The following is a 57671-nucleotide window of genomic DNA, read 5'->3' as shown; positions in this document are numbered from 1 at the left end:
CTCGGCCGGCGGCGGCCCGTCGGACGGGCGGATCGGCGCGAGCTGCGGGCGGCCGACCTCGACCACGTCGCGGTCGTCCACGCCCACGTCCGCCAGGGCGTAACGCCGCCGCGCCGCCGGGCCGGCCACCCACACCTCGTCGTAGACCTTGGCGTAGGGGTTGCAGCTGGACAGCTTGTCGCTCTCACCGTGGTTGGTGAAGGCGTGCTTGATGGTCGGGATGCGCAGCACCTGCGAGGTCTTGGGGGCGTTCGCCGGGTGCAGCAGCACCTTCAGCGTCGAGGTCTCCAGCAGCATCAGCTGCGCGACCCTCGGCAGGCACACCACCGGCACCTCGGTCGCCGCGATGAGCTGGGTCATGCCGCGCTCGCGCAGCACGATCAGCGGGCGGCCGTCGAGCGCGCCGAGCGTGGACAGCCACATGTTCGCCTGGTACGCCGTCGAGGAGCCGCCGGAGAAGTACAGGCCCACGTCCGGCCGGTAGTCGGTGAGCCAGTGCTCGAACCACTCCACGACCTGCTGCTCGCTCGGGGGGCGTTTGCCCGGCAGCAGCCACGTCGCCAGGTACGCGGCGCCGCCCAGGAACAGCGCCAGGGAGATCCCGGCCCCGGCCAGGCTCCACGCCATCCGCTCGGTGGCCACCGTGGCCAGCATCCCGGCGGTGCCGGGGATCGAGAACAGCAGTATCCGCCGGGCCGACTTGGCCAGGAGCTGGGGCGGCGCGGCGGACAGCCGGAGCTCGGAGGTGTCGATGTTGCGGGTGAGGATCGGCATGGTGCGGGAGCGCCGCACCAGCATCGCCAACCCGCGGATGAGGACGTGCGTGGCGTAGGACGACAGCATGGCGGCCACGAGGGCCACCCGCGCGCCGCCGCCGGTGTCGGCCACCTGGACCAGGCCCACGACCGTCAGCAGGTCCCGCAGCGGCTGTCTGACCGTCTCGTCGCAGTGCAGCCGCGAGAGCGTGCTCAGCGGCGACGGATACCACAGCCGCAGGCCCAGATCGAGCGCCTGCCCCGCGACGGCGGCGGCGATCAGCAGTCCGGGACGGGGAAGCAGCGCGCCGGCGAGCTGCGCGGCGTAACAGCACAGCAGCGCGAGGAGCGAGATCCATTGCGGGCCACGGCGAAGCGACGACGGTCCAGCGGCGAGTACGGAAGGCACAGCCAGGGCTCCGAAGCGATATGGGGGGCAGATGGGGGTCATGGGGCGCGTCAGGGGCCGGGAGAACGCGTGCGCGGCGGCCCGGCGCATTGGCATAGATTACGGACAGCGGTCCGCACAGGCGAACCGCGCCGAGCAGTGAGGGCAGGGGAGAGCGGTGACAGCGGCACGGCAGGGGATCCGGCGGGACGTCTCCGAGGCCCGCAGGATCGTCGTCAAGGTCGGGTCGTCCTCGCTCACCACGGCGGCCGGGGGGCTGGACGCCGACCGGGTCGACGCCCTCGTCGACGTGCTGGTGAAGCAGGACGGCAAGCAGGTCGTCCTCGTCTCCTCCGGCGCCATCGCCGCCGGGCTCGCGCCGCTCGGCCTCGCCCGCCGCCCCCGGGACCTGGCCAGGCAGCAGGCCGCCGCCAGCGTCGGCCAGGGGCTGCTGCTGGCCCGCTACACGGCGTCCTTCGCCCGCTACGGCCGGCGCGTCGGCCAGGTGCTGCTGACCGAGGACGACACCTCCCGCCGCTCCCACTACCGCAACGCCTACCGCACCCTCGACCAGCTCCTGGCCATGGGCGCGGTCCCCGTGGTCAACGAGAACGACACGGTGGCCACCGAGGAGATCCGCTTCGGCGACAACGACCGGCTCGCCGCGCTGGTGGCCCACCTGGTCCGCGCCGACCTGCTGCTGCTGCTGTCCGACGTGGACGGGCTCTACGACGGCGACCCGGCCCGGCCCGGCGCCGCCAGGATCGCCGAGGTGTCCGGGCCGGAGGACCTGGCCGGGGTCGAGCTGGGCCGGGCGGGCCGCGCGGGGGTCGGCACGGGGGGCATGGTTACGAAGGTCGAGGCCGCCGCGATCGCCACCGAGGCGGGCATCCCGGTGGTGCTCGCCGCCGCCAGCCAGGCCGCCGAGGCCCTCGCCGGGGCCGGGGTCGGCACCCACTTCCGCCCCACCGGGCGCCGGTCGGCGGGCCGGCTGCTGTGGCTGGCCCACGCCTCCACGCCGCGCGGCGCGGTCACCCTGGACGCCGGCGCGGTGCGCGCGGTCACCGAACGCCGCAGCTCGCTGCTGCCCGCCGGCATCACGGCAGTTGAGGGCGATTTCATCGCGGGCGACCCGATCGAGCTGCGCGACGAGGAGGGGCACCCGGTGGGGCGCGGGCTGGTCAACTTCGATGCCAGCGAGATCCCGCGGCTGATCGGCCGCTCCACGCGCGAGCTGGCCCGCGAGCTGGGCCCGGCGTACGAAAGAGAAGTCGTGCACCGCGATGACCTGGTCGTGCTGCGGGCATAAGACCACGTGCCGGATGTGTGAAAGGGAGCAGGCTTTCCCCGGGAGGTTTCCCCATTCCGGTCACGCCGCCCCGGCCGAGCTGGTCCACTTCTGGTGGTGCACTCCGTCCCCGCACGGACCACGAGGTGCCGCACGGCACCACAGGCACCGCATTCGCACGAGGACAGCAGCACGTCAGGAGGCCGCCGGTGAGACGACTGGCCAGCGTCCCCGCGCAGGAGCCAGCGCAGGAGCCAGCGCAGGAGTCCGACCGGGAGTCCGACCGGGAGCCCGCGCGGGCGGAGGACGTGGACTCCGAGCCGCGCGACGGCGCCGGGCCCGAGGCGCCGAGGATGTGGCACGTGACCCTCAGCGTCGCCGGCCCGGCCGCTCCGCTGCCGGACGTGCGGCGGGCGCTGGAGCGGCTCGCCGACGACCACCCCTTCCTGCTGACCAGCCGCTACGCCGACGACCGCGCCGAGATCCGCTACTGGGAGGAGGCGCGGACCCTGCACGACGCCGCCGCGCTGGCGTTGCGGCTGTGGGGCGAGCACCGGCGCACCGCGCAGCTGCCGCCCTGGGAGATCGTCGGCCTTGAGGTCATCGGCCGCGACACCTACCACCAGCGCGTCGCCGAGGGGTACGGCCCGCCTCCGGCCAGTCCGGTCGGCGTCCATCCGTTCTGAGCGTTCTCGGCGTTCCCGGCGTTCTCGGCGTTCGAGAATCGTTCAACGATTCAACGGTCGGTGCGCTAGGCTTCCTGCCATGAGCCACACCGCCCACACCCCCACGGAAACCTCCGCCGTCCTCGCCACCGCCCGCCGGGCCAAGGCCGCCGCCGCCGAGCTGGCGCCGCTGCCCCGCACCGCCCGCGACGCGGCCCTGACGGCCGTCGCCGACGCGCTGCTCGCCCGCACCGCGGAGATCGTCGAGGCCAACGCCGAGGACATCGCCCGCGCGCGGGAGAACGGCACCCCGGCGGCCATCGTCGACCGGCTCACCCTCACCCCCGAGCGCATCGCCGCCATCGCCGCCGACGTGCGCCACATCGTCGCCCTCCCCGACCCCGTCGGCGAGGTCGTGCGCGGCTCCACCCTCCCCAACGGCCTCGAACTGCGCCAGATCCGCGTCCCCCTCGGCGTCGTCGGCATCATCTACGAGGCACGCCCCAACGTCACCGTGGACGCCGCCTCCCTGTGCCTGAAGGCCGGCAACGCCGTGCTGCTGCGCGGCTCCTCCTCCGCCTACGCCTCCAACGCCGCGCTCGTCGACGTCCTGCGCGAGGCCGTGGCCGGCGCCGGTCTTCCCGCCGACGCCGTGCAGCTGGTGCCCGGCGAGAGCCGCGAGTCCGCCCGCGAGCTGATGCGCGCCCGCGGCCTGGTCGACGTCCTGATCCCGCGTGGCGGCGCCTCGTTGATCCAGACCGTCGTCACCGAGTCCACCGTCCCCGTCATCGAGACCGGCGTCGGCAACTGCCACGTCTACGTCGACGAGGCCGCCGACCTCGACATGGCCGTCGAGATCCTCGTCAACTCCAAGGCCCAGCGCCCCAGCGTCTGCAACGCTGCCGAGACCGTGCTCGTCCACGCCGGGATCGCCGAGCGCTTCCTGCCCCGGGCGCTGGCCGCGCTCGCGGAGGCGGGCGTGACCGTCCACGGCGACGAGGCCTGGCAGAAGGCGGGCGGCGACGCGGGCGTGAAGGTGCGGCCCGCCACCGAAGAGGACTGGGGCACCGAGTACTTGAGCTACGACATCGCCGCCGCCGTCGTGCCCGACATGGACGCCGCCGTCGCCCACATCCGCCGCTGGACCTCCGGCCACACCGAGGCCATCGTCACCAAGGACACCGCCGCGGCCCGCCGCTTCGTCTCCCGCATGGACTCCACCGCCGTGATGGTCAACGCCTCGACGCGTTTCACTGATGGCGGACAGTTCGGCTTCGGCGCGGAGATCGGCATCTCCACCCAAAAGCTGCACGCCCGCGGCCCGATGGGCCTGCCGGAGCTGACCTCGACCACCTACGTGGTGACAGGAGACGGTCACACACGGGGGTGAATTCCCGTGGACCCTCCCCTGATGAGCCCGAGCCCCCTACGCTGGATGCGTGCCGGACGACGTGAGGGGCCAGCCGTTCGCCGATGGCGACGGGCCCGATAGCCAGGATCGCGGGGCAGCCGACGAGGCGTTCGCCGCCGTGGTGCTCGACGAGGACTTCGTCGAGGCCGCAGCGATCCACGAACCGAGCGCAGCCGAGCGGATACTCTACGCCGCACTTGAGCGTGCCGAGGCCGAGGCGACAGGGGACCCCCCGTACTACTCGGAGCCCGACATGGACCCCGGGATGGGCGGCGGCCTCGGCGGCATGTCCGACGGCGTGGTCGACGGGGTTGCCGACTACGACTATCGCTTCGAGGAGATAGTCGGGCCGGACGCCGAGCTGGAGCCGGAGGACCCGGACGACGAGGAGGGGCGGTTCGACCGCTCCGACTACACGCGGTACATGCCGGACGAGGATGACGAGGAGGAGCTGGCGTACGGCGGTTACACCGCGTACAGCGCCGCCGCCTCCACCCCTTACGCCGCGCGCTCCTCGGGCCGCTCCGCCAGGTATTCCTCCAGCACCTGGCGCATGGCCCGCTGGCAGAGGCCCGTGGCCTGCGTGCTCGCCATGGTGATGGGGATCAGCGTGATCGCCCTGGCCCTCATAGCCATCCAGCGCGCCGGATCCGCCCAGCGCGGCGACCCCACGCCGGGGCCCGCGTCCCCCGTCGGCGACACGGACCAGCGCCCCTCCACGGTGGTGGAGGCCGAGATACCCGAGGACGGCTAGCCGGCGCCGCTCAGCCGATCGAAAGTGGTTCCCGTCCAGGGCTGTTTACGTCCCTGTGATCAAACTACGCTGGAGATGTGGCCGGGCGTACTGACCCTCCCGAAGGGACTCCCGGGGGCGCCCCGGGAGCCGGGGACGAAGAATACCAATCGACCGTCTTCGACGAGTCGTTCGTCAAAGCTGCTCGCCTCCAGGAGCTCTCCGCGCAGGAGCGGCTGGAGGACCACTCCGAGGCCGTGCGCAGCCGCCTCCCCGAGTCCGGAGGCCCGGCGGCCCGCGTGATCCCCAAGCAGGGCATAGCCCTGGCCCTGATCATCCTCCTCGCCTTCGCCGCCGCCATCTACCTGGGCAGCAACAACCCGTACGGCTCCGGCAACTCCGCCGCCGTCGAGCCGCCCGCCGGGGCGGTGATCCCGCTCGCGCCGCAGGGCGAGGTGCCCGGCTCCCGCGACGCCGAGGCGCTGTACGCCGGCAGTCCGGCCGACGAGTTCGGCATGGGCGCGGGCGGCGTGGCGCTGCCGGACCCGCGCGCCACGGTCCACTTCACCAGCGAGCAGGTCCTCACCGCCCTCACCGTCGCCAAGGAGTACGTGGTCGCCAGCTCCCTGACGCCCGAGGTGCTCGCCGGCAACACCTACATCCCGGTGCGCGAGCTGCTCGGCCCCGAGCAGCGGGAGCAGTTCGACCGCGCCATGGCGGGCCACGACCCGTACTCCGTGCCCACCGACTGGCTGGTGCGCTTCGACGCCGACCCGGCCGGGCAGCAGGTGGCCCTGGCCGACCCGCTGCCGCGCGTCGACGGCGAGTTCGACTTCCGCGAGATCGACGAGGACGTGCTGCAGGTCTCCGGCCACCACGTCTTCGTCTACGCCGTGAGGCCCGCCGGCGAGCCGCGGGCGCCCGCCGCGCTCTTCGTCGTCGAGCGGGAGATACTCCTGCAGTTCGGCGAGGGCGAGCTACGGGAGCGTCAGGCGGTGGTGCGGCAGGCCGACGTGCTGGCGGGCCCGATGGACTGCGAGGCCGAGAGCGACGCGGCGCTGGTGCCGCTGCTGGCGGGCGAGCGCGCCACGCACCCGCCCGCGGAGCGGGCGACCGACCCCTTCACGAGGGACGCCCCCGGCGGCGCCCCCGTCTGCGGCACGCTCTCGCCCGCGGCGCTCCCCGAGCTGCCCACGGACCACTGACCCCGCCCACCTGCCCAAGCCACCCCGGGTGGGGTGCCGGGGTGTGGGCGGCAACGGGGTCCAGGGGCGAAGCCCCCGGACCCCGAAGGCGCCGGAGGCGCCGCCGCGGGCCCGCCCGCAGGCGGCTACGCGCCGCCGCCGCGCTCCGGCGGAGCCTCGGGCCCATCCTCGGGCGCGTCTGCCGGCGCGTCCGCCGGCCGCTCCTGCGTCTGCGTCCCCGACGCGCCCCGTGAGCGGCCCGTCGCGAAGTCGCGAAGCCGCCCGCCCAGATCCGTCGCGCCGCCCGCCACGTCGTTCACCAGCTTCATCAGCGGATCCTTGCTGTTCCGCACCGTCGACGCGTAGTGCCCCGCCGACTCGCGGAAGGAGTCCGTGACCGACGCCTCCCGGTCCTCCCCGCGACGCGGATAGTGCCCCTCCAGGATCCGCTGGTAGTCCCGGCCCTCGCTCCACGCCCGCAGCTCCGCCGCCCGCACCACCGCGAAGGGGTGCGTGCGCGGCAGCACGTTGAGGATCTTCAGCACCGAGTCGCGCAGGTCCCCGCCCGCCTCGTACTCGTCCGCCTGCTCCAGGAAGGCGTCCACGTTCATCTCGTGCAGGTGGTTGCCGCCCGCCAGCTTCATCAGGCCGCGCATGGAGGCCTGCGCGTCCTGGCCCACCAGCAGCCCCGCCCGGTCCGCCGACAGCTCCGACTTGCGGAACCACTCGCGCAGCGCCGTGACGATCGCCATGATCGCGATGTTGCCCAGCGGGATCCACGCCACCCGGACGGCGATGTTGGTCAGGAAGAGCAGGATCGTGCGGTAGACGGCGTGCCCGGACAGCGCGTGTCCGACCTCGTGGCCGATGACCGCCCGCATCTCCTCCTCGTCCAGCAGCTCGACCAGACCCGTGGTGACCACGATGATCGGCTGGTCAAGGCCGATGCACATGGCGTTCGGCTTCGGGTCCTGCGACACGTACATCGGCGGGACCCGCTCCAGGTCCAGGATGTAGCAGGCGTCCAGCAGCATCTCGTGCAGGTGCGCGAACTGCCGCTCGCTGACCCGCACCGAGTCGGAGAGGAAGAGCAACCGCAGGCTGCGCTCCGGCAGCATCGCGCTCAGCGCCTTGAACACCGTGTCGAAGCCGGTCAGCTTGCGCAACGCCACCAGCGCCGAGCGGTCGGCCGGGTGCTCGTAGGCCCGCGACGATATGCCGGGGAAGCGCTGCCTGTTCCGGCCCGGCAGCCGCTCCTCGCCCGCGCCCGCGCCCGCACCCGCGCCGTTTGTTCCGTCTGTCATGTTCGGTAAAGCCCCCTTGTCGGTCTCCGCCCCGTCCCCCGCGCCCCACTCCATCCCACCCCGACCGGTGGGGGCAAGAGGCCGTCGCCATCTGGTCCGCATACGATGACTGGCATGCCGACCGTCACTGACACCGTCATCACCCTGGCCGAGGCCACCGAGCACGGCCAGCACGACAGCCTGAACGCCTACGCCATCGGCGGCGGCGCGCTGGCCGCGCTGCTCCTGCTGCTGTGGATCACCACGCGGCTCAACCGCGACCGCTAGGGTCTGCCCATGCCACAGCAGATAGTGCCCGGGTCCCAGGCGCGCCAGGGCGGCGAGGGCAAGCGGCGCATCGGCGTGATGGGCGGCACGTTCGACCCGATCCACCACGGCCACCTGGTCGCCGCCAGCGAGGTGGCCACCCTCTTCCACCTGGACGAGGTCATCTTCGTGCCGACCGGGCAGCCGTGGCAGAAGTCCCACAGAGACGTTTCTCCCGCCGAGGACCGCTACCTGATGACGGTCATCGCGACCGCCTCGAACCCGCAGTTCTCGGTCAGCCGGATTGACATCGACCGGGGCGGCAAAACGTACACCATCGACACGCTGCGGGAGCTGCGTGCCCAACACGCCGACGCGGACCTGTTCTTCATCACCGGCGCCGACGCCCTCGCCCAGATCCTGAGCTGGCGGGACGCCGAAGAGCTGTTCGCGCTCGCCCACTTCATCGGGGTGACGCGGCCCGGGCACCAGCTCGCCGACCCCGGGCTGCCGTGCGGCGGCGTGTCGCTGGTGGAGGTGCCGGCGCTGGCCATCTCCTCCACCGACTGCCGGAAGAGGGTGGCCCGGGGCGACCCGGTCTGGTATCTGGTGCCGGACGGGGTGGTGCGCTACATCAACAAGCGCGCCCTGTACCGACACCACCCCCCGGGACCTGCGCACTGAACGGGCTGAAGGGCGGCACTGGTGAACGACCGACAGGATCCGTACGGGCAGAACGCCCCGATCTACGGCTACGACGAGTACGGGCGTCCGATCTACCAGCAGCCCCAGCCCCAGCAGCCCCAGCCCGCGGCGTACGACGGCTATGACCACGGCACCGGAGCCGGCGCAGGCGCCACGTACGACTACGGCACCGCCGGCGGCCAGCAGACCTACGACTACGGCACCGGCCAGCAGCCGCCGGTCTACGACGGCTACGACCCCTACGGCCAGGGGACCGCGCAGCAGCCCGCCGTCGCCGACCCTCCGGCCCCGGCCCCGGCGGCCGAGCCTCCCTCCGTCCCGGGACAGCGCCGGACCAGCGACGGCCCGGAGCAGGAACAGCAAGCGGCCTACCAGACCGAGCAGTTCGCCTTCGTCGACGAGCAGGACGAGGAGTCCGAAGACGTCATCGACTGGCTGAAGTTCACCGAGAGCCGCACCGAGCGCCGCGAGGAGGCCAAGCGCCGCGGCCGCGTACGCCGCCGGCTGCTGGTCTTCACCCTGGTCCTCGCGGTCCTCGGCGGCGCCGGCTTCCTGTGGGCCACCGACCGGCTGCCCGCAATCCCCGGCCTGGAGGGCACCGAGGAGGCGGCGGCCCCCGGCGCCCAGGTGCGCGACGTGATCGTCGTCCACCTGCGCGAGACCAACGGCGACACCACCTCCACCGCCCTCCTCGTCGCCAACGAGACCACCGAGCGCGGCACCACCCTGCTGCTGCCCAACGAGCTCGCCGTGACCTCCGACGGCGCCACGACCACCCTCGGCCAGGCGGTGGTCGACTCCAGCGCCGGCGAGGTCCGCGACGCGGTCGGCGGCCTCCTCGGCGCGGACATCAAGGGCACCTGGCGGCTGGACACCCCGTACCTGGAGAACCTCGTCAACATCGTCGGCGGCATCACCCTCGACACCAACGCCGAGGTGGCCGCGCCCGAGGACGAGGAAGCGGGGGGCGACGGCCCGCTCGTGCCGCAGGGCCAGGACGTGCTGCTGGACGGGGAGGCGGCCACCGCCTACGCCGTCCACCGGGCCGAGGGCGAGCCGGAGACCGCCCAGCTGGAGCGCTTCGGTCAGGTGATGGCGGCGGTGTTCGCCGAGTTCCCCACCGGGCGCGACCCCGCCATCGAGGTGGTCCGCGCCCTGCTGCTGATCCCCGACCCCTCGCTGCCGGAGGAGGAGCTCGGCGCCAGCCTGGCCCAGCTCGCGGCGCTCGCGCAGGCGGGCGACGGCGGCGGCACCGGCTACGGGACCTCGCTGCTGCCCGTGCAGGACGACGGCACCCTGAGCGAGGAGACCGCCGACGGCATGGTGAAGGACGTGCTGGGCGGCACCGTCAGCAACCCCGACCCCGGCGGCGCGGTCCGCATCGGCATCCGCGACGCCTCCGGCGCGGAGGGCGCCGCGCAGGACGCCAGGATCGACCTGGTCAACGGCGGCTTCACCGTGGTCGACGCCCGCGCCGCCGAGGAGACCCAGGCGGCCTCGCAGGTCACCTACGCCGACGAGGCGCACCGCGAGACGGCCCTGGACGCCGCCAGGACGCTGGGGCTGCCCGAGGACGCCGTCACGCAGGGCGAGGGCGCCGGCAACGCCGACGTCACGATCCTCCTCGGCGAGGACTACGCGGAGTGATCGCGCGGGGTGGAAAGACCCGGAGCGTTGTCGGTCCCGCGTGAGATCCTGTAATCGGCACCGAACGGGCCCGCGCACCCGAGACGGATGGAGAAGGCATCACCTGTGACCGCAACCGACCGCGCCACCGAGCTGATCGAGACCGCCGCCCAGGCGGCGGCCGACAAGCTGGCGCACGACATCATCGCCTACGACGTGAGCGACGTCCTGGCGATCACCGACGCCTTCCTCCTGGCGTCCGCGCCCAGCGACCGGCAGGTCAGGTCGATCGTCGACGGCATCGAGGAGGCGCTGCTGAAGGAGCGGGGCGCCAAGCCCGTCCGGCGCGAGGGTGAGCGCGACGGCCGCTGGGTGCTGCTGGACTACGTCGACATCGTCGTCCACGTGCAGCACGCCGAGGAGCGCGTCTTCTACGCCCTGGAGCGGCTGTGGAAGGACTGCCCCGTGATCGGGCTGCCGCCCGACGCCCAGGCCACGCGCGGCCGTGCCGAGGCCCACGCCCGGGGCGGTGATCCGAGCTGAACGGCGACCGCGCGGCGCACGGCGGGCGCCGCATCGTGCTGTGGCGCCACGGCCAGACCTCGTGGAACGTGGAGCGCCGCTTCCAGGGCACCACCGACATCGAGCTGACCGACGCCGGCGTGGCCCAGGCCCGCCGCGCCGCCCGGCTGCTGGCCGGCCTGGAGCCCGACGCCATCATCTCCTCCGACCTGCGCCGCACCGTCGCGACCGCGGCGGAGCTGGCGTTGCTCACCGGCCTGGACGTGGCGTACGACGAGGGCCTGCGGGAGACGTACGCCGGCGCCTGGCAGGGCCTGACGCACGACGAGATCATGGCCCGCTTCGGCGAGGAGTACGCGGCCTGGAAGCGCGGCGAGCCCGTGCGGCGCGGCGGCGGCGAGCTGGAGACCGAGGTGGCCGCCCGGGCCGCGCCCGTGGTCGAGCGCGCGGTGGAGAAGCTGCCGCCCGGCGGCGTGCTGGTCGTCGTCAGCCACGGCGGCGCCATCCGCACCACCATCGGCCGGCTGCTCGGCCTGCCGCCGAGCAGCTGGGAGGCACTGGGCGGCCTGTCGAACTGCTGCTGGTCCGTGCTGGGCGACGGCGCCCGCGGCTGGCGGCTGCTGGAGCACAACGCCGGCTCCCTGCCCGAGCCGGTCCTCGGCGACGACGACTAGGGCGCCCAGGCGCCCGCGCGCCCGCCGGTCGCGACGATCTCCTCCATCCGCCCGCGGCTGTCCTCGTCGTCCGCCGTGTAGACGACCATCCGCGAGTCGGGCATGCCGTGCACCGACAGCGACACCGAGCGCATCCGCACCTCGCCCTTCCCTCCCGGGTGCCGGAAGGTCTTGACCCTCGGCCCCGGCGGGGCCACGTCGCCGCTCTCCCACATCTGGCGGAACTCCGGGCTCGCCTCGCGCAGCCGCCGGATGAACGCCTCCCACGACGGCTCGCCCACGTGGCCGCCGTACGCCCCGCGCAGCGTGGCGACCATCAGCCGCAGCTCCTCCTCCCGGTACACCAGCGGGCACTTCGCCGCCGCGCCGGTGAACAGCACCCACAGCACGTTGCACGGCGAGGCCCCGTCCCAGTCCGACCCGGCGAAGACCAGCGCCCAGTAGGCGGAGTTGTACCCCAGCACGTCGAAGCGCGCGTTGTAGATCACCGCGGGCAGCGGGTCGAGCCCGTCGATCACCCCCTGCACGTCGGGGCTGATCGCCGCCGCGCCCGGCTCCGGCTCCGCCTGGCCGGCGTACGGCACCCCGGCCAGGCGGTACAGGTGCTCCCGCTCGGCCTCGTCCAGCCGCAGCGTGCGGGCCACGGCGTCGAGCACCTGCGCGCTGGCGTTGATCGGGCGGCCCTGCTCCAGCCACGTGTACCAGGTGACCCCGACCCCGGCGAGCTGCGCGACCTCCTCGCGGCGCAGCCCCGGCGTACGCCGCCTGGGCCCCGGCGGCAGGCCCACGTCCGCAGGGGTGATCCGCGCCCGCCTGCCCCGCAGGAACGCCGCCAGCTCCGGCCTGCGCTGCTGCGTCCGCTGCGGGCTCCGCGCCGTCGCCACCGCCGTCATCCCTCCACGCTGCCGCCGCCGAGCCGCCCGCGCAACGCCGTTGCCGGGTGCTGTCAGTACCAGTATCACCGGGCTCTCGTTACCAGTACCGCGCCGGGCGCAGGGTGGACGCCATGACCACGACCTCCACGCCCGCGGCCGCCCGGCCGGACACGGGCGGCGCCGGCGCCCCCGAGGCGAGCCGGCGGCGGCCCGGCCTGCTGCTGGCGGCGGTTCTCGGCGCGATGTTCATGGCGCTCCTCGACGTCTTCATCGTCAACGTCGCCGCTCCCACCGTCCAGTCCGACCTCGACGCCTCCGGCGGCTCCCTGCAACTCGTCATCGCCGGCTACACCATCGCCTACGCCGTGCTGCTGGTGACCGGCGCCCGGCTCGGCGGCCGCCACGGCCTCGGCCGCCTCTTCCTGGCCGGGCTCGCCCTGTTCACCCTCGCCTCCCTCGCCTGCGGCCTCGCGCCCACCGCCGGGCTGCTGATCGCCTTCCGCTTCGTGCAGGGCGCGGGCGCGGCGCTGATGCTCCCTCAGGTGCTCAGCCTCATCCAGCGCACCTTCACCGGAGCCGAACGCGCCCGCGCGCTCGCGATGTTCTCGGCGGTGCTCGCCTCCGGCGCCGCCGCCGGGCAGGTGGTGGGCGGAGCGCTCGTCAGCGCCGACCTCTTCGGCTGGGGCTGGCGGCCGGTCTTCCTCGTCAACGTGCCCATCGGCCTGGCGCTGCTCGCCCTCGGCGCGCGCGTCATCCCCCTGGACCGGCCCGCGGCGGCGGAGCGGACCCGCAGTCTCGACCTGCCGGGCCTGACGCTGCTGACGGCGGCGGTGCTGGCGTTCACCGTCCCGCTCGTCCTCGGCCAGGAGGAGGACTGGCCGCTGTGGTGCTGGCTGCTGCTGGCCGCCAGCGTCGTGCTGCTCGGCCTCTTCACCGCCTACGAGTCGCGCCTGTCCCGGCGCGGCGGGGCGCCGCTGCTCTCCCCGCGCGTGCTGCGCAGCCCCCGCATGGCCATGTCCGCGAGCCGCATCCTGGTGGTGATGGCCCTCAACGCGGGCGTGATGTTCGCCGCCTCGCTCCACCTCCAGAGCCCTGAGCGGGCCGGCGGCCTGGGGTACGGCGCGATGCACGCCGGGCTGGTCTTCCTGCCCACCGCCATCGCCTTCGGCGCCGTCTCGATGCTGTGGGGCCGGATGCCCGCCCGCTGGCGGCCCGCGCTCGCGCCCGGCGGCCTGCTGCTGGCGGCGGCGGCGCTGTTCGCCACGGGCCTGCTGCTGCGCGACGGCGACGGGATCGGGCCCGCCGCCCTGCTGATCTTCTTCGTCAACGGCTGCGGCATGGCGCTGGCCTACGCCCCCACCCTCACCGGCGCCCTCGCCCTCGTGCGGCCGGAGGACGCGCCCGACGCCAGCGGCGTGACGGGAACCATGACGCAGCTGGGGATGCTCATCGGCACCGCCACCTTCGGCACGCTCTTCCTCAACCGAACCGAGGCCGAACTCTCCACGGCCGAGGCCCTGTGGCCCACGATGATCGCGCTCAGCACGGTGGCACTGGCCACGGCGGCGGCGGGCCTGATGGCGGAGTCCCGCGCGCGCAGGCCGGCACCGGGCACCGTCGCCTAGAACCTGTCCGGGCGATCCGGCCGGGCGATCCGGCCGGGCCCGCGACGCTCCCGCCGCAGGCGGGAGGCACGCCCGGACAGGGCCTAGCGCAGGTTCTCCATCCGGTCGATCTCGGCGCCCTGGGTGGCGGCCATCTCCGCCGCCAGCTCGACGACGAAGCTGGCGCTGCCCTGGGCCGCCTCGTCCGTCGCCATCTCCACCGCGCCCTCGTGGTGGGCGATCATCAGGTCCAGGAAGAGCGCGTCGAAGTCGGCGCCGCGGGCGCCGCGCAGCTCTGCCAGGTCCTCCTCGGTCGCCATGCCCGGCATGTCCCCCGCGTGCCCGTGGCCCTCGGCCTCACCCCCGGCGCCGCCCTCGGCGTTGTCGTCGAGCCAGTCCTCCATCACCCCGATCTCCGGCTCCTGCGCCCTGGCGATGCGCTCGGCCAGCCGCCGGACGGAGCCGTCGGAGGCGCGCGTATCGGCCAGATCCGCCATCAGCAGCGCCTGCCCGTGGTGCTCGATCATCTTCGCCATGAACGCCACGTCCGCGGCGTTGGGTTCGGCGTAGGAGTCGCGCGCCGCCTCGCGGGCCTCGTCGGGGGAGAGGGTCCCGGCCGGCTCACCAGGCCGTCCCGGGGCGATGACCGGCTGCGTGCCCGCATCCTCCGCGGAGCCGGAGCCGGAGTCCCCGCCGCCGGTGCAGCCGCCGGCGAGAGCCAGTGCCAACAGGCCCAACAGCCCCCACCACCAGGGGGACCGCGCCTCGCCATGTGACATGTTGGTTTCCCGTATTGATGTGGACATGTTGACAACGGAAGGATACTGACCGACATTCGGAACCGGTCAATGCCGGTTAACTCCCAAGCCACCAACACCGGTCCATCCGGATCACTCGCTCACTCGCTCACTCGCTCCGCTCACTCCACTCACTCCGCGGATCTCAGGGGGAGAACACGTGACATCGTTGCACCGGTCCCGCCGGGGCCGCCGCAGGCTCGGGGTGGTGGCCGCCGTCACCGGGCTGCTGGCGTCCCTCTTCCTGGCGGGCACGGCAGCCGCCGCGCCGGAGGGCCCCGACGACGTCGCCCACAGCGACAACATCAGCCTCCTGTCCAACACCCCCGTCTCCGAGGCCATCCCCGGCATCGCCTCGGACCTCGCCTTCCAGGGCCGTTACGCCTTCGCCGGCAACTACGACGGCTTCACCGTCTACGACATCGGCCGCCCCGCCTCGCCGCGCGTCGTCGCCGAGGTGCTCTGCCCCGGCTCCCAGAACGACATCTCCGTCTCCGGCGACCTGCTGTTCCTGTCCGTCGACTCCTCCCGCAACGACGACTCCTGCGCCAGCACCACGCAGCCGGCCACGCAGGAGAACTCCTGGGAGGGCGTACGGGTCTTCGACATCAGCGACATCCGGCACCCGGAGTACGTCGCCGCCGTGGAGACGCCCTGCGGCTCGCACACCCACACGCTGGTGCCCGAGCGCCGCAACGTCTACGTCTACGTCTCCTCCTACGGCCCGGACGCGACCTTCCCCGACTGCGGGCCGCCGCACGACGGCATCTCCATCGTGAAGGTGCCGCGCAACGCCCCCGAGCGGGCCGAGCTGTCCGGCTTCGACGTGCTCTTCCCCGAGGGCGGCTTCCCCGGCAGCGACACCGGCAGCGAGACCTCCGGCTGCCACGACATCACCGCCTACCCGGCGCTGGACCTGGCGGCCGGCGCCTGCATGGGCGACGGCATCCTGATGGACATCTCCGACCCGGCCCGGCCCGAGGTCATCGACCAGGTCCAGGACACCGAGCACTTCGCCTTCTGGCACTCGGCGACCTTCAGCCAGGACGGCAGCAAGGTCGTCTTCACCGACGAGCTCGGCGGCGGCGGCGCCCCGACCTGCAACGCCGAGACCGGCGACGAGTACGGCGCCGACGGCATCTACCACATCACGGGCACGGGCGACGACCGGCGGCTCGCGTTCCAGGACTACTTCAAGATTCCGCGCCACCAGGCCGACACCGAGAACTGCGTGGCCCACAACGGCTCGCTGATCCCGGCCCAGGGCCGCGACATCATGGTCCAGGCCTGGTACCAGGGCGGCCTGTCCGTCGTCGACTTCACCGACTCCCAGAACCCCGAGGAGATCGGCTACTTCGACCGCGGCCCGGTCAACCCCGACGTGCCGACCTTCGGCGGCACCTGGTCGGTCTACTACTACAACGGCTACATCTACTCCAACGGCCAGTCGGGCTTCGACGTGCTGCGCATCGACGACCCGCGTACCGACAGCGCGCGGTCCGTGCGCCTGGAGGAGCTGAACGCCCAGACCCAGCCGACCTACCGCTGAACTCCGGTATCGATCCCGTCTCCCTTGCCCGGGAGGCGGGATCAGCGGGTTATAGCCCCGCCGCCACGTGGCAGAATCGTATGCGCAGGGCCGACGCCGGCCCGGCCCGACGGACCACTGGTGCTGACGGAGGGATTGCCTCGTGTGCACGGCCCACGACGGAGGGTGCGGCTGATCTTCATGGGTGCACACAGCAGGAAGTGCGACTGGTGCGGCTGCGGTACGCCGATCGTGCGCGACCTCCAGCCCGTCAACGTGGCCTACCAGTACTGGTGCGTCGAGTGCGCACGTGCGCTGATCATAAAAGGCGACCCGATCGAGGTCTACCGCGAGCTGGAGGGCGAGCCCATCTACGGCCGCCTCCTCGACGAGCACTGCGCGCTCAAGCGCTTCTACTCCTTCGCCAGCGTCTGAGCCCCGCCCCCGCCCCCGTAATCGATTTGGCAAGGCACCATCCCCGCCGTGTACAGTAGGCGACGCCGCCACGCGGAACACCGCGGGGCGGACCACCTCCCGGGGCTATAGCTCAGTTGGTAGAGCGCTTGCATGGCATGCAAGAGGTCAGGAGTTCGATTCTCCTTAGCTCCACAGATCGTCCGAAGAACGGTGAAGGCCCCTGCGGGGGCCTTCTTGCTGTGTGACAGCGCCGGCGGCGAGCCGATCAGGTTTCCGCGATCGGCGCGTAGAGGACCCCGAGCTTGTCGATCTCGTCTCCCGCCCTGCCCGTGAAGCCGACGATCTCCCAGCCGGACGGGGCCGTGAACGCCACGGAGTCCGAGGTGGGCGTGCCGGCGGAGAGGGTGCGGCCGGTGTTCGTGGTGAGGGAGGCCGAGAAGAGGCGGGTGCGGCCGTCGTGCCGGCCGCGGGTGAGCGTGGCCGAGGTGAGGTGCTCGTCGGGGGTCAGCGCGAGGGAGGTGGCGGTGCCGCCCGTGCCGCCGTGGCTGAGGAGGGTGCCGTCGTCGTGCTCGAGCGAGACCGCGTCGAGGCGTTCGCCGCCGCGCAGGGTCAGCGTGCGGGGCGAGGGGGTGGCGGGCAGGTCGTCGGCGTCGTTGAACGCCGTGCCGTGCGGGCCGCCGAAGAAGTCGCTGGCGCGCAGGCCGGCCGGCAGGGTCCACGAGAAGCCGGCCGTGTGGGGGAAGTGGTCGGACAGGTGCTCGCCGTCGTCGCGGAGGAAGGACTGCCAGTCGTTGCGGTGGTCGGTGGCGGTCATGTCCAGCAGCGGGCCGTCGCGGTAGAGGATCTTGTCGACGACCTCGCAGTCGTCGGTCGGCGCCGCCTCGTCGCAGACCAGCGCCTCGCTGCCCTGCGCCGGGGCCTGACCGCCGCGGACGAGCTCCACCCAGGCGTCGGTCAGGCCGTTCTCCTCGACGAGGGTGCGGATGTTGTCGCCTTCGCGCGTGTAGCGGGTGTTGGTGTCGCCCATGACGATGACCGCGTTGCCGGCCGAGGTGGCCTGGATGAAGTCCGAGAGCTGCTCGATGTTGGCGCGGCGCGCGGCCAGCGCGGCGTCCGTCGTGTCGGCGTTCGCGTGCACGTTGTAGAGGTCGAGGAAGACGCCCTCGGCCAGCCGGACCCGGGCCAGCGTGAAGCCCTTGGGCGTCAGGCAGTCGGCGCCGGTGCAGTCGTCCCAGTCGACGCGCTGGAAATCCTCGAAGGGATGGTCGGAGAGGGTGTTGAGGCCGTCGCCGAAGCCCGCTCCGCCGCTGGTGGCGGTGCGGTGGGGGTGGTCGTCGTTCTCATACAGCGCGGCGTGGTAGTTGAAGTCCTCCTGGACGTTGACGACGTCGTACGAGTCGAGGCGCTGGCCGATGAGCGGGGTGTTGGTCTCCGGATCGCTGTCGCCCAGGCCGAGGGGCAGCCCGGCGATGTTGTAGGTGAGGACATTGAACGTGCCGCTCTCCGCCGCCGTCGCCGGTGCGTGGGAGGGGATGGGGGTCGGGGCGGGTGACGCGGTGGCCGTGGCCGTGAGCCCGGCGAGCGTGATCAGGGCCGCGGCGGTGGCGCCGTACCGGCCGTGCGTTGCGCGCAAGGTGGGGCCTCCTGGGGGGACGCGTGCGGTTGGGCCGTACCTGCCCGTGAAAGGTTAACGGACCGGTAACAACCGCGGGCCTGGCGCCGTCGCCTACGCTCCGGTCGTGGCCGTCTTCCGCGTCGCGCGTTCCTCGTCGCTGCCCGCCGCCGAGGCGTGGCGGCGGCTCACGGACTGGCCGCGCCACGGCGCGCACGTGCCCCTGACGCGCGTCACCGTGGAGCCGCCGGGGCCGACGCGGCCGGGCACGCTGATCGTGGCGCGTACCGGCCTCGGCCGCTTCGCGTTCGACGACCCGATGGAGGTCGTCCGCTGGGCCCCGCCCACGGAGAACGCCCCCGGCCTGTGCCGCCTGGTCAAGCGCGGCCGGGTCATCGCGGGCTGGGCCGAGATCGAGGTCCGCCCCCGGGACGGCCGGTGCCAGGTCGCGTGGCGCGAGGAGATCCGGCTGCGGAGGCCGCCCCGCCTGCTCGACGCGCCGGCGGCCTGGTCGGGACGCCTGGTCTTCGGCCGCCTTGTCCGCGCCCTGCTCGGGGACGGGGCCCGCCTCAGCGAGTAGCCCGCTAGGGGCGGTAGGGGCGTTCGACGAGGACGAGGGCGTCGCCGACGGCGCGCTCGCCGGTGCCGCTCGGCCGGTTCACGAGGGCGCCCTCGACCGACATGGCCGTGGAGCCGCCGCCGTCCAGGTTGACCGCGTCGCGCATGCCGAGCGCCTGCGCGACGGCGGCGGTCTCGTCCATCGTCGTGCCCACGCTCGTGGTCATGCGGCCGTCGATCGTCGCGAGCACGATCTTCCCGCCCTCGGTGGTGCCGGCGATGGTGCGCGGGTTGCGCCCGAAGAAGCTGCCCGAGCCGTCGGGCACCACGATCTCGCCGTCCGCGACGAGCCGGTAGCGGCCGTTGACGCCGAACAGCCCCTCGCCGGTGGGCAGCCGGTCGCCGTCCTCGTCGAACAGGGCGGTGGTCACCCTGACGCATCCGCGTCCCGCGACCCGCAGCAGGGACGCCGCCTCCCGGCCCGTCGCCTGGAGGGAGGTCTGGCCCTCGGCCAGCTCCGTGCCGCGCGCCGTCTCCGCCCGCACCACGCAGCCACGCCCGTCCAGGACGACCTCGACGCCCGGCCCGGAGGGGGTGGCGTCGGCGAACTCGGGCGTGAAGCGGACCACGTCGCCGGGCTGGGCGCACTGGGTCTGGTCGGCGAGCTCGGCGCAGGCCTCCGGGACCACCGGCGGGTGGTTGAGGTACTCCAGCGGCAGCGTGGCGTCGGTCTGCCGGTTGCGGACGGCGCCGGACCAGTCCAGACGCCCCATCAGCACCCGTCCGCTGCGGGCGTCCACGACGAAGTCGGCCTCGGCCGGGTCGCCGGTGGGCTCGCTGAGGAGTTCCCCGTCGAACAGGCCCAGGCCCACCGGGTCGCCGGGGTACTGCTCGCTGGCGGTGAAGGTGAAGAAGGAGGCGTTGACCCCGGCGAGTGCCCCGGCCCGGTCGACCAGCTCGGTGGTGCGCTCCACGCCGGCCAGGTCCGGCCCGTAGGTCGCCTCCAGGTGCCCGTCGGTGGCGCTGGGGTCGATCGTCAGGACGTTGACCACCCACGGGCCGCGGGTGGTGGTGTTGATCTGGTCGGCCGGGGCCGGCTCGGTGCCGCGCACGATGCGGGTCAGCGTGACGCCGGGCGCCAGGTTCTCGGCGCTGCGCGTCTCCACCAGGTCGGCGTCGCCGAGGGGGAGCGCCGCGCCGGCGCCGGCGTCCGCGGCCTGCCCGGCCGGGGCGAGGAGGAAGGTCAGGGCGGCGGTCGCGAACGCCGTCGTGGCCGCCGCGGCGCGCCTGAAGCCGCGGGAGCCTCTGCGGGAGTTGGCGGGGGAGTGCGAGTGAGCAGTCATGGCCGCGAGCCTCGGGGAGCCGGGAAAACTCTGGCGGGGGCGGGAGTTGATGGGCCAATGACATATGAGTGAATGGCCCCGGCGCGTCCGCTTCGCCCGCGTGTCGCGGCACCGCACGATGGATGTCATGGATGCGAGGAACGCCATGGACGCGAGCGACGGCAAGGGACCCCTGAGCGGCTGCCGGGTGGCCACGCGGCTTCCCGCGCGGGATCTGGGCAGGGCGCGGCGTTTCTACGCCGAGGTGCTGGGCCTGGAGCCGGTGGACGAGCGGCCCGGCGGGCTGCTGTATCGCTGCGGGGGAGCGGAGTTCGTGCTCTTCGCGTCGGCGGGGGCCTCGCCCGGCACCTTCACGCAGATGGCGCTGGAGGTCGACGACATCGAGGCCGCCACGGCCGAGCTGCGGCGGCGCGGCGTGGAGTTCGAGGAGGTGGACCTGCCGGGGCTGCGGACCGTGGACGGCATCGCGGAGGTCGAGGGCAACTACCCGAGCAAGGGCGCGAGCGGGGAGCGCGGCGCCTGGTTCCGCGACAGCGAGGGGAACCTGCTGGGCGTCGGTCAGCCGGTCCGCTGACGGTTCGTGCGGCTGCGCCAGTTCGTCAAGGGCCCTTCCAAGGGCGCCTCATTCGTGTCCTGGTCCTGGACGCTCGGACGATCCCCCCTGCCACCGGGCGTTCGCCCTGCCCTCCGGCCGGCTGCTGGCGTTCGCCGAAGGGCGGCGGCACTTCGACCGGGACTACGCCCGCTCGGCGTCAGCCGAGGTCGGCGAGGAGCCGCTCGAAGGGCACCACCTCGTCGGCCTCCGCGCCTCGGCCGGCGGCGGGCGGGGTGCGGGCGAGCAGCGCGGCGAACTCGCCGCCGGCCCGCTCGATCCGGGCGGACAGCTCGCCGGCGTACGCCTCGGCGCCGGCGCCCCAGTCGTCGGTGGCGGCGAAGACGCCCGTGGGGAGCGTCTGCGCGCGCAGGTAGGCGAAGAGCGGGCGCAGGGCGTGCTCCAGGACGAGCGAGTGGCGCGCGGTGCCGCCGGTGGCCCCGATCAGGACGGGCGTTCCGGCGAGCGCGTCCTGCTCGACGAGGTCGAAGAAGGACTTGAACAGCCCGCTGTAGGAGGCGGCGAAGACGGGCGTCACGACGATCAGGCCGTCCGCCTCCGTCACCGCGTCGAGGATCTCGCGCAGCCGGGGACCGGGGAAGCCGGAGACGAGGTGCTTGGCGATGTCCACGGCCAGGTCGCGCAGCTCCACGACCCGCACCTCGGCGGGGCGGCCCGCCTCCTCCAGCGCTCCGGTGGCCGCCCGCGTGAGCCGGTCGGTGAGCAGGCGCGAGGAGGACGGCTTGCTCAGGCCGGCGGTGACGGCCACCAGCCTCAGCGGCGTTGCCGGCGTTGTCGATGCGGACACGGCGATCAGACCTCCACGGTGGTGTTGGCGACGGCCGGGTGGACCGGCGCGTCGGGAACGCCGGGCTTGCGCAGGCGCGCGAACTCCCGGCGCAGCACGGGCACGACCTCCTCGCCCAGGATGTCGAGCTGCTCCAGCACGGTCTTCAGCGGCAGGCCCGCGTGGTCCATCAGGAAGAGCTGGCGCTGGTAGTCGCCGAAGGCGTCCCGGAACGCGAGCGTCTTGTCGATGACCTGCTGCGGGCTGCCCACCGCCAGCGGCGTCTCGGCCATGAACTCCTCCAGCGAGGGCCCGTGCCCGTACACCGGGGCGTTGTCGAAGTAGGGCCGGAACTCGCGCACCGCGTCCTGCGAGTTCTTCCGCATGAAGACCTGGCCGCCCAGGCCGACGATCGCCTCGTCCTCGCCGCCGTGCCCGTAGTGGGCGTAACGCCTCCGGTAGAGGCCGATCAGCTGCTGGAAGTGGCCGTTGGGCCAGAAGATGTTGTTGGCGAAGAAGCCGTCGCCGTAGTAGGCGGCCTGCTCGGCGATCTCCGGGGAGCGGATGGAGCCGTGCCACACGAAGGGCGGGACGCCGTCGAGGGGGCGTGGGGTGGCGGTGAAGCCCTGGAGCGGGGTGCGGAAGCGGCCTTCCCAGTCGACGGTGTCCTCGCGCCACAGGCGGTGGAGGAGGGCGTAGTTCTCGATGGCGAGGGGGATGCCCTGGCGGATGTCCTGGCCGAACCAGGGGTAGACCGGGCCGGTGTTGCCGCGTCCCATCATCAGGTCGACGCGGCCGTCGGCCAGGTGCTGGAGCATGGCGTAGTCCTCGGCGATCTTCACCGGGTCGTTGGTGGTGATGAGGGTCGTGGCCGTGGAGAGGATCAGCCGCCGGGTCGTGGCCGCGATGTGGCCGAGCATCGTGGTGGGGGAGGAGGGCACGAACGGCGGGTTGTGGTGCTCGCCGGTGGCGAAGACGTCAAGGCCGACCTCCTCCGCCTTGCGGGCGATGGCGACCATCGCCTTGATGCGCTCGTGCTCGCCGGGCGTGCGTCCCGTCGTCGGGTCCGTCGTCACGTCGCCGACGGTGAAGACGCCGAACTGCATCGGGCCCATCGGAGCACCTCCCTATTAGTTGAACATTAAACTACCATACCGAACGACGCGGCTCCCTCCCGTATTCCCGCATTCCGCCGCCTAGCCGCGCGGGCGCAGCCGCGTGTGGGGCAGCTCCGGCGCCGGAAGGGTGCCGTCCTGTCCCCACTCCGCCGGGAACGCCCCGAAACGCAGGGTGCCGGTGCCCGTGCCGGTCCCCTCCCCGTCCCCGCCGCGCTCGGCCTGCCACTCCGCGCGATAGGCGGCGATCTCGTCGTGGTCGCGGCCGATGAAGTTCCACCACATCACGATGCGCTCGCCCAGCGGCTCGCCGCCCAGCAGCAGCACCCGGGCCTTCCCCTCGGCCGAGGCGGCGAGGCGGAGCACGCCCGCGCCGACCGGCTGGTAGACCAGCTCGCCCGGCCCTGCCGTCGTCGCGCCGCCCACGGTGACGCGGCCGGTGTCCACGAGCACCCCGTGCTCGAACCCCGGGTCGAGCGCGAGCTCGATCGCGCGGCCCGCGTCCAGCGTGATCTCCGCGCCCAGCAGCGGGCTGAAGGTGCGCACCGGCGAGGCGGGCCCCGCGAGGTCCGCCAGGCCGCCCAGGAAGACGAGCACCCGCGCGCCGTCGTGCTCCAGCGGCAGCGGGGCGTAGCGCTCGAACGCCGGGGCCGTGAACCGGTGCGCGTGCGGCAGCGCCACCCACAGCTGGGCGCCGTGCAGCACCGTGGTGCCGGGGGTGGAGAACTCCGAGTGCGCGATGCCCGACCCGGCCGTCATCAGGTTCAGCTCGCCGGGCCGGACCAGGGCGTGGGCGCCGGTCGTGTCGCGGTGCTCGATCTCGCCGCTGAACAGCCACGACACCGTCTGCAACCCGGTGTGCGGATGGCCGGGCACCCGCATCCCACCGGTCGCCGACGCCGACACGTCGTCCGGGCCGTAGTGGTCGGCGAAGCACCACGCGCCGATCAGCGAGCGCGCCCGCTGCGGCAGCGTGCGCCGCACGGGCATCGCGCGCGGCCCGCCCAGCGGCACCTCGCGCGGCCGCAGGAGCTGGAGCGCTCCGTCGGGGGCGTTGACGCAGGTCACCTCGGGCGGCGCGGTCTCCAGATTGCTCATGAGAAACGCCCTTCCGATGTCCCTGGCCTCTCGCGCCAGCGTAGTCGCCGCCCGGCGCGGAATCCCGTCGCGCGGCGGCGGCCCCGGCTCGTATCGTCGCTGTCCATGTCCCGCACCACCCCCACCGGCACCCCCACAGGCGGCACCACCGGCGGCATCCCCGTCAGGGCCCGCGTCGCCGTCGCCGTGCTGTTCTTCGCCAACGGCTTCCTCTTCTCGAACGTCGCCCCCCGCTACCCCGAGATCAAGGCCGATCTGTCGCTGTCGAACGCCGCGCTGGGGACCGCGATCGCCTCCATGCCGCTGGGCGCCCTGGCGCTCGGGCTCGCGGCCGGGCCGCTGATCAAGCGCTTCGGCTCGGCGTGGACCGCCGTGGCCAGCCAGGCGCTGGCGGGCGTCAACATCCTCCTCGTCGGCACCGCGCCCACCTACGCCCTGCTCTGCGCGGCCATCTTCCTCGCGGGCGCGCTCGACGCCATCACCGACGTCGCGGTGAACGCCCACGGGATGCGGGTGCAGCGCCGCTACGGCCGGTCGATCCTCAACGCCTTCCACGGCCTGTGGAGCATCGGCGCCGTGACCGGCGGCCTCGCGGGCGCGGCGGCGGCCCAGGCCGGCGTTCCCCTGTCCGTCCACCTCGCCGTGGACGGGGCCCTCGTCACGGCGGCATCGCTGGTCGCCTCCCGCTTCCTGCTGCCGGGCCCGGACGACACCGAGAAGCAGCCGCTGCCGCCCGCGCCCGAGGGCGAGCCCTCCGCCGGGTCGCGCCGCGCGTGGCTGCGGCGCCCGGTGCTGGTGGCGTTCGCCGTCCTGGGCCTGATGACCGCGGCGACGGCCGTGGTGGAGGACGCTCCCGGCGCGTGGGGCGCGAACTACCTCCAGAACGAGCTGGACACCAGCCCCTTCGTCGGCGGCCTCGCCTTCATCGCGCTCCAGGGCGCGCAGACCGTCGGCCGGCTGCTCGGCGACCGGGCGGTGCAGCGTTTCGGCGACCGCGCCACCGCCCGGGTCGGCGCGCTGCTGGTGATCTCCGGCACCGGCACGGCGTTGCTGTGGCCCACCGTGCCGACGACGGTGGTGGGCTTCGCCCTCGCGGGCTTCGGCATCGCCACCCTCATCCCCGCCGCCTTCCACGCCGCCGACGAGGTCCCGGGCCTGTGGCCCGGCGCGGGCATCACCGTGGCCGCCTTCCTGCTGCGCATCGGCTTCCTGACGGGCCCGCCCGTCATCGGCCTGATCGCCGACGCCTCGTCGATCCGCCTCGGCCTGGTCCTGGTCCCCGTCTCCGGCCTGGTGATCCTCCTGACCTCCGGGATCCTGGACGCCCGGCGCGGCCACGAACCGGCCGCGGAATGGGACGAGTCCCGCGTCGGCGCCGAGCGTCCGGCGACCGACGCCGTCGCGGACAGGGCGGATGAGCGGGCGGTGACCGACTGACCGTCAGGGCGCTGTGCCGGGCGGTGAGAGAGGGTTCGCAGGGTCCATTGCCCAGAGGAGGGAGCGGTGTTACGTTCATCGAACCGGTTCGACTCGAACCGGTTCCCCGGTTCCCCGGTTTCTCCGGTTCGAATAGGTTTCGACAGCGCTCGCCTCCCGAGCCGCATCCCCCCCACAGGAGGCAACCCCCATGCGCAACCCCCGTACCTCCCACCGCAAGCGCGGCCTGGGCAGCCTCGCCGCCGCCCTCGCGGCGGCGACGGCCGCGCTGCTGCTGATTCCCGCCGGCTCCGCCCAGCCCGCCCAGCCGCCGGCCCAGACCCTGGACGACAGCGTCTCCGTCGACTTCTCCGCCGACCTGGGCGCCCCGAAGCACCACGCGTCCGGCATTCTCTACGGCATCACCGAGGACGGCTCCAACCCGCCCGACGAGTTCTTCACCGGCATCGACTTCCGCTTCGAACGGGCCGGCGGCGCTCAACTCGGCAGTCCGGGCGGCTGGGTCGCGGGCGACTACGAGCGCCGCTGGAACTCCACCCTCGCCCAGTACCAGCGCACCGTCGACCTCGGCGGCACCTTCCAGATGCTCCCGCACGACCTCTGGGGGGCCGACGGCACGACCTCGCCCCGCTTCCCCGGCGACAACGGCGACTGGTCGGACTATGACGCCTTCCTCGACCAGCTCATCTCCGACATCAAGGCCGCCGGGATCAACCCGCAGTGGGACATCTGGAACGAGCCCGACATCACGCAGTTCTGGGACCGCTCGCAGGAGCAGTACCTTGAGATGTGGGACCGGACCTACGCCCGGATCCGCGAGGAGCTGCCCGACACGGTCATCGTCGGTCCCAGCACCGCGGGCGAGCCCGACCCGGGCAACGGCTGGTGGACCACCTTCCTGGACCACGTCGCGGAGGCCGGCACCGTGCCCGACATCATCAGCTGGCACGAGATCGGCGGCAGCCCGAACAACCAGGACCCTGCGGCCAGCAAGGCCTCGGTCCAGCAGATGCTGGCCGATCGCGGCCTCACGGTCGAGGACTACTCGGTCAACGAGTACGCCTGGCCCGAGCAGCAGAACCCCGGCAACTCCGGCTGGTTCATCGCCCGCCTCGAACACGGCAACGTCGACGGCCTGCGCGCCAACTGGGCCTCCGGCAACGCCCTGCACGACAACATGGCCAGCCTCCTGACCAACGACGGCGGCACCTACCAGCCGCTGGGCGACTGGCAGCTCTACAAGTTCTACGCCGAGATGACCGGCACCCGCGCCGAGGTCACCCCGGGCGCCGACCTCGACGGCTACGCCACGGGCGACGACGAAGCGAGCCGTGCCGCCGTCCTGCTGGGCACCAAGGGCTCCACCGGCACCATGACGGTCGACCTCACCGGCCTCGACGCCGTCACCGGCCTGGTCCAGAACGGCACCGTCCGCGCCGTCGTGGAGCGCGTCCCGTGGAACAACGGCGGCGTGGTGACCGGCCTGGAACCCGTCGCCGACGAGGAGCTCACCGTAGACGGCAACAGCGCCACGGTCACCATCCCGTGGACCGACTTCCACGACGCCTACACCATCACCCTCCTCCCGCCGGACGCGCCCTGACGCGACGCGAAACGTCACGGGCTCGCCCCGCTCCTGCGGTCTTGCAGGGGCGGGGCGTCCGGCTCCTGCCGCCTTGAGGCAGAAACCGCGCATCAACGGCTGCATCAACGGCTCGGGACCCCTGCCGGGCTCCCCCTGTTTGGATCCGTTCCCTCACGATCGCCGGCATCAAGGGAGATCACGGGAGGGACCACGCATGCAGGATGTCGAGTTCTCGCGGGAGGAGGTGGAGGCGAGAGCCGGTAAGCAGCCGTGGACCCGACAGAGGCTGTTGCGCACCGAGATCAACCCGGACGACATGGCGGAAACCGCGGCCATCTACGCGCGGGCGGCCGCCGAGGCCCGGGGAGCGCAGGACCTCGCCGCAATCGCCACCCGGATCTCGCAGGAGGCCGGGGAACTGGACACGTCCACCATCGTGGACGGCGAGGGGCGCATCCACGAGACAGGCCGGGACCTGCAACGCGGCGGCGATGACATCGATCAGGTCACCATGCACATCGGCTTCGCCATGAACGCGGCGCTCGATACCGAGGAAAAGGTCCACGACCTGATCTTCGGCCCCGAGGGGTTGGAGCAGAAGTACCTCGACCACCTCCGGGCGGCGCGGGCCGAATGGGAGGGTTGGGGCGGAGCTCTGCAGAGCGCCGTCGACGAGTACAACAAGAATCCCCTCTACGCCGAGGTGCCGCTGCCCGTCCTCAACAACAGCCGCCTCGAGTACGCTCCCATGTCGGGGACGGACCCCGCCGGCGGCCCCGTCTTCGCGCTCCCGGACACCCTGCCGCAGGAGATCCGGGAACTGCACCTGGACGCAGCCGCGAAGGACGCCTCCAACTACCACCGGGAGATCGAGGAAGAGATCGAGATATTCCGTCTGGGACTCATGGGCAGGGCGTCCGACCTGATGCGCCTGGGATACGACCCCTCCCAGGGGCCGTTCGACCTGTTCACCAGCGTCTCAGGGCCACCGCGGATCGTCGAGTCCGAGAAGACGTTCAACCCGAGAGAGCGCGCTATCGCGGAGTTGCTTTATTCGGAGGGCAGATACGTCTATGCGGTAAGAGAATCGACGATACATGGCCAGCAAACCGCGGACTCTCTGGTGAACGGCGTGCCGACGGAGTTCAAGTCACTTGATCCCGGCGCGGTGCCGGGCAGCATCAGGAACGCCATCAACAAGGCGAAGAACCAGGCGCGGGACGCGGTGGTGGACGCGAGGGGAAGCGGTCTCAGCGAAGCTGAGGCGAGACAAGGGCTTGACAAATTCTTTGAGAAAAATCATCCGAGCCAGATGGACCACATCAGGATCGTCGGTGACGGCTACAACATCGAATGGCCGTAGCGGGCCTTGGAGGTGGCTAATGAGCGCATACCACGAAATCTTCATCCATCCGGGTCGCCCGGTGGAGCGCCTGATCTCCGACATTTCGTTCGCGTGTGGAGTGCCGCTCGAAACCGTGGAGGGCGAGCACATCACCCACGCGGCCGGCCTCGGGTTCGCCGCGGTCGAAGTGGAGCTGTCCCACGAGTACGAAGGAGTCCCGGGACTGCCCTTCGAGTCGTACGACTCCCTCATCACGGTCAGGGACTACGGCTCGGACCCGGATCGGCAGGCGGCCGCCGCCCGTGGAATCTTCGAGAGCCTCGCGTCGCTCCGGAGGTATCGGCTGTTGCTGGTCCTTGACCTGCAACAGTTCATCGACTCGGCCGAACCGGAGGGTGACACAGGCGGAGCACACATGTCGTGAGGGGCCCGGCGGCCCGACGACACCGCAGGTACGCTGAGCGCGACCTGGCCGTCTCGGACGCGGAGGGAAGGAGGCAGCCTCATGGACCTCGTCTTCGCCGGCCAGCTCATCGAATGGCGCGGCCCGGCACCGTACTACTTCGTCCCCGTGCCGGACGAGCAGTCCGCCGACATCCGTGAGGTGGCCGCGATGGCCACATACGGCTGGGGCATGATCCCGGTCGACGCCCGGATCGGCGGGGTCTCCTTCGCCACCTCCCTCTTCCCCAAGGACGGCGGCTATCTGCTGCCGCTCAAGGACGCGGTGCGCAAGGCGCTAGGTCTCTCGGCAGGTGCCGACGTGGCCGTGGAGATGACGGTCCGCCTCGGCCACCCGAACGGGTGAAAGGCGTGGTAAACGCGCGTTGAGTGTCGGATGGTGTGCATAGCGTTAGTCACATGGTCAACTCGACTCACGAGGCCATGCATCGCATCTTCCGGGAGGACCCGGGGCTCTTCGCCCGGGCCTTCCGCGATCAGGGCCTCCACTTCCCCGAGCCGCGCAAGGCGACGGTCATGCCGACCGATCTCACCGAGGTCGAGCCACTCGAACGCCGGGTGGACACCCTGATGAGGATCCAGGACGCCGAGGGCGGCGAATACTTACTGGCCGTCGAGGCCAGAGCGGCCGGGACAGGAAGAAGCCCAGCAGCTGGACGTACTACGCCGCCTATCTGCACACCAAGTATGAACTGCCCGTCGTCCTCCTGGTCGTTTGCCACAGCCAGGCGACCGCCCGCTGGGCCAGCGGGTCCACGTACGTCGGTCTCCCGGGCTGCCCGACGCTGACCTTGCAGCCCTTGGTTCTGGGCCCGGACAACCTTCCCGTCATCACCGAGCCGGCCCTGGCTGCCAAGGATGTGGGCCTGGCCACCCTGTCCGCGGTTGTTCACAGCACTCACGAGAACGCCGGTGCCATACCGAACGCACTGGTTGCCGCCCTGAAGACCCTCGACCACGAACACGCGAAGTCCCTCGCCCTACTGATCTACGCCGGCCTGGGGAAGAACCCGGCCGCCGAACACTGGAGGCAGCTGATGACCATTAACCCGGACGTCTTCCGTGGCCTCGACCCCGCTGGCTTCCTCCCCGATGAGCTCCTCGACCGGGTCCGTGAGAAGTTCCGTGACCAGGTCCGTGAGGAGGTCGTGAGGAGGTCCGTGACGAGGAACGCGCGCAAGGCCACGCGGACGGGGTCCTGCGGATTCTGGAGAAGCGGGGGATCGCCGTTCCCGAGGACGTCCGCCAGCGGGTGACGAGCTGCACCGACGAGGCGACGATCGACGCCTGGTACGACCGCGCGCTCGCCGCCACCACGGCCGAAGACCTCTTCCGGAGGAGCTGAACCGATCCGAGAGCCAGGGGACTGCCTCACGGTCGCGCCGTGTGGTAGTCCCCATCGTGCGTAAGTGGATCTCCGTCGCTGGACACTCTGTCTGGAGAAACGGCAGGCTCACGTCCCATGACCACAGCCGACGCTGTCCTGTCCGATGAGCTCGCCCACGCCATCCGCGGCACCGCCGCAGACATCGGAGCCCTGCTCCGGCCGGTGAGCGACACCGGCCGACCCGTGCCGGGCCTCACGTGGACGCTCGGGGAGACCGCCGCGCATCTGGCGCAGGCCAACCGGCTGATGGCCGGGCTCGCCGCCGGGCGGGAGCACACCCACGGCGACGGGACGCCAGGAAGTATCGCCGAGGCCAACGAGCGAGTCCTCGCCCTCTTCCCCGAACGGCGGGCAGAGCCGCTCGCCGGGATGATCGAGGAGCAGGCGGATGCCTTCGTCACCGCACTGGCGCGCCGGTCCACCGACGAGCGCGCCGTCACGCCCATGGGGGAGATGGATCTGCCCACCCTGGGGGCGTATCTGCTCACCCACATGCTCGGGCACGGCTATGACATCGCCCGCGCCGTGCGCCGGCCCCACATGATCGACCGGAGCCGCGTGGAGCTCACGCTGCCCTTCCTCCTAGCCGCCATGCCCCGGGTGCTCAACGCGGACGCCGTCGCCGGTCTCACCGCGCGATACGCCGTCAGGCTACGGGGCGGTCCGAGGTTCGGGGTGACGATCGACCGCGGACGGCTCACCGCGGAGCTGCGGCAGCCGGAGCGTGCGGACTGCACGCTGTCCATGGAGCCGGTCACCTTCCTGCTGATCGCGCTGGGGCGAGCCAACCCCTTCGCGGCACTCGCGCGCGGACGGGTCCTGCACTGGGGGCGCAGGCCGTGGCTCGCGCCACGGTTCCCGTCGTTCTTCACGGCGCCCTGAGCTCGGCGGTGCGGACGAGTCAGGAATTCACGCTCACACCGCTGTCCCGCCTCCCCTGCAGAACGGGCACACCCGCTCGCCGAAGCACTCCGTGCACCGGCCCAGGCGGTTGGGGTCACGGGGCTCGGGGGACCACCCGGGGTCGCCGCCCAGTATCCGGCCGCGGCCCTCGCAGACGGGGCACCAGCCCAGGCCGCCGCACTCCTCGCACAGGACGCACCCCGGCGGCAGCGTCTCCGGGGTCACCACCGGGTCGGGGCGGACCCACGGCACATCCTCGTACAGCGCGATGGGCGGGGTCTGGCCCTGGTACATCACCTCGCTGCGGCTCCGTGAGATGGACACAGTGATCTTTCTGCCGTCGCGGAGGCCGGTCACCACAGCACCCCAGCTCGCGGGGTGTGGCTCGGGGGTCTCCTCGGTGGTCGCCCAGCCGTCGGCGGCGAGCAGGGCGGCCGCGCGGGCGGCGAGTTCGGCGTCGTACGTGTCTCGGGCGCGTACGCGGTTCCAGACGAGGTAGAGGTACGTGGCGGGTTCCGTGCCGGTGTCCATGAACGGGTCGCCGGCGACGGTGAACTCCGGCACCTGGCCCGGCGTGAGCCGCGCGGCCAGGGACCGCAGATACGCGCAGACGTCCTCCGCCTCGCGCCCGAGCCGTGCCCGGGCCCCGGGGATCTCCGGTGTCTCCGCAGGTGTCTCCGCCATGGTCATCCCCCCCATCGTCCCTTGCCCGGTGCTCCGCGCCGTCGTCCGTCCCGGGAGGCGGGCATCTCGTTGCGGTTCAGCGGACCGGGCGGCGGGCGCAGGGCGAGATCCACCACGCGCTTCCCCGTGAAGCCTTGATGTCCGAGAGGCGGAGACCCGTGACGTACACCTTGTGTCTCCTCGTGCTAGGTGGACCGAGCGGTGGTGAGGAACGCCGTGAAGGCGGTGGTCGGGACGGTCAGGGCCGGGCCGTCGGGGTTCTTGGAGTCGCGGATGCCGACGCGGCCGGTGGGGCGGAGGTTGGCGATCTCCACGCAGGCGGTGCCGTTGTCATGGCTGTAGGAGGACTTGAACCAGGCGGCTTCGGGTGCGATGCGGTGAGTCATGTTCGTTCAGATCTTTCGTGCTAGTCGGTTCAGGAACTCCGGCGTCTCGCCGGGCGAAAGCGCCCCCGCCCGCAGGGCGTCGAACCTGCGGGTGAAGGCCCAGACGGTGGTGTCCTTGTCGCTGACGTTCGAGGCATCGACGATGTCCGACTGGACGACCGTGGGCAGCGGGGCACCGAACTCCAGCAGGGTGAAGTTGTCGGCGGATCGGTAGGTCGGCGTGCTGGTCGGCAGGATCTGGACGGTCACGTTGTCGAGTGCCGCGAGCCTGGCGATCTCCTCGTACTGCTCGCGCATCACCTCCGGGCCGCCGACGATCCGCAGCAGAGCGGCCTCGTCCAGGATGGCCCACAGCTCCACGGGGTTCTCCTTGCGGGTGATCACCGACTTGCGGTCCATCCGCAGTTGAACGCCACGCTCGAGGAACTCGGTCGTGGCCTCGTTGACCGGCTTGGCCGCCTGGAACAGTTCCCGGACGTAGCGCTCGGTCTGCAACAGGCCGAGGACCACGTTCGGCTGCCAGGCGCGGATGGCGCGGGCGCCGCTCTCCAGCCCCACGTACGTGGCCATGCCGGAGGGCATCGTGCTGCGGTAGTGCGACCACCAACCCCGGTTGAGCGAGTCGCGGTGGATCTCGACCAGGAACTGGATGTCGTCCTCGTCGGTCACGCCGTACCGGTCGAGCAGCGTCTTCAGGTCGGACACCTTCGGGAGCGCGCTCAGTCCGTTCTCCACGCGGAAGAGCTTGGAGGTGGAGAACGTCAACCCGTCGACTGCCTGGGCGAGGGTGAATCCGTTCTTTTCGCGCAAGCGCCTGAGCTCCCAGCCGAGTTGCATGCGCCGAACGGTGGGTCCGGTGGGTGCCGCCATGAGTCCGCCTTCCTGCTGACCGAGCTTACCGAGCCGTCATGTGAGTGCTGAGCGTGACATCTTCAGCACTGCTCGTGCAGCCTAGAGCAAGCCGCGTCACATATGCCATCTCGGATGGAATTTCCGCCAACTATTGCGTGCGCGATGCCGCGCCCCTCAAGCTTATTTGCGTCGCCGGACGGTCACGGTCGGTGTCGGCCACGGAGGAGCGCACATGCACAACAACACGTCACACCCCCGCGATTGGCTGGCTATCGGTGTCCGCGCGCTGGACATGGCGGAGAACCGCATCGGTGTAGCGCAGCTCTTTCGTGACGACCTGGGGTGGATCAACGGCGATCGGCCGATAAGGGGCGCAACGCACGTGCTGCTGCGGCCCGTTGGGGTAATGGGCCACCAGCCCTGGTGGGCGCGTATCGCGGACGTCCGGCAGCCGCCGGGGAGTGGGCGATGACCAGCGGGCAACATCTCGGGCTCCTGCACGAGGCGCATCCGCTGCTGGGCAGGCTGGTGCTGGACACCAGCAGCGGCCGGATCGGCGTTCTGCGGGCGGTCGTCCGGGACGACGCCAGCAGGCGCGCCGCTCGGCGGCGCGCCTGGCTGCGGCCCGAGGGTGGTGGCGTTGAGTGGGCCACCGACCCGGAGGCGATCACGGAGCTCGACCGGTGAACATCCGGTGACTTACGCGCCCCGTCCGGCCGTCCGCTGCGACATTTCGCACCGTTTTCGCTCCCCTATGCTGCCGACTGTCGCAGTCGTGGGGATCATGGACGGCCAAGGTCACCGGTATCGCGTCTACTCGTGGCCGAGCACCGCGTGTGGCCGGTACGGCGCTTCCAGCCTGGCCACCTCGTCCTCGCTCAGCCGCACCCGCACCGACGCGACCGCGTCGTCAAGGTGCTGCACCCTGGTCGCCCCGATGATCGGCGCGGTTACCCCGGGTCGGCCGAGGAGCCAGGCCAGCGCGATCTGCGCCGGCGGCAGACCGCGTTCGGCGGCGACCGCGCGCACGGAGTCGACCACGTCGAAGTCGTCGTCGGCGTACAGGCTGTCCGCGACGGGATCGGACGCCGACCGTACGGTGATCTGCCTGCCGCCGCGCTCGCGGGAGCCGGCCAGCAGCCCGCGCGCCAGCGGGCTCCACGGGATGATGCCGACGCCCTGATCGAGGCAGAGCGGGATCATCTCCCGCTCCTCCTCGCGGTAGACCAGGTTGTAGTGGTTCTGCATCGAGACGAACGCCGTCCAGCCGTTGGCCGCGGCGAGGTGCTGTGCCTTGGCGAACTGCCAGGCGAACATGCTGGACGCGCCGATGTACCGGGCCTTTCCTGCCGCGACCACGTCGTTGAGCGCGCTCATGGTCTCTTCGATCGGGGTCTCGTAGTCCCAGCGGTGTATCTGGTACAGGTCGACGTGGTCGACGCCGAGGCGGGCGAGCGAGGCGTTGATGGCGTCCATGATGTGCTTGCGGGACAGGCCCTTGTCGTTCGGCCCTTCCCCCATCGGGAAGTAGACCTTGGTGGCGAGCACGTAGTCGTCACGGCGGGGGAACATCCTGGCGAGCAGACGCCCCGTGACCACCTCACTGCCTCCGTTGGAGTACATGTCCGCGGTGTCGAAGAACGTCACGCCCGACTCGACGGCCCGCCGGACGATCGGTTCCGCGGCCTCCTCGTCGAGTTGCCAAGCCCGTGTGGGGCGATCGCCGTAGCTCATCATGCCGAGGCAGATCCGGGACACCTTGAGGCCGGACGCGCCCAATCGGACATACTCCATCGCATCTCCCTGCTTTCCCATGACAGCCGGCGGACGGCGATCGTGGACACGGTACGGGCCACACCACAGGCGGTCGAGCGCTTTTGGATCAACGGCGAGGGCAGCCGCCGCTCGCCGGGGCATCCACCTGGCCGCCACAGGGGAGCGCCGCTGGCCCGATCCGCCCGACGTGCCCACCTTCGATGGCGGTGACCCCGAGTTCGCGCATCGCGTGCGTGAAGAACTCTACGAAGAGGCCCATAAGGACGACGCCGCGTGATCCTTATCGTCCGACACAGGAGCCCTGACTGCCCCAGGGCGTTCACCTCCGCCAGAGGGAGCCGAATGCTCCTCCGCTGGCGGAGTCCGGTGAACGTCAGGGCTGGGTCAGCGACTGCGGATAGTCGGTGATGATGCCGTCCACGCCGAGGCCCGCCATCGTGCGCATGGCGCCGGGCTCGTTGACGGTCCAGACGTTGATGTCCATGCCCAGCTCGTGCACGCGGTCGACCAGCGCCTGGTCCGTCACCGTGTACTGCGGGTTGACCTGGTCGGCCCAGGTGCTGAGGGCCACCAGCTCCCCCTCGGTGGGGCGCGTGGCGTCCAGGAAGCCGATCGGGATCTCGGGCATCAGCTCGTGGAACGCCGTCGCGTCGTCCGTCTCGAAGGACTGCACGCCCAACTCCCCGGCGGCCAGGGCCTCCCGGACATAGCCGGGCCGGTCGGCCAGCAAGTCCGCGAAGTCGGCGGGGAGGGAGAGGTCGTAGTGGTCGCACGGGCTGATCTCGGCGAGCAGCCCGGTCCGGCCCTCGACCCGCCTGATCACCTCGGCGACGGTGATGATCGGCTCTCCGGCGTACCGCTCGTGGAACCACGACCCGGCGTCCAGTCGCCGCAGCTGCGCCCAGGTGAAGTCGGCGACGCGGTAGCTCGGGCGGCCGGGGTAGAGCTCCTCGACGTTGGTGGTGCGCTCCAGCGTGCAGTCGTGGAAGTTGACCAGCTTGCCGTCCTTGGTGCGCTGGACGTCGATCTCGACGAAGTCGGCGTTCTGGTCGATGGCGAGTTCGATGGCGGCGGCGGTGTTCTCCGGTGCCATGCCGGAGGAGCCGCGGTGGGCGATGACGTCGGGGCCGTCCGCCTCGGCGGCGTGCCCGGTCGTCGGAATCAACGCCAGGGCCAGGCAGATCGACGCCGCCAGGCCGGTGCTCAGCTTGCTCAGTGCGCTCACGTGTCTCACAGGGCGCAGGCTGCCGCGCCGAGGTGACGTGGAGCCAGCGGCCTGTTGGCGCGCGGGTGTCAGATAAACCGGTAGGCGTCGGCCACGCACGGACCTCAGGGCGGATTCAGCGCGCCGCGTGGTGCCTCGGGGGCGGGAGGACCCTGAGGGCACTGTAGATCAGCACGGTGCACCCGAGGGCCAAGGACCACGGACCCGGGGTGGAAAGGTCGAAGCTCCCGACGTACGGGTACGCGAAGTACAGGTACATGTAGTAACCGAAGAAAAGGGCGAACAGTGTGGTGCCGAGCGTGGTGGTCAGAATGTGCACGTTCCGGGCCCGGCGCTGGACGGGAGGGGAGGCGGCACGGCGCAACGAGGACACCGCCGCGGCGGCGACGCAGGCGCTGAGCAGTGCGGCCACGTAGGACTGGGCGGCCATGTGGGTAAGGATCGGATCGAAACCGAGCAGAACCTCGTTGTCGAAGAAGTGCAGGACCTCGGAGAGCGCCAGTGCCGTCACGGCGATCTGATAGGGGAGAGCACGGTGGAGTGCCGAGAACCGTGCCGCGGCCGGCACGGGATCGGCGGCCGATGGGTGTTGCGGCGCCTGGAAGCGGGAGGTGCTGTAGAGCAGCGCCGCGCACCCGAGGGCGAAGGACCACGCCGCCGGTCCGTACACGCCTACGCCGTAGAAGGCCCACTCGGCGAACAGTGCGGTGGTGAGCGTGGTGGTGAGAATGTGCAAGCGCCGGGCCCATTGCGGGACGGGAGCGGAGGGGGCGCGGCGCAGCGTGGCCAGTACCGCGCCGCAGGAGCATGCGCTGGACACAGCGACCGCCATGAGCTGCCAGGCGTAGTAGCTGGACTGCCAGGAGCTTTCCACGTCCAGCTCGGCGAGGACCACGTATCCCTCCCCGAAGCCCCAAAAGCCCCAGTAGTCCCCGAAGGGCAGGACCAGGGAGAGCGCCAGTGCCGCCAGGGCGACCCAGAAGGGGAAAGCGCGGTGGCGTGATGCCGAGGGCTGTGCCACCACGGCCGGTGAGGGAGGGGCAGCTGGTGGCGGCATCGCGGGGGCGGACCGGGCGGGCGGGGCGAACGGGGTGGTGGGAGCCGGCGGGGCGGGCGGGGCCGTCGCGGGGAGCCCGGCGGGCGCGGTGACGGTGGCCGGCAGCGCGCCGGCGACAGGGGCGGGCAGCCAGGACACGTTCTCGGGACCGACTTCGGTGGGCGTGTAGTGGTCATCGGCCGCCGCTGGGGCGAGTTCCTCGATGACGTCGGCCACCTTCGGGCGCTGGTTGGGGTCCTTGGCCAGGCAGCGGGCGACGATTTCCAGGCCCGGCGACGGCAGTCCGGTGAGGTCCGGTTCCTCGTAGGCGATACGGAAGTTGAGCGACTGTGCCGAGCCGGTGCCGAACGGGCCGGTGCCGGTGGCCGCGTACGTCAGCATCGCGCCGAGGGCGAACACGTCGGTGGCCGGTGTGACGGGTCTGCCGACGAGTTGCTCGGGAGCCATGAAGCCGGGGGTGCCCACGATCATCCCGGTGCGGGTGAGCGCGGTGGCCTCGATCGCCACGGAGATCCCGAAGTCGACCACCCTGGGCCCGTCCGGGGCGATCAGCACGTTGGCGGGCTTGAGGTCCCGGTGGACCAGACCGGCTTCGTGGATCGCCTCCAGCGCCTCGGCCACACCCGCGCCCAAGGTCCGCACCGATTCCGCCGGCCAGGGGCCGTGCGCCGCTACGGCCTTGTCCAGGGCCATGCCAGGAACGTAGGCGGTCGCCAGCCACGGGGACGGTCCGTCGGGGTCGGCGTCGACCACGGCTGCCGTGAAGAAGCCGGTGACCTTTCTGGCCGCTGCCACCTCCCGGACGAACCTGTCGCGGAAGCCAGGGTCTTCCGCCAGGTCGGGCCGTACAACCTTGACCGCCACGAGCCGCCCGCTGGGCGAACGCCCCAAGTAGACCTGGCCCATCCCGCCGGTGCCCAGTCGCGCGGTGATCCGATAACGCCCTATCCGCTGCGGATCAGTTGGCTTCAGCTCATCCACCAGGCCGCACCCTCCCGTGCGTTCGGACCCGTGTGACTACACACCACTGCCCGCCACCGTGCAGCCACATGACCCTAGCTGATCCCGACACCCCGCCAACAGGCGAGCTTCTCATGGGAGTTCGCCTGGCAGCCCGTACGGCCCCGCGTTCAGGAGGGCGCGAGGACGCAGAACTCCTGGCCCTCCGGGTCGGCCAGGCACGTCCACGGGACGTCGCCCTGGCCGAGGTCGAGGTCGGTGGCGCCGAGGGCCCGCAGCCGGGCCACCTCCGCCTCCTTGTCGTCACCGGGGTACGGCAGCAGGTCAAGGTGGACGCGGCCGTGCACGGTCTTCGCGCCGGGCGTGCGGAGGAACTCGAGATACGGGCCGGCACCCGTGGCGGAGCGCAACACCGCGTGATCGTCGGTCACCTCGTGCAGGGTCCAGTCCATCGCCTCGTCCCAGAACCGGGCCATGGTCCGCGGATCCGCGCAGTCGACCACCACCGCGGCGATCGGCCCGGTGTCCCGGTAGATCTCCCGAGGCTCCAGCACGCAGAACTCGTTGCCCTCCGGGTCGGCGAGGACCGTCCACGGCACGTCGCCCTGGCCCACGTGGGCGGGCGTCGCACCGAGCGCCTGGAGGCGTGCGACCAACTCCGCCTGATGGGCCGCTGAGGTGGTGGCGAGATCGAGGTGCACACGGTTCTTTGCCGTCGTCTTGGGTTCCGGGACGGGAACGACGTCGACGCAGACGAGGGCCGGGTCGGGCCAGACGAAGCCGATGGGTGCGACGAGCCTGGTGATGCCGGACCCCTCGCCGGAAACAGCCCAGCCCAGCGCCTCCGCCCAGAACCGGCCGACCGCTGAGACATCGAGAGCCTTGATGTTCACCTGAACAGGTCGCAGCGTCATGCCGGCGATCCTATGCAGCCGCTCTGCGACGACATCCGCTGGTGATGGGCCCGCCACCCGCGCGTACACGCGGGACCGCCGTTTCCCGGTGCGGGTCGCCGGGGCGCTCCGGGAAACGGCGGTGGGTGGGCCGGCGCATGTGGGTCAGCGCGTGAGGTACGCGTCGAGGATGATCTGCTCCGTGGCGTTGCCGTCGCGGTCGGTCACCTCGGCGCGGAAGGAGACCGTGCCCCCGGCGGGCGGGTTGTCGACGGTGACCTTGCCGTTCCGGACGGGGAGCCGCTGCCAGGTCTCGCCTCGGTCGTAGGAGACCTCGACGGCCAGGGAGGCGAGGTTGCCGCCCGCCGCCGAGCCGGTGACCGTGACCGGGATCCGCATCCGCTCGCCCGCCTCGGCCGTGCTGTCCAGGGCCAGGCCGGGGCTGAAGCCGACCACCGAGTACGGGATCGCGTCCGTGCCGTCGTCCGGGCCCTGGGAGGAGGCGAAGCGGAGCGTCAGGGCGACCTCGGTGCTCACCGGGGCGCCGTCGCCGCGCCGTGCGGTGGTGACCAGCTCGTAGCTCGTCTCCTCCGGGGGCAGCTCGCCGACGTTGATGCCGTCCTGAAGGGTGGTGTCGAAGCTCGCGATCTCCTCGCCGTCGCGGTAGAGGGTCGTGGTGCCCTCGGTGGCGTGCGGACCGCCCCTGTTGCCCTGCCCGTCCGTGAACAGCGGGACGTACCCCCACAGTTCGGCGGCGGTGCGGCTGAGTCCCCACCCGGAGCCGGCGGAACCCGGGCCGAAGACCCCCGCGTTGATGGTGGCGCGGTGCCGGGAGCCCGGCCGGTACGTGGTCGAGGGCGAGGTGTACGCCGCCTCCTCCTCGCCGTTGCCGCCGTCGCCCGCGACCCACAGCTCGTGCGCCCACGGCGTGGTGCCGGTGATGTACGCGGTGGTGGTGCGCGGCAGCTCGCGCCAGGAGCTGAACGCCCAGTGGGTGCTTCCGGCGTGGAAGCCGAGGATGCCGGCGCGACCGGGGAGCGGGCTGGCCTGGGTGACGTCGATCCTGGCGACCTCCGAGCGCGTGACGCGGTCGTCGACGCCGGTGAAGAAGGAGCCGGATCGCTCGTACGCCGCGTGGTACTCGGTGCGCTGGCCGTTCCTCCAGCTCACGCCGGCGCCCGAGGTCAGCTCGTCCTCGGTGAGCACCAGGCCGGTGCTCTGGGTGTGGAGGCCGAAGTCCTCGTCGTCGCGGCTGGTGTAGCCGAAGCCACCCCCGGCCGGGGGGATGATCCACTGGGCCTCCACCGTGGTGCGCGTGGCGTCCGCGTCGAAGACTGTGGGGGCGATCTCCTCGGCCCGGCGGGCGTCGAAGGTGACGGTGGTGTCGCCGGTCACGTCGAGCACGTGCGTCTGCATGACGACGTCCGTCGGGTACTCGGTGCCGCCGTCCATCATGCGGGAGTAGAGGAAGGTCCTGCCCGCCGGGACGCGGGCGGTGCCGCTGCCGTTCTCCGTCTCGATCGGGACGGACTCGTCCGTGTCGTAGTTGAAGTGCACCAGCCCCCATTCGGCGTTCGCCGGGGCGCCGGACAGGTCGAGGCCCTCGACGGTGAGCTCGTACATCTCCTGCTCGCGGTGGACGGTGCCCGCCGTGCGGAGGCCCTGGCCGTCCGGGGTGGACGCCGTGACGACGAAGGTGTAGTCGCCGTGGACGTCGCCGCCGTGGGTGGTGTCGGCGATCACGGGCACGGTGGCGGTGCCGCCCGCCGGGACGGTGATCTCGGCCGAGCTCAGCGAGAACATGCCCTCGGGGGTGGCGTTGCCCTCGGGGTCCTGGCCGGTGACGGCGAGGGAGAGGGTGACGTCCTCGGTGCCGAGGTTGCGGTAGGTCACCTCGCGGGTGACCGGCTCGTCGTCGCCGTGCGGCCAGGCGACGGTGCCGAGGTTGAGGGAGGGCGTCTCGGCGATGACGGTCTGCTCGATGGCCGCCGCCACGTCCAGGCGGCCGGTGCCCTGCTCGAAGGCGCCGAGGCCCTCGGCCGGCTGGGCGGTGCCGACGAGGGCGGCCTTGAGCTGCTCGCCGGTCCAGTCGGGGTGGCGCTGGGCGAGCAGCGCGGCGGCGCCGCTGACGTGGGGGGCCGCCATGGAGGTGCCGGACAGCCCCACGTAGCCCTCGGCCACGGGCGTCCCCTCCCCGGCGAGCACGCTGCCCTCGGCCGCGGCGGCGCCGATCTCCGCGCCGGGCGCGGTCAGGTCGGGCTTGACGGCGTTGTCGCCGACGCGCGGGCCGGTGGCGGAGAACTCGGCCAGCAGGTCGGCGTCGTCCACCGCGCCGACGGTCAGCGCGGCGTCGGCGCTGCCGGGGCTGGTGATGCTGCTCTCCGTCGGCCACGGGACGTTGCCGGCGGAGGCGACGATGAGCGCGTCGGACTCGGCGGAGAGGGTGTTGACCGCCTTCTCGACGGGGTCCAGCTCGGGGGTGTCCTCGCCGCCGAGGCTGACGTTGACGATGTCGGCGCCCTGCTCGACGGCCCACTCGAGGCCCGCGACGATGCCCGAGTCCAGGCCGTAGCCCTCGTCGTCGAGCACCTTGGCGTTCAGCAGGTCGGCGCCGGGGGCGACGCCGGTGTACGCCCCGTCGGAGGACGCGCCCGTGCCCGCGGCAATGGAGGCCACGTGGGTGCCGTGGCCGAAGCGGTCGGCGGCGTCGGCGGCCTCGGAGAAGTTGGCCTGGGCGACGACCTTGCCGCCTGCCAGGTCGGGATGGCTCGCGTCGATGCCGCTGTCCACGACGGCCACGGTCACGCCCTCGCCGTCGTAGCCCGCCTCCCAGGCGGTGGGCGCGCCGACCTGCGGGACGCTGGTGTCGAGGCTGGCGCGGCGTATGCCGTCGAGCGTGACCGACGTGACGCCCGAGGCGAGCGTGCGCGCGCCGGCCGCGGAACCGGGGGCGGCGTTGGTCAGCGCCTCCCAGGCTCCCGGGTCCGACGCCGGATCGAGCGTCAGCGCCTCGGCGTTCAGGCTCTCCAGCTCGGCGCGCATTACCGGCCCTGAGTCCCGGAAGAGTTCCCCGCGCCGCTCGCCCTGGCCCTCGTAGCTGACGATGACGGGGATGCCGCCGTCGGCGAGCCGGTCGTACGCCGGGCGGCTGAGCTCGGTGACGTCGAACAGGCGTTGGTCCAGGGTGCCGTTCTGGACGAGTGCGTAGGCGTCCTGCGGGATGACGTGGAGCCGGCCCTCGATGGTCTGGGTGTGGACGCCGATCCGCTCGCGGCCCTCGGCCGGCACCACGCCGGCGAGCTTGCCGTCGGGGCGCAGCAGCACCCTGTCGCCGGTGATCAGCGTGACGGACCGAGGGCTGGACCCGGAGCCGTCGGCGGTGGCGGCCGGGGCCCCGGACGGTGAGGTCTGGGCCTCGGACGGTGAGGCGGCCCCGCCGTCCGGGACGAGGACGGCGCCCGTCAGTAAGGCCGCGGCGACCGCCGGGATGGTGTGTCTGACGATCCGTTTCCTGTGGCGCACGCGCGCTCCTTCGGTGTCGATGTGGTGCCGATGCGGTCGGTTCGGTGTGGCTCGCTTCGGTTCGGGCGGCCAACAAGGGGACGCTAGGCGGCGGTTGTGCGCGGCGTCGTCACCTTCGGTGGCGACTTAGGGGGGTCCGTCGCAGGTATGACGCGGGCCGCCGGGGCGGCCTTGACCGGGCCCGGGGCGTCACCTAGCGTTCACGCGGCCGAAGCATCGACAGCATCGACAGCATCGACAGCAGGCGGCAGCGCAGCATCGACATCGACGGCGCCCCTGGGCGAGGAGGCGACGATGGACGGGCACGACAGCGGGCAGAACAGCAGGCAGGGCAAGGGAGTCACGCGGCGCACGGCGCTGCGGGCCGTCGGCCTCGCGGGGGCCGTGGCGTTGACCGCGGCACCGGCGGCCGCGCGGGCGGCCTCCGGGCAGCCCGTGCTGGGCACGCGCGGGGTGGACATCCTGGAGGTGGACGGGCTCCGCTTCAAGGACCTCAGCAAGGACGGCGTTCTCCACCCGTACGAGGACTGGCGGCTGCCCGCCGAGGAGCGGGCGCGCGATCTCGTCGGCCGGATGACGCTGGCCGAGAAGGCCGGGACGATGGTCCACCCCGTGGCCTCCAGCTCCGAGACCGGCTACCACATGGACGAGCCCCCGGACGGCCTGCCGGCGTACGCCTGCGCCGTGCGGCCGGGCGTCACCGGGCTGCACATCACCTCGCTGCTCAGCCGCCTCAGCATCGACGCGGCCACGCTCGCCGCCGAGCACAACGCCATCCAGGAGATCGCCGAATCCACCCGCCTCGGCATCCCCGTCAGCATGAGCAGCGACCCGCGGAACCGTTTCACCGCCACCGAGGGCCAGAGCGTGGGCGCCGGGTCCTTCACCCGCTGGCCGGGCAGCCTCGGCTTCGCCGCCATCGGGGAGCGGGCGCTGGTGCGGGAGTTCGCCGACGCCTGCCGCCAGGAGTACGACGCCGTGGGCCTCGCCGTGGCGCTCTCGCCGCAGGCGGACCTGGCGACCGAGCCGCGCTGGAGCCGCGTCAACGGCACCTTCGGCGAGGACGTGGAGGTGGTCGCCGAGCTGACGGCGGCGTACATCGAGGGATTCCAGGCCGGCGGGGACGGCATCGCCGGGCCCGGCAGCGTCGTCGCCGTCGTCAAGCACTTCGCGGGCTACGGCGCCCAGTACAGGGGCTACGACAGCCACTACGCCTACGGCAGGTACGCACACTTCTACGGCGACGCCTTCCCCCAGCACGTCCGCCCCTTCCGCCGCGCCGTGGACGCCGGGGCCGGCTCCGTCATGCCGGCCTACTCGATCCTGCGGGACGTCTGGCTGCGGGACCGCCCCCTGGAGGAGGTCGGCGCCGGCTTCAACCGGCAGCTGCTGACGGGGCTGCTGCGCGGCGACCTGGGCTTCACCGGCGTGATCCTGAGCGACTGGCAGATCACCCACGACCCGGCCACCGACCCGGAGGACTCCACCGGCGGCAAGCCGTGGGGCGTGGAGGAGCTGACCGAGCGTCAGCGGCTGGTCAAGGCGATCCGGGCCGGGATGGACCAGTTCGGCGGCACCACCAACGCCCCCGGCATCGTCGCCGCCGTCGAGGCCGGGGAGATCGACGAGGCGCGCATCGACGAGTCGGTCCACCGCGTCCTGGTGCAGAAGTTCCGGCAGGGCCTGTTCGAGAACCCCTACCGCGACGCCGAGGAGGCCGCCCGCGTCGTCGGCAGCGCCGCCTTCGCCGAGGCCTCCAGGCGGGCGCAGGCCCGCTCGGTGGTGCTGCTGGAGAACGGGGGGTCCGGCGGCCCGCTGCTGCCGCTGGCGGGCGGGGGAGAGGGCCTGACCCTCTTCACCCGGGGCATCGCCGACCCCGCGGCCACCCTGGCGCCGCACGGCATGACCGCCACCGACCAGATCGCCGAGGCGGACCTGGCGATCCTGCGCGTGGCGGCCCCGGCCTCCGGCGACCACGGCACCGACCTGGACTTCCCGCCGGACAACGCCGACTACCAGGCCATCGTGGCGGCGGCCGAGGCGGGCGTGCCGACGGTCGTCGCGATCCAGCTCGACCGGCCCGCCGTGCTCACGCAGGTGCGCGAGCGGGCCGACGCCCTGCTGGCCCACTTCGGCATCGCGGACGGGGCCCTGCTGGAGGTGCTGACCGGCGCCGCCGAGCCGGGCGGGCGGCTGCCGTTCACGCTGCCCGCCTCGATGGCGGCCGTGGAGGAGCAGCGGCCTGACGTGGCGTTCGACATCCCGGACCCGCTGTACGAATACGGGCACGGGCTGGTGTACGCCCGCTGACTGACGTTCCGCCGAACCGGGTCCGTCGTGGCCATTGACCGATGCCACGGGCGCCTCTACGGTGTGCCTCGCTTCCGGATCCTTCCGGAAGTTTTCGGTAAGCGCTTGTCCTCGGGCTTGCCCTTGCGCTTGTCCTTGCGTTTGTCCTTGCGCTGTCCGAGCGCTTGTTGCTGTGGGGCTGGGAGAAGTGGAGTCACCGTGAGCACATCGTTCCGTCTCGCCATGACCGGAGCCGTGGCCGCCGCCCTGGCCACGACCCTGCTACCGCCCGCCACGGCCGCCGAGGCCAGACAGGCGTCCGGGACCATCGACCTCGGCGAGCAGCTCCAGCCGATCGACGGCTTCGGCGTCTCGCAGGCGTTCCAGCGCGCCGCCGTCATGAACGGGCTCCAGGGCCTGACGCCGGAGAACCAGCAGGAGGTCGTCGACCTGCTGTTCAGCCAGGAGAACGGCGCTGGCCTGAGCATCCTGCGCATGGGCATCGGCTCCTCCTCCGACGAGGTCTACGACCACATGAAGTCGATCCAGCCGACCGACCCGGGCGGCCCGGACGCCGAGCCGCAGTACGTGTGGGACGGCTACGACGGCGGCCAGGTGTGGCTGGCGAAGGAAGCGCAGTCGTACGGCGTGGAGCGGTTCTACGCCGACGCCTGGAGCGCGCCCGGCTACATGAAGACCAACGGCTCGGACGCCAACGGCGGCTCGCTGTGCGGGCTGCCGGGCGCGTCGTGCGACAGCGGCGACTGGCGGCAGGCGTACGCCGACTACCTGGTGCAGTACGTCCGCTTCTACGCCGAGGAGGGCATCGACATCACGGATCTCGGCTTCACCAACGAGCCGGACTGGGTGGCCAGCTACGCCTCGATGGAGGTCACCCCCGAGCAGGCCGCCGACATGGTGAAGGTGCTCGGCCCGACGATCGAGGAGTCGGAGTTCGGCGACCTGAACCTGGTGTGCTGCGACTCCTTCGGCTGGGAGGAGCAACGCGCCTACAGCGAGGCGATCGAGGCCGACCCCGAGGCGGCCGGGTACGTCGACGTGCACACCGGCCACGAGTACGCGAGCGCCGCGCGCAGCCCGCTGCCCACGGACAAGCCGGTGTGGATGTCGGAGTGGAACCCCGACGGCGACGCCTGGACCGAGGGCTGGGACGACGGCACCGGCTACGACGGCATGAGCATCGCGGAGGACATCCACGCGACGCTGTCGGAGGCGAACGCCAACGCCTACGTCTACTGGCTCGGCGCCTCGATCGGCCAGACCAGGGCGTTCATCCAGATGGACGGGGCCGACTACCGCGTCTCCAGCCGCCTGTGGGCGATGGCCGCGTACAGCCGCTTCATCCGGCCGGACGCGGTGCGGGTCGGGGCGGAGTCGGGCTCGGACGGCGTGAGCGTCACGGCGTTCCGCAACGCCGACGGCTCGACGGTCGTGGAGATCCTCAACACCGGGAACGCCACGGTGAACCAGACCTTCGACCTGGCCGGCGGGGACGTCGCGGGCACGGGATCGGTCTACCTGACGGACGCGACGCACGCGGTGGAGCGCACGGGGGACGCTGCGCTGGCCGACGGTGAGCTGAGCGTGAACCTCCCGGGCCGGTCCCTGACGACCGTCGTCCTCGACTGAACGCCGGGGGCCTCGCCCCCGGCTCTCTTCTCCTCCCGCTTCTCCCGCCCTCCGCCCCTGGCGGAGGGCGGGACACCCCGGCGCGGCCCGACCGGTCCAAAGATATTCCTTGACACGAATATTCGTGGCAAGGAATGCTTCCCTTCATGGACGCACTCCTCGCCGCACTGGCCGACCCGGCCCGCTGGCGGCTCGTAACCCTGCTGGCCGAGCGGCCCCGCCCGGTCGGCGTCCTCGCCCAGCTCGCCGAGGCGCGCCAGCCGCAGACGACCAAGCACCTGCAGACCCTTGAGCGCGCCGGCATCGTCACCTCCCAGCGCACCGGTCAGCGCCGCATCTACGCCCTCCGGCCCGCTCCCCTGCGGGACCTGGCGGCTGCGCTCAGCAGGCTCGCCGACACCGCGGACCAGGCCGGTGGCCCGCGCGCGACCTACGACCGCTACGTGCGCGGCCTCCACGCGGAGCGGGCCGCCGCCGCGGAGCCGGGGTGGGCCGACGGCCGCTCGTTCAGGTTCGTCCGGTCGCTGACGGGGGGTCCCGGGCTGGTGTGGCGCCACCTGACCGAGGCATCCCTGCTCGCCCGCTGGTGGACGCCCGACGACCTCCGCGTCTCCGAGCTCGTCTTCGAGGCGCGACCGGGCGGGCGGATCGTCCAGGAGTACCGCGATGCCGATGACACCGACGGCTCCGACCTGGTCGCCGGGCGCGCGGAGGGAGTCGTCGACGAGGTACGCCCCGGTGAGCGCCTCGCCTACCGGCTCTCCCCGCTGCTTCCCGACGGCGGCCCCGCCTTCACCGCCCACGTCGACCTCGGCCTCAGGCCCACCGACACAGGCACGGACCTCGACGTCCATTACCGGATCACCGACAGCACCGTCGACTCCGCGGACTTCATCGCGGGCATCGAGATCGGCTTCGGTCAGAGCCTCGACAACCTCGCCGACGCCGTCGGCACCCCTCAGCCCACGCAGCCCGCCACCAAGGCAGCTCACACCAAAGGACAGGAAGTACAGCCATGACCCACTCGACCGGACGCACGGTGACCGCGAACCTCGGCCTCACCCTCGACGGGCGTTACAACGGTCCCGGCGGGCCCGCAGATATGGGCGCGATCGTCCGCTACGCGACCACCGAGGTCGCGCGAGACCACCTCACCCGCATCTGGGAAGGCGCGACGACGGCGCTGCTCGGCCGGCTCAACGCCGAGGGATTCCTGGGGTTCTGGCCGACCGTCGCCGAGGACCCGAACGCCGATCCGCGTGATCGCAGATACGCGCAATGGCTCGTCGACACGGAAAAAGTGGTCCTGTCGACCACCGTGGCCGAAGCGCCGTGGGAACGCACCCGCGTGGTGAACGCCCCGGCCGCCGACGTCGTCGCCGAGCTCAAGAGCACCGGCGAGGGCGACATCCTCGTCAACAGCAGCCCGAGCATCATCAAGGCGCTCCTCTCCGCGGACCTGCTCGACCGGCTGTATCTCTTGATCTGCCCCGAGATCGCCGGGGGTGGGCAGCGGCTGTTCGACGACGGCCTGCCCGGTTCGACGTGGAAGCTCACACGCCAGGAGACCGGCGAGCTGGGCGAGACCGCCATGGTCTACGACCGAGTCCGCTGAGCCGGGGCGAGCGCGCGGGTGCACCCACCGGTTCGACGGGGCGGCGAACACGTCTCGCCGGTTCAACGCCCGGTGCGGCTGCTCCAGCACGCACACCGCGTCGCGTCGCGCCGCCCGGACACTCTGTACCTGCCCGCGTCACCGGCGTCGGAGCCCCCAGTAACGCGCAAGGCGAGCCGGACTTTCGATCGGAGCTTGCGAAAGCTGCCATGATTGGCGCATGGCTTTCACGCTCGCTGGACGACCAGAAACGAAGACGCAGGCCCGTGTCCTGAGGCTGCTGCGCGACGAGGGCCCTCTCTCCCGCGTGGAGCTCGCCGATCGCCTCGGCGTCTCCCGCACCACCATGGCGGGGGAGGTGGGCCGCCTCACCGAGCTGGGCCTGGCCGAACGCGCCGGCCCGGCCGCCTCGCGCGGCGGGCGCCGCTCGACGCTGGTCGACCTGCCCGCGGGCCTGCGCTTCGTCGGCATCGCCATAGGAGCCACCGCCCTGTCCGTGGCGGTCACCGACGGCCGCCTGACCGTGCTCGGCCAGCGGCGTGTCCCCATGGACGTGCGGCTCGGCCCGGAGCACGTGCTGGCCCGCGCGCTGGAGGTGACGCGGAAGGTGCTGGCCGAGCAGGGGGTGGAACGCCCGGCGGGCGTCGGCATCGGGGTGCCCGGGCCCTGCGACTTCCACAGCGGCGTGCCGGTCTCGCCGCCGATCATGCCCGGCTGGGACGGCTACCCGGTGCGCGACACCCTCGCGCGCGAGCTGGGCTGCCCGGTGCTGCTGGACAACGACGTGAACGTCATGGCCCTCGGCGAGCAGCACTCGGGCGTCGCCAAGAGAGCCCGCGACTTCCTCTTCGTGAAGATCGGCACGGGCATCGGCTGCGGCATCGTCGTCGACGGCCAGCTCTACCGGGGCGTCGACGGCTGCGCGGGGGACATCGGCCACATCCGGGTGGAGGAGTTCGGGCCGAACTGCGCCTGCGGCAACACCGGGTGCCTTGAGGCGTTCTTCGGCGGCGCGGCCCTCGCGCGGGACGCCATGGCGGCGGCGCGCGCCGGGCGTTCGCCCGCGCTGGCCGCGCTGCTGGCGGAGAAGGGCGAGCTGAACGCCGCCGACGTGGCGACGGCGATCGGCCAGGGCGACGCGCACGCCGTCCAGCTGATGCGCGACGGCGGGCACCGGGTCGGATGGGTGCTGGCGAGCCTGGTGTCGTTCTTCAACCCCGGGCTCATCGTGATCGGCGGCCGGGTGGCGCGGCTCGGGCACCCGCTGCTGGCGGAGATCCGGGGCGTGGTGTACCGGCGTTCGCTGCCGCTGGCGACGGGGAACCTGCCCGTGATCCTCAGCGAGATGGGTGACGACGGAGGCGTTGTCGGCGCGGCCGCGCTCATCAGCGAGGCGGTTTTCGCGGCCCCCTAACGCCCACCCGTCGCCGCGCCAGCTGGGCCACTTTGTCCAGTGTCGGTCAATAGTTTCGCAAGCTCTCTTCGATTAAGCGCCAGATCGCGTGAAAAAACCCTCGCAGATGCCTTGACCTTCGCCTGTCGGCGTTCCTAGTTTGTTTGGCCATCAGACGAACGCGCGTGGCGCACGTCACGAACGCCGTCGAGCCGTGGAAAGAGGGCCGCTGGGTGAGCGATGGGCAGCTCGTGCGTCGCCAGAACCTGGCAAGCGTGCTGAGGGAACTCCGCGCCGCCGGGCCCAGGTCGCGCGCCCGGATCGCCGCCGACACCGGCCTGAACAAGGCGACCGTCTCCAGCCTCGTCGCCGAGCTGGCCGAGCTCGGTCTCGTCCGCGACGGCGAGGTCGAGCGCGACGGCGGCGTGGGCCGCCCCGGCCAGACCGTCGAGATCGACGGCCGCGTCTGCGGCCTGGGCGCCGAGATCGCCGTCGACCACCTCGCCGTCCTCGTCCTCGACCTCCGCGGCGAGGTGATCTCCTACAGCCGCGCCCCCCTCGACGTGCCCCGCCTCGGCGTGGCCCGCACCCTCGACGAGCTGGCCTCCCAGATCGCCGCGGCCACCGCCGCCGCGGCCGCCCGCGGCCGCGAGGTCGCCGGCATCACCGCGGCCCTGCCGGGCATGGTCGAGACCGCCCCCGGCCTGCTGCGCCACGCCCCCACCATCGGCTGGCGCGAGGTCCCCGTCGCCGACGAACTCGCCGCGCGCGTCGGCGAGAGCGCCCGCGTGCGTGCGGACAACGCCGCCAACCTCGCCGCCCTCGCCGAACACACCATGGGCCAGGCCGCCGCGGTCACCGACCTGGTCCACATCACCGGCGAGACCGGCATCGGCTGCGGCGTGATCACCGACGGCACCCTGCTGCGCGGCAGCGGCGGCTACGGCGGCGAGATCGGCCACATGCCCATCGGCGACCCCGCCCACCGCTGCGGCTGCGGCCAGCCCGGCTGCTGGGAGACCGCCATCGGCATGGCCGCGCTGCTGCGCCAGGTCGCCGACCCTGGCGACGCCGTCGCCGACCCCCGCATCGACCTGGAGGTCCGCCTCGCCGAGATCCGCCGCCGCGCCGAGCTGGGCGACGGCAGGACGCTGCGCGGCCTGACGGCCATCGGCACCAGCATCGGCGTGGGCGCCGCGATCCTCGTCAACCTCTTCAACCCCGCCGTGATCACCCTCGGCGGCTACTTCGCGGTCCTCGGCGACTTCTTCCTCGACCCGCTGGAAGCCGAGCTGGACAAGCGCGTCGTGCTGCCCGGGCGCGGCGGCTGCCGCGTCGAGCTGTCGGCGCTCGGGTTCACCGCCGCCTGCCGCGGCGGCGCCCACGTCGCGCTCGAAGCGGTCCTCACCGACCCCACCTCGGTGGTCCCTGCCACCGCCACACCTACCCACACCGCTGGAGGCACGGCGTGAGCGAGAGCCCAAGCAACGGCGAGACGCTCCTTCAGATGCGCGGCATCGTCAAGGTGTTCCCCGGCGTCCGCGCGCTCGACGGCGTGGACCTCGACGTCCGCGCCGGCGAGGTCCACTGCCTGCTGGGCCAGAACGGCGCCGGCAAGTCCACCCTCATCAAGACCCTCGCCGGCGTCCACCAGCCCGACGAGGGCAGCATCCACTGGCAGGGCCGCCGCGTGCGGCTGGCCCACCCCCAGGCCGCCACGCGCCAGGGCATCGCCACCATCTACCAGGAGCTCGACCTGGTGGAGCACCTCACCGTCGCCGAGAACATCAGCCTCGGCCACGAGCCCGCCACCGCCGGGTTCACCCACCGCGCTGAGGCCCGCCGCGCCGCCGCCGCGCTGCTCGCCCGCCTCGGCCACCCCGAGATCTCGCCAAGCACCCCCGTCGGCCGCCTGTCCGCCGCCTCCCAGCAGATCGTCAGCATGGCCCGCGCCCTCTCCCACGAGGTGCGGCTGATCGTCATGGACGAGCCCTCCGCCGTCCTCGACCAGTCCGAGGTCGCCCGCCTCTTCACGGTGATCCGCGAGCTGACCGAGCAGGGCGTCGCCGTCGTCTACATCTCGCACCGCCTGGCGGAGATCCGCGAGATCGGCGACCGCGTCACCGTCCTGAAGGACGGCAGGACCGTCGCCGCCGGCCTGCCCGCCGCCGGCACCCCCACCAGCGAGCTGATCCACCTCATGACCGGCCGCGACATCGAGTACGCCTTCCCCGAACGCCGGCCCGTACCTCCCGGCGAGCCCGTGCTCGATGTCGCGGACCTCTCCCTGCGCGGCGTCTTCTCCGGCGTCAGCCTCCAGGTGCGCCCCGGCGAGGTCGTCGGCCTCGCCGGCCTCGTCGGCTCCGGCCGCTCCGAGGTGCTGGAGACCATCTACGGCGCGCGCAAGGCCACCACCGGCACCGTCACCGTCGCCGGCCGCCGGCTGCGCCGCGGCTCGGTCGGCGCCGCCGTCGCCGCCGGCGTCGGGCTGTGCCCCGAGGAGCGCAAGAGCCAGGGCCTGCTGCTGGACGAGTCCGTCTACCGCAACATCAGCATCTCCACCCTCGGCCGGTTCTCGCGCGGTGGCTTCCTCACCGGCTCCGCCGAACGCCGCGCCGCCGCCGAGCACACCCGCGCCCTGGACGTGCGCCCCGCCGACATCGAACGGACCGTCAGGACCCTGTCCGGCGGCAACCAGCAGAAGGTCGTCCTCGCCCGCTGGCTGCTGCGCCAGTGCCGGGTGCTGCTGCTGGACGAGCCGACCCGCGGCGTTGACGTCGGGGCGCGCAGTGAGATCTACGCGCTGATCCGGCGGCTCGCCGACGAGGGCGTCGCCGTCGTCCTCGTCAGCAGCGAGGTTCCCGAGGTCCTGGGCCTGGCCGACCGGGTCCTCGTGCTGCGCGAGGGCCACGTCGCCCACACCGGACCCGCCGACGAGATCGACGAACACCGGGTCCTCGACCTGGTCATGGAAGGAGCCGTGAGATCCCGTGAGTGACCTGAGTAAGACGGACCTCGGCAAGGAGCCTGAGCCCTCCGACGTTTCCCCCCCGACCACCCTGGCCGCGCCGCCCGTGGACGAACAGGGCCGCATCGAGGCCGCCGCCGCCAAAGAAGGGGCGCCCGCCTCCCCGTTCGCCCGGGTGATGAGCAGCTCGATAGGCCGCAACCTCGGCCTCGTCATCGGGTTGCTGCTGCTGTGCGGCGTCGGCGCCGCCACCGCCGGTGACCGGTTCGTCGACACCGACAACGTCCTGACGATCCTCCGCCTGGCCGCGGTCATCGGCGTCGTCAGCATCGGCATGACCTTCGTCATCATCGGCGGCGGCATCGACCTGTCCGTCGGCTCCATCGTCGCCCTCGCCTCCGTCTGGGCCACCACCGTCGCCACGCAGGAGCTGGGCGAGGACTACCACTGGATGATGATGGTCCTCACCGGCCTGATGGTCGGCACCGTCTGCGGCCTCATCAACGGGGTGCTGATCGCCTACGGCAACATGGCGCCGTTCATCATGACCCTCGCCCTGATGGCCGGCGCCCGCGGGCTGGCGGAGATGATCTCCGACCAGAAGACCCAGATCGTCGAGGTCGACGGCTTCAAGGACGCCATCAACGGTGACATCCTCGGCATCCCCACCCTCGTGTGGATCTTCGCCGCCGTCGCCGCCGCCGGCTGGGTGCTGCTCAACCGCACCACCTTCGGCCGCCGCACCATCGCCGTCGGCGGCAACGCCACCGCCGCCCGCCTCGCCGGCATCGCCGTCAAACGCCACACCGTGCTGCTCTACACCCTCCTCGGCCTGGCCTGCGGCATCGCCGCCATCATGCTCACGGCCCGCACCGGCACCGGCAGCGCCACCCACGGCCAGCTCTACGAGCTCGACGCCATCGCCGCCGTCGTCATCGGCGGCACGCTCCTCAGCGGAGGACGCGGCACCATCGTCGGCACCGTGCTCGGCGTGCTGATCTTCACCACCCTCACCAACGTCTTCACCCTCAACGACCTCGACACCTCCACCCAGGCGGTCGCGAAGGGCCTGATCATCATCGCCGCCGTACTGCTGCAACAACGGGTCGCCCGCCGCGGCGACACCAGTTGACCCCAGGCCGAATCACGAAGGAGTGACATGTCCACGAGAGCACACGCCCGCAGACTGCTGACGACCTCGCTCGCCCTTGCCGCCACCGGTGCCCTACTCGCCGGCTGCGCCAGCAACGAGAAGAGCGACGACGACGACGGCGGCGAGCAGCAGAACACCGCCGTCAGCAACAACGACGACCCCGGCAAGAAGGTGACCATCGGCTTCTCGGGACCCGAGGCCGATCACGGCTGGCTGGCCGCCGTCACCGACTCGGCCATCGAAACCGCCGAGGGCTACGAGGACGTCGACCTGCGCGTCGCGGAGGGCACCAACGACGCCAACCTCCAGATCAGCCAGATCGAGACGTTCATCAACGAGGGCGTCGACGCCATCGTGCTGCTGCCGACCGACGGCGCCCAGCTCACCGACGTCGCACTGCGCGCCATGGAGGCGGGCATCCCCGTCGTCAACGTCGACCGCGAGTTCTCCGACCCCGCCGCCTCACGCACCACCATCCTCGGCGACAACTACGGCATGGGCCTCTCGGCCGGCCAGTACGCCTGCCAGCTGATCCGGGAGAACAACATCGCCGACCCGGTCATCGCCGAGATCGCCGGCATCGACTCCCTCCCGCTGACCCAGGAGCGCACCGACGGCTTCAACGACGCGCTGGCGGACTGCAACCAGGAGGTCGACAACCGCGTCGCCGCCGAGTTCACCGTCGAGTCCGGCGAGGAGCAGGCCTCCAACCTCCTGTCCGCCGCCGACCACATCGACATCATCTGGAACCACGACGACGACCAGGGAGTCGGCGTCAAGCAGGCGTTCGACAACGCCGGGCGCGACGAGTTCTTCCTCATCGGCGGCGCCGGCTCGGCCAACGCCATGCGCTGGATCCAGGACGGCGAGATGGAGGCCACCGTCCTCTACCCGCCGACGCAGGCCGCCGACGGCATCAAGCTGGCCCGGCTCCTCGCGCAGGACAAGAGCATGTCGGATCTGGTCCAGGTCGAGGTGCCCCGCCGCATCGTGCTCGACGCGCCCGTCGTGACGGCGGAGAACGTCGACGAGTACATCGACCAGGCGTTCGAGTCCTGAGTCCCGAGTCCTGAGAGTCCCGGACGATCCCGAGGAATTCCCGACGGGCCCTCGCCACCGTGAGGGCCCCCAACCACCCGCTTAACCAACGGAAGGCGGACTGATGACCGTTGACGGCAAGCCAACGCTGGGCATCGGCATGGTGGGCTACGCGTTCATGGGCGCGGCCCACTCCCAGGCGTGGCGCAACGCGCCGAGCTTCTTCGACCTCCCCCTCGTGCCCCGCCTGGCGGCCCTCGGCGGCCGCAACGCGGAGGCGGCGGCCGAGGTGGCCGGGAAGTTCGGCTGGGAGAGCGTCGAGACCGACTGGCGCAGGCTCATCGCGCGCGACGACGTCGGCCTGGTCGACATCTGCACGCCCGGCGACACCCACGCCGCCATCGCCATCGCCGCGCTCGAAGCGGGCAAGCACGTGCTGTGCGAGAAGCCCCTGGCCAACTCCGTCGCAGAGGCCGAGGCCATGGCCGAGGCGGCGGAGAAGGCCGCCAGGACCGGCGTCCGCGCCATGGTCGGCTTCACCTACCGCCGCGTCCCCGCCCTCTCCCTCGCCCGCCGCCTCATCGCCGAGGGCACGCTCGGCCAGATCCGCCACGTGCGCGCCCAGTACCTCCAGGACTGGATCTCCGACGCCGACACCCCGTTCTCCTGGCGCATGGACAAGACCAAGGCCGGCTCCGGGGCGCTCGGCGACATCGGCGCGCACATCGTGGACCTCACCCAGTTCCTGACGGGCGAGCGGATCACCGGCGTCAGCGCCATGCTGGAGACCTTCGTGCACGAACGCCCCGTGCCCGAGGCGTTCAGCGGCCTGTCCGGCACCGCCACCACCGGCGCCGAGCGCGCCACGGTCACCGTCGACGACGCCGCCCTCTTCCTCGCCCGCTTCAGCGGGGGCGCCGTCGCCAGCTTCGAGGCCACGCGGATGGCCTCCGGCCGCAAGAACGCGCTGCGCGTCGAGATCAACGGCACCGACGGCGCCATCGCGTTCGACCTGGAGAACATGAACGTCCTCCACCACTACGACCACACCGAGGCCGCCGAACACGCCGGGTACAAGCGCATCCTCGTCACCGAGGCCGGCCACCCCTACTTCGCGGCCTGGTGGCCGCCCGGCCACCTCATCGGCTACGAGCACTCCTTCACCCACCAGGCCGTCGACCTCCTCAACGCCCTCGCCACCGGCACCGACCCCGAGCCGACCTTCGCCGACGGCCTGCGCGTGCAGCGGGTGCTGGCGGCCGTCGAGGAGTCCGCCGCGGGCGACAGCGTCTGGACCCCGGTGCCGCAGTGACCCTATGTGTGGCGTGCACATGGGTATCGCCGGAGCGGCCGCCGGGTGACACTTTCCGGTGATCGCCGCGCGACAGCGGCGCGGCCCTGAGACGAACGGGAGGAAGCGGTGAGCGAAGGCATACAAGGCGACATACAGGGCGACATACGGGGCGGCACACAGGGCGGAACGCGGGGCGACCCGCGGGACGGGACACGCGGCGGGCGCCTGGGCGTGTGGTTCGTCGGAGCGCGCGGCTCGGTCGCGACGACGGCCGCCGTCGGGGCGCTGGCGGTGCGCGCCGGCCTCGCCGACCGCACCGGCATGGTCTCCGAGCTGCCCGAGGTCGCCGCCGCGCGCCTCCCCGCCCTCGCCGGCCTCGTCATCGGCGGCCACGAGGTCGCCGGCGGCACCCTCGGCAAGCGCGCCGAGCAGCTCGCCGACTCGGGCGTCCTGCCCGCCGCCCTCGCCCGCGTCCTCGGCGGCGAACTCGCCGCCGTCGAACGCCGCATCCGCCCCGGCGTCCGCCACGGCGCGGGCCTGCAGCGCGAAGCAGCGGCCCGCGTCGTGGCGGACCTGCGCGCCTTCCGTGAGGACAACGCCCTCGACCGCGTCGTCGTCGCCGACCTGTCCAGCACCGAGCCGCCCGTCGGCGACAGCCCGGCGCTCGCCGACCTGGCCGCGCTCGAAGACGCCCTCGACTCCGGCGCCTCACCCCTGCCGCCCAGCTCCCTCTACGCCTACGCCGCCTTCCGCGCGGGCTGCCCGTACCTGGCGTTCACCCCGAGCCCCGGCCCGCGCCCTCCCGCGCTCGCCCAGCTCGCGGCCGAGGCCCGCCTGCCGTGGGCGGGCGCCGACGCCAAGACCGGCGAGACGCTGGTGAAGACGGTGCTGGCGCCGATGTTCGCCATGCGCGCGCTGCGCGTGCGCTCCTGGTCGGGCGTCAACCTCCTCGGCGGCGGCGACGGCCAGACCCTCGCCGACCCGGACAACGCGGCGAGCAAGACCGCCAGCAAGGCCGGGTCCCTGGAGGCGATCCTCGGCCACCCGGTGGACGGCCCGCTCCACATCGACTACGTCCCCGACCTCGGCGACTGGAAGACCGCCTGGGACCTGGTGTCGTTCGAGGGCTTCCTCGGCACCCGCATGTCGATGCAGTTCACCTGGTCCGGCTGCGACTCCGCGCTGGCCGCGCCTCTCGTCCTCGACCTCGCGCGCCTCCTGGCCCGCGCGCACGAGCTGGGCGAGGCGGGGCCCGTGGCGCCCTTCGGCTTCTTCTTCAAGGACCCGGCGGGCACCGACGTCCACGACCTGGCCGAGCAGTGGCGCATGCTCACCGACTGGTGCGCGAGGGCGGGCGAGGCACGGTGAGAGTGCGGGACGTCGCCGAACTCATCCGCGCGCCGGCTGCCCTCACCGTCCCCGGCGACAGCCTCGCGGGCGCCGCCCACGCGGGATTCCCCCACGGGCGGCGCACCTGGCTGACGCCGCTCGCCTCCGCGTGCCTCTACTGGGGCGGCATGGCGCTCAACGACTACGCCGACCGCGACCTCGACCGCGACGAACGCCCCGAACGCCCCATCCCCTCCGGGCGGATCCGCCCCGGCCAGGCCCTGGCGCTGGCCGCCGGCCTCACCGGCGCGGGCCTGACCCTGGCCGCCGCGGCCGGCGGCCGGTCCGCCCTGCGCGTCGCCGTGCCCCTGGCCGCCACGGTCTGGACCTACGACCTGGCCGCCAAGAACACCCCGGCGGGCCCGGCCGTCATGGCCACCGCCCGGGGCCTGGACGTCCTCCTCGGCGCGGGCCCGCGGTGGCGCGACGCCGCGCTCCCGGCGCTGTCGGTCGCCGTCCACACGACGGGCGTCACGCTCCTGAGCAGGGGCGAGGTCCACGGCACGGGCCGGGCGGCCCCCCGCGCGGCCCTGGCCACCACGGCCGCCGCCACCCTGGCGGCGTTGTGGCCTGCCCCGCCC

At 72.3% G+C, this 57671-nt stretch carries 52 protein-coding genes and 1 tRNA gene (1 of these 53 running past the window's edge); 36 read left to right on the top strand and 17 right to left on the bottom strand.

What is annotated here, in order from left to right; genetic code table 11:
• A protein-coding gene (locus ACTWQH_RS14955) for a hypothetical protein (protein WP_443287007.1) crosses the window boundary here: on the bottom strand, positions 1–1206 show its 5' portion. 891 nt of this gene lie to the left of the window's left edge; 1206 of the gene's 2097 nt are visible here — the first part of the coding sequence; the start codon lies at positions 1204–1206; the stop codon falls past the left edge of the window.
• A gap of 115 nt (positions 1207–1321) precedes the next feature.
• On the opposite strand from ACTWQH_RS14955, the gene proB reads away from it, so the two are divergent.
• The 5 genes from proB to ACTWQH_RS14930 all read left to right on the top strand — a co-directional run bounded on the left by proB (position 1322) and on the right by ACTWQH_RS14930 (position 6445).
• Positions 1322–2452: a glutamate 5-kinase gene (gene proB / locus ACTWQH_RS14950; protein WP_443287006.1), complete on the top strand. Its 1131-nt coding sequence runs from the start codon at positions 1322–1324 to the stop codon at positions 2450–2452.
• Between the two features lie 287 nt (positions 2453–2739).
• Entirely contained in the window at positions 2740–3117 is a 378-nt protein-coding gene (locus tag ACTWQH_RS14945; protein ID WP_443287052.1) for a hypothetical protein, read from the top strand.
• Between the two features lie 79 nt (positions 3118–3196).
• Complete coding sequence (locus ACTWQH_RS14940) at positions 3197–4486, top strand: glutamate-5-semialdehyde dehydrogenase (RefSeq protein WP_443287005.1); 1290 nt, start codon at positions 3197–3199, stop codon at positions 4484–4486.
• 49 nt (positions 4487–4535) lie between these two features.
• Positions 4536–5261 (top strand): SCO2584 family spore wall biosynthesis protein, encoded by a 726-nt coding sequence (locus ACTWQH_RS14935; protein ID WP_443287004.1) that lies wholly within the window; start codon positions 4536–4538, stop codon positions 5259–5261.
• Positions 5262–5338: 77 nt separating this feature from the next.
• Entirely contained in the window at positions 5339–6445 is a 1107-nt protein-coding gene (locus tag ACTWQH_RS14930) for an SCO2583 family membrane protein (RefSeq protein ID WP_443287003.1), read from the top strand.
• Positions 6446–6570: 125 nt separating this feature from the next.
• Here ACTWQH_RS14930 and ACTWQH_RS14925 read toward each other — a convergent pair whose 3' ends face one another.
• Positions 6571–7728, bottom strand: a complete 1158-nt coding sequence (locus ACTWQH_RS14925) for a M48 family metallopeptidase (protein ID WP_443287002.1) — start codon at positions 7726–7728, stop codon at positions 6571–6573.
• Positions 7729–7842: 114 nt separating this feature from the next.
• Between ACTWQH_RS14925 and ACTWQH_RS14920 the strand changes: the two genes are divergently transcribed.
• The 5 genes from ACTWQH_RS14920 to ACTWQH_RS14900 all read left to right on the top strand — a co-directional run bounded on the left by ACTWQH_RS14920 (position 7843) and on the right by ACTWQH_RS14900 (position 11501).
• Positions 7843–7995, top strand: coding sequence for a hypothetical protein (locus ACTWQH_RS14920; RefSeq protein WP_443220897.1), 153 nt, complete (start codon positions 7843–7845; stop codon positions 7993–7995).
• Between the two features lie 9 nt (positions 7996–8004).
• Positions 8005–8658, top strand: a complete 654-nt coding sequence (gene nadD / locus ACTWQH_RS14915; RefSeq protein ID WP_443287001.1) for a nicotinate-nucleotide adenylyltransferase — start codon at positions 8005–8007, stop codon at positions 8656–8658.
• Between the two features lie 21 nt (positions 8659–8679).
• Positions 8680–10326, top strand: a complete 1647-nt coding sequence (locus tag ACTWQH_RS14910; protein WP_443287000.1) for an LCP family protein — start codon at positions 8680–8682, stop codon at positions 10324–10326.
• 105 nt (positions 10327–10431) lie between these two features.
• A complete protein-coding gene (rsfS, locus tag ACTWQH_RS14905; protein WP_443286999.1) occupies positions 10432–10848 on the top strand; it encodes a ribosome silencing factor in 417 nt (138 codons plus the stop codon).
• Entirely contained in the window at positions 10845–11501 is a 657-nt protein-coding gene (locus ACTWQH_RS14900; RefSeq protein ID WP_443287051.1) for a histidine phosphatase family protein, read from the top strand. The genes rsfS and ACTWQH_RS14900 overlap by 4 nt, the downstream gene beginning before the upstream one ends.
• Here the strand turns inward: ACTWQH_RS14900 and ACTWQH_RS14895 are convergent.
• Entirely contained in the window at positions 11498–12394 is an 897-nt protein-coding gene (locus ACTWQH_RS14895) for a helix-turn-helix transcriptional regulator (protein WP_443286998.1), read from the bottom strand. The two genes, ACTWQH_RS14900 and ACTWQH_RS14895, sit on opposite strands and share 4 nt — an antisense overlap.
• A 113-nt stretch (positions 12395–12507) precedes the next feature.
• Here ACTWQH_RS14895 and ACTWQH_RS14890 point away from each other — a divergent pair, with 113 nt between their 5' ends.
• Positions 12508–14001, top strand: coding sequence for an MFS transporter (locus ACTWQH_RS14890; RefSeq protein ID WP_443286997.1), 1494 nt, complete (start codon positions 12508–12510; stop codon positions 13999–14001).
• A gap of 83 nt (positions 14002–14084) precedes the next feature.
• Here the strand turns inward: ACTWQH_RS14890 and ACTWQH_RS14885 are convergent, their stop codons facing one another.
• Positions 14085–14717, bottom strand: coding sequence for a DUF305 domain-containing protein (locus ACTWQH_RS14885; RefSeq protein ID WP_443286996.1), 633 nt, complete (start codon positions 14715–14717; stop codon positions 14085–14087).
• Positions 14718–14937: 220 nt separating this feature from the next.
• Here ACTWQH_RS14885 and ACTWQH_RS14880 point away from each other — a divergent pair, with 220 nt between their 5' ends.
• From ACTWQH_RS14880 to ACTWQH_RS14870, 3 genes are all read left to right on the top strand, one after another.
• Positions 14938–16326 carry an LVIVD repeat-containing protein gene (locus ACTWQH_RS14880; protein WP_443286995.1) on the top strand — a complete coding sequence of 463 codons (1389 nt, stop codon included), beginning with the start codon at positions 14938–14940 and terminating at the stop codon, positions 16324–16326.
• A 180-nt stretch (positions 16327–16506) separates the two neighbouring features.
• Positions 16507–16740, top strand: a complete 234-nt coding sequence (locus tag ACTWQH_RS14875) for a hypothetical protein (RefSeq protein WP_201868120.1) — start codon at positions 16507–16509, stop codon at positions 16738–16740.
• A 101-nt stretch (positions 16741–16841) separates the two neighbouring features.
• A tRNA-Ala gene (locus ACTWQH_RS14870) sits at positions 16842–16914 on the top strand.
• 73 nt (positions 16915–16987) lie between these two features.
• On the opposite strand, the gene ACTWQH_RS14865 is transcribed toward ACTWQH_RS14870, so the two are convergent.
• Positions 16988–18355, bottom strand: coding sequence for a jacalin-like lectin (locus ACTWQH_RS14865; RefSeq protein ID WP_443286994.1), 1368 nt, complete (start codon positions 18353–18355; stop codon positions 16988–16990).
• Positions 18356–18461: 106 nt separating this feature from the next.
• On the opposite strand from ACTWQH_RS14865, the gene ACTWQH_RS14860 reads away from it, so the two are divergent.
• Positions 18462–18914: an SRPBCC family protein gene (locus ACTWQH_RS14860; RefSeq protein ID WP_443286993.1), complete on the top strand. Its 453-nt coding sequence runs from the start codon at positions 18462–18464 to the stop codon at positions 18912–18914.
• Positions 18915–18918: 4 nt separating this feature from the next.
• Here ACTWQH_RS14860 and ACTWQH_RS14855 read toward each other — a convergent pair whose 3' ends face one another.
• Complete coding sequence (locus ACTWQH_RS14855; RefSeq protein WP_443286992.1) at positions 18919–20235, bottom strand: phosphodiester glycosidase family protein; 1317 nt, start codon at positions 20233–20235, stop codon at positions 18919–18921.
• Positions 20236–20362: 127 nt separating this feature from the next.
• Between ACTWQH_RS14855 and ACTWQH_RS14850 the strand changes: the two genes are divergently transcribed.
• Positions 20363–20809 carry a VOC family protein gene (locus ACTWQH_RS14850; RefSeq protein WP_443286991.1) on the top strand — a complete coding sequence of 149 codons (447 nt, stop codon included), beginning with the start codon at positions 20363–20365 and terminating at the stop codon, positions 20807–20809.
• A gap of 178 nt (positions 20810–20987) precedes the next feature.
• Here ACTWQH_RS14850 and ACTWQH_RS14845 read toward each other — a convergent pair whose 3' ends face one another.
• The 3 genes from ACTWQH_RS14845 to ACTWQH_RS14835 form a co-directional block, all read right to left on the bottom strand.
• The gene (locus ACTWQH_RS14845) at positions 20988–21635 is read right to left on the bottom strand and encodes an FMN reductase (RefSeq protein ID WP_443286990.1); all 648 of its coding nucleotides are present in this window, start codon (positions 21633–21635) and stop codon (positions 20988–20990) included.
• Between the two features lie 5 nt (positions 21636–21640).
• Positions 21641–22720: an LLM class flavin-dependent oxidoreductase gene (locus ACTWQH_RS14840; protein ID WP_443287050.1), complete on the bottom strand. Its 1080-nt coding sequence runs from the start codon at positions 22718–22720 to the stop codon at positions 21641–21643.
• Positions 22721–22810: 90 nt separating this feature from the next.
• On the bottom strand, positions 22811–23827 hold the full coding sequence (locus ACTWQH_RS14835; protein WP_443286989.1) for a pirin family protein: 1017 nt from the start codon (positions 23825–23827) through the stop codon (positions 22811–22813).
• Between the two features lie 105 nt (positions 23828–23932).
• Between ACTWQH_RS14835 and ACTWQH_RS14830 the strand changes: the two genes are divergently transcribed.
• From ACTWQH_RS14830 to ACTWQH_RS14800, 7 genes are all read left to right on the top strand, one after another.
• The gene (locus tag ACTWQH_RS14830) at positions 23933–25264 is read left to right on the top strand and encodes an MFS transporter (RefSeq protein WP_443286988.1); all 1332 of its coding nucleotides are present in this window, start codon (positions 23933–23935) and stop codon (positions 25262–25264) included.
• Positions 25265–25454: 190 nt separating this feature from the next.
• Positions 25455–26867 (top strand): GH39 family glycosyl hydrolase, encoded by a 1413-nt coding sequence (locus ACTWQH_RS14825; RefSeq protein ID WP_443286987.1) that lies wholly within the window; start codon positions 25455–25457, stop codon positions 26865–26867.
• A gap of 196 nt (positions 26868–27063) precedes the next feature.
• Entirely contained in the window at positions 27064–28212 is a 1149-nt protein-coding gene (locus ACTWQH_RS14820; RefSeq protein WP_443286986.1) for a CdiA C-terminal domain-containing protein, read from the top strand.
• A 19-nt stretch (positions 28213–28231) separates the two neighbouring features.
• Positions 28232–28618 (top strand): hypothetical protein, encoded by a 387-nt coding sequence (locus ACTWQH_RS14815; RefSeq protein ID WP_443286985.1) that lies wholly within the window; start codon positions 28232–28234, stop codon positions 28616–28618.
• Between the two features lie 81 nt (positions 28619–28699).
• Positions 28700–29002, top strand: coding sequence for a DUF1905 domain-containing protein (locus ACTWQH_RS14810; RefSeq protein WP_443286984.1), 303 nt, complete (start codon positions 28700–28702; stop codon positions 29000–29002).
• 454 nt (positions 29003–29456) lie between these two features.
• Positions 29457–29912: a hypothetical protein gene (locus ACTWQH_RS14805; protein WP_443286983.1), complete on the top strand. Its 456-nt coding sequence runs from the start codon at positions 29457–29459 to the stop codon at positions 29910–29912.
• A gap of 206 nt (positions 29913–30118) precedes the next feature.
• A complete protein-coding gene (locus ACTWQH_RS14800) occupies positions 30119–30925 on the top strand; it encodes a maleylpyruvate isomerase family mycothiol-dependent enzyme (protein ID WP_443286982.1) in 807 nt (268 codons plus the stop codon).
• Positions 30926–30958: 33 nt separating this feature from the next.
• On the opposite strand, the gene ACTWQH_RS14795 is transcribed toward ACTWQH_RS14800, so the two are convergent.
• The 3 genes from ACTWQH_RS14795 to ACTWQH_RS14785 form a co-directional block, all read right to left on the bottom strand.
• Positions 30959–31630, bottom strand: coding sequence for a hypothetical protein (locus ACTWQH_RS14795; protein ID WP_443286981.1), 672 nt, complete (start codon positions 31628–31630; stop codon positions 30959–30961).
• A gap of 185 nt (positions 31631–31815) precedes the next feature.
• Complete coding sequence (locus tag ACTWQH_RS14790; RefSeq protein WP_443286980.1) at positions 31816–32016, bottom strand: DUF397 domain-containing protein; 201 nt, start codon at positions 32014–32016, stop codon at positions 31816–31818.
• A 6-nt stretch (positions 32017–32022) separates the two neighbouring features.
• On the bottom strand, positions 32023–32886 hold the full coding sequence (locus ACTWQH_RS14785; RefSeq protein ID WP_443286979.1) for a helix-turn-helix domain-containing protein: 864 nt from the start codon (positions 32884–32886) through the stop codon (positions 32023–32025).
• A 450-nt stretch (positions 32887–33336) separates the two neighbouring features.
• On the opposite strand from ACTWQH_RS14785, the gene ACTWQH_RS14780 reads away from it, so the two are divergent.
• Complete coding sequence (locus ACTWQH_RS14780) at positions 33337–33555, top strand: hypothetical protein (RefSeq protein ID WP_443286978.1); 219 nt, start codon at positions 33337–33339, stop codon at positions 33553–33555.
• Positions 33556–33681: 126 nt separating this feature from the next.
• Here ACTWQH_RS14780 and ACTWQH_RS14775 read toward each other — a convergent pair whose 3' ends face one another.
• From ACTWQH_RS14775 to ACTWQH_RS14755, 5 genes are all read right to left on the bottom strand, one after another.
• Positions 33682–34662 carry an aldo/keto reductase gene (locus ACTWQH_RS14775; RefSeq protein ID WP_443286977.1) on the bottom strand — a complete coding sequence of 327 codons (981 nt, stop codon included), beginning with the start codon at positions 34660–34662 and terminating at the stop codon, positions 33682–33684.
• Positions 34663–35017: 355 nt separating this feature from the next.
• Positions 35018–35869: a glycerophosphodiester phosphodiesterase gene (locus ACTWQH_RS14770; protein WP_443286976.1), complete on the bottom strand. Its 852-nt coding sequence runs from the start codon at positions 35867–35869 to the stop codon at positions 35018–35020.
• A gap of 115 nt (positions 35870–35984) precedes the next feature.
• Positions 35985–37907 carry a serine/threonine-protein kinase gene (locus ACTWQH_RS14765; RefSeq protein ID WP_443286975.1) on the bottom strand — a complete coding sequence of 641 codons (1923 nt, stop codon included), beginning with the start codon at positions 37905–37907 and terminating at the stop codon, positions 35985–35987.
• A gap of 149 nt (positions 37908–38056) precedes the next feature.
• On the bottom strand, positions 38057–38800 hold the full coding sequence (locus tag ACTWQH_RS14760; protein ID WP_443286974.1) for a VOC family protein: 744 nt from the start codon (positions 38798–38800) through the stop codon (positions 38057–38059).
• A gap of 144 nt (positions 38801–38944) precedes the next feature.
• Entirely contained in the window at positions 38945–42301 is a 3357-nt protein-coding gene (locus tag ACTWQH_RS14755) for a S8 family serine peptidase (RefSeq protein ID WP_443286973.1), read from the bottom strand.
• A gap of 294 nt (positions 42302–42595) precedes the next feature.
• Between ACTWQH_RS14755 and ACTWQH_RS14750 the strand changes: the two genes are divergently transcribed.
• From ACTWQH_RS14750 to ACTWQH_RS14695, 12 genes are all read left to right on the top strand, one after another.
• Positions 42596–44611 carry a glycoside hydrolase family 3 protein gene (locus tag ACTWQH_RS14750; protein WP_443286972.1) on the top strand — a complete coding sequence of 672 codons (2016 nt, stop codon included), beginning with the start codon at positions 42596–42598 and terminating at the stop codon, positions 44609–44611.
• A 198-nt stretch (positions 44612–44809) separates the two neighbouring features.
• Positions 44810–46240, top strand: a complete 1431-nt coding sequence (locus tag ACTWQH_RS14745) for a glycoside hydrolase family 30 protein (protein ID WP_443286971.1) — start codon at positions 44810–44812, stop codon at positions 46238–46240.
• A gap of 146 nt (positions 46241–46386) precedes the next feature.
• Positions 46387–47259, top strand: a complete 873-nt coding sequence (locus tag ACTWQH_RS14740) for a metalloregulator ArsR/SmtB family transcription factor (RefSeq protein ID WP_443286970.1) — start codon at positions 46387–46389, stop codon at positions 47257–47259.
• Positions 47256–47855, top strand: coding sequence for a dihydrofolate reductase family protein (locus tag ACTWQH_RS14735; protein WP_443286969.1), 600 nt, complete (start codon positions 47256–47258; stop codon positions 47853–47855). The genes ACTWQH_RS14740 and ACTWQH_RS14735 overlap by 4 nt, the downstream gene beginning before the upstream one ends.
• 220 nt (positions 47856–48075) lie before the next feature.
• The gene (locus ACTWQH_RS14730) at positions 48076–49269 is read left to right on the top strand and encodes an ROK family transcriptional regulator (RefSeq protein WP_443286968.1); all 1194 of its coding nucleotides are present in this window, start codon (positions 48076–48078) and stop codon (positions 49267–49269) included.
• Between the two features lie 164 nt (positions 49270–49433).
• Positions 49434–50720, top strand: a complete 1287-nt coding sequence (locus tag ACTWQH_RS14725; RefSeq protein WP_443286967.1) for an ROK family transcriptional regulator — start codon at positions 49434–49436, stop codon at positions 50718–50720.
• 35 nt (positions 50721–50755) lie between these two features.
• Positions 50756–52246 carry a sugar ABC transporter ATP-binding protein gene (locus ACTWQH_RS14720; RefSeq protein WP_443287049.1) on the top strand — a complete coding sequence of 497 codons (1491 nt, stop codon included), beginning with the start codon at positions 50756–50758 and terminating at the stop codon, positions 52244–52246.
• A gap of 61 nt (positions 52247–52307) precedes the next feature.
• Entirely contained in the window at positions 52308–53348 is a 1041-nt protein-coding gene (locus tag ACTWQH_RS14715; RefSeq protein ID WP_443287048.1) for an ABC transporter permease, read from the top strand.
• Positions 53349–53375: 27 nt separating this feature from the next.
• Positions 53376–54428: a substrate-binding domain-containing protein gene (locus tag ACTWQH_RS14710; RefSeq protein ID WP_443286966.1), complete on the top strand. Its 1053-nt coding sequence runs from the start codon at positions 53376–53378 to the stop codon at positions 54426–54428.
• 103 nt (positions 54429–54531) lie between these two features.
• Complete coding sequence (locus ACTWQH_RS14705; RefSeq protein WP_443286965.1) at positions 54532–55719, top strand: Gfo/Idh/MocA family protein; 1188 nt, start codon at positions 54532–54534, stop codon at positions 55717–55719.
• A 144-nt stretch (positions 55720–55863) separates the two neighbouring features.
• Positions 55864–57069: an inositol-3-phosphate synthase gene (locus tag ACTWQH_RS14700; protein ID WP_443287047.1), complete on the top strand. Its 1206-nt coding sequence runs from the start codon at positions 55864–55866 to the stop codon at positions 57067–57069.
• A partial coding sequence (locus tag ACTWQH_RS14695) for an SCO3242 family prenyltransferase (protein ID WP_443286964.1) occupies positions 57066–57671 on the top strand: 606 nt, incomplete at its 3' end. The genes ACTWQH_RS14700 and ACTWQH_RS14695, both read left to right, overlap by 4 nt.

The sequence above is a fragment of the Streptomyces sp. 6N223 genome (genome assembly GCF_052246635.1).
Classification (GTDB): domain Bacteria; phylum Actinomycetota; class Actinomycetes; order Streptomycetales; family Streptomycetaceae; genus Streptomyces.
This window is presented reverse-complemented; position numbering and strand designations above follow the sequence as displayed.

Excerpts from the sequence above, each read along its gene's own strand:
- ACTWQH_RS14940 (WP_443287005.1), top strand. The coding sequence starts at position 3,197 with ATGAGCCACACCGCCCACACCCCCACGGAAACCTCCGCCGTCCTCGCC.
- ACTWQH_RS14925 (WP_443287002.1), bottom strand. The coding sequence starts at position 7,728 with ATGACAGACGGAACAAACGGCGCGGGTGCGGGCGCGGGCGCGGGCGAG.
- ACTWQH_RS14920 (WP_443220897.1), top strand. The coding sequence starts at position 7,843 with ATGCCGACCGTCACTGACACCGTCATCACCCTGGCCGAGGCCACCGAG.
- nadD (WP_443287001.1), top strand. The coding sequence starts at position 8,005 with ATGCCACAGCAGATAGTGCCCGGGTCCCAGGCGCGCCAGGGCGGCGAG.
- ACTWQH_RS14895 (WP_443286998.1), bottom strand. The coding sequence starts at position 12,394 with ATGACGGCGGTGGCGACGGCGCGGAGCCCGCAGCGGACGCAGCAGCGC.
- ACTWQH_RS14890 (WP_443286997.1), top strand. The coding sequence starts at position 12,508 with ATGACCACGACCTCCACGCCCGCGGCCGCCCGGCCGGACACGGGCGGC.
- ACTWQH_RS14875 (WP_201868120.1), top strand. The coding sequence starts at position 16,507 with ATGGGTGCACACAGCAGGAAGTGCGACTGGTGCGGCTGCGGTACGCCG.
- ACTWQH_RS14855 (WP_443286992.1), bottom strand. The coding sequence starts at position 20,235 with ATGACTGCTCACTCGCACTCCCCCGCCAACTCCCGCAGAGGCTCCCGC.
- ACTWQH_RS14850 (WP_443286991.1), top strand. The coding sequence starts at position 20,363 with ATGGATGCGAGGAACGCCATGGACGCGAGCGACGGCAAGGGACCCCTG.
- ACTWQH_RS14840 (WP_443287050.1), bottom strand. The coding sequence starts at position 22,720 with ATGCAGTTCGGCGTCTTCACCGTCGGCGACGTGACGACGGACCCGACG.
- ACTWQH_RS14835 (WP_443286989.1), bottom strand. The coding sequence starts at position 23,827 with ATGAGCAATCTGGAGACCGCGCCGCCCGAGGTGACCTGCGTCAACGCC.
- ACTWQH_RS14830 (WP_443286988.1), top strand. The coding sequence starts at position 23,933 with ATGTCCCGCACCACCCCCACCGGCACCCCCACAGGCGGCACCACCGGC.
- ACTWQH_RS14825 (WP_443286987.1), top strand. The coding sequence starts at position 25,455 with ATGCGCAACCCCCGTACCTCCCACCGCAAGCGCGGCCTGGGCAGCCTC.
- ACTWQH_RS14820 (WP_443286986.1), top strand. The coding sequence starts at position 27,064 with ATGCAGGATGTCGAGTTCTCGCGGGAGGAGGTGGAGGCGAGAGCCGGT.
- ACTWQH_RS14815 (WP_443286985.1), top strand. The coding sequence starts at position 28,232 with ATGAGCGCATACCACGAAATCTTCATCCATCCGGGTCGCCCGGTGGAG.
- ACTWQH_RS14810 (WP_443286984.1), top strand. The coding sequence starts at position 28,700 with ATGGACCTCGTCTTCGCCGGCCAGCTCATCGAATGGCGCGGCCCGGCA.
- ACTWQH_RS14800 (WP_443286982.1), top strand. The coding sequence starts at position 30,119 with ATGACCACAGCCGACGCTGTCCTGTCCGATGAGCTCGCCCACGCCATC.
- ACTWQH_RS14795 (WP_443286981.1), bottom strand. The coding sequence starts at position 31,630 with ATGGCGGAGACACCTGCGGAGACACCGGAGATCCCCGGGGCCCGGGCA.
- ACTWQH_RS14790 (WP_443286980.1), bottom strand. The coding sequence starts at position 32,016 with ATGACTCACCGCATCGCACCCGAAGCCGCCTGGTTCAAGTCCTCCTAC.
- ACTWQH_RS14785 (WP_443286979.1), bottom strand. The coding sequence starts at position 32,886 with ATGGCGGCACCCACCGGACCCACCGTTCGGCGCATGCAACTCGGCTGG.
- ACTWQH_RS14780 (WP_443286978.1), top strand. The coding sequence starts at position 33,337 with ATGACCAGCGGGCAACATCTCGGGCTCCTGCACGAGGCGCATCCGCTG.
- ACTWQH_RS14775 (WP_443286977.1), bottom strand. The coding sequence starts at position 34,662 with ATGGAGTATGTCCGATTGGGCGCGTCCGGCCTCAAGGTGTCCCGGATC.
- ACTWQH_RS14760 (WP_443286974.1), bottom strand. The coding sequence starts at position 38,800 with ATGACGCTGCGACCTGTTCAGGTGAACATCAAGGCTCTCGATGTCTCA.
- ACTWQH_RS14750 (WP_443286972.1), top strand. The coding sequence starts at position 42,596 with ATGGACGGGCACGACAGCGGGCAGAACAGCAGGCAGGGCAAGGGAGTC.
- ACTWQH_RS14740 (WP_443286970.1), top strand. The coding sequence starts at position 46,387 with ATGGACGCACTCCTCGCCGCACTGGCCGACCCGGCCCGCTGGCGGCTC.
- ACTWQH_RS14735 (WP_443286969.1), top strand. The coding sequence starts at position 47,256 with ATGACCCACTCGACCGGACGCACGGTGACCGCGAACCTCGGCCTCACC.
- ACTWQH_RS14730 (WP_443286968.1), top strand. The coding sequence starts at position 48,076 with ATGGCTTTCACGCTCGCTGGACGACCAGAAACGAAGACGCAGGCCCGT.
- ACTWQH_RS14720 (WP_443287049.1), top strand. The coding sequence starts at position 50,756 with ATGCGCGGCATCGTCAAGGTGTTCCCCGGCGTCCGCGCGCTCGACGGC.
- ACTWQH_RS14710 (WP_443286966.1), top strand. The coding sequence starts at position 53,376 with ATGTCCACGAGAGCACACGCCCGCAGACTGCTGACGACCTCGCTCGCC.
- ACTWQH_RS14705 (WP_443286965.1), top strand. The coding sequence starts at position 54,532 with ATGACCGTTGACGGCAAGCCAACGCTGGGCATCGGCATGGTGGGCTAC.